The organism is Bacteroidota bacterium, from assembly GCA_030706745.1.
In the GTDB taxonomy this organism is placed as follows: domain Bacteria; phylum Bacteroidota; class Ignavibacteria; order Palsa-1295; family Palsa-1295; genus PALSA-1295.
On sequence record JAUZNX010000017.1, the window covers coordinates 1 to 57,671 of the forward strand.

Genomic DNA, 57,671 nt, shown 5'->3' on the forward strand with positions numbered 1-57,671 from the left:
ACGAACCGTTCGTCACAACGCAAGCCGGAAGTGTTGTGCAGCATGTTGCGAGCTTGGGAATTCACATCGCGCCGGTGCCAACGGACTCTGTGCTTGCAACGCTCCACTTCTCGGCATTCCTTTCGCAGTATCAGCAAACGCAGTTGTCAGTCGATGGCATCACATTCTCAGCCCAACCCGCTCGGCCATCAGATTGTATCGCGCTCGCGCAGATGGATACGAGCGCGTTCACGCTTCGCACGCTTTGCGGCGACGTGACTTTGCTTCGCTCGATGTCAGGCCAGTCGCCTTTCGAAATCGTGAAAGTGGAGCCCAATCCGGCGAGCGATAAGCTGGGAGTCACGATATCCAATCCTGATGCGGAGAGTGTCATGCTGAGCATCTGCGATGCGCTTGGCCGGACCTGGCACAGCGTACTGGTGTCCGGCGCAGGATCCACCCTCGATATCTCTGCGCTGCCGGAGGGGACGTACTTCCTTCGGGCCAGCTCAGGACGCGGCACTCAGGCGAGGAACTTCGTGGTGCGGCGGTAGGACCACCTTACGCACGCTTCCTCAAAATGGGGACCTACTGTTCGAACGACAGCGCTTTGATGCGTTGCTTAATATCGAGCAATCGCCAGGCTCGTGTCGTTTCAAAGGTGACATCCGGCTTTTCGCCTTCGATCTGGACGCGAATGCGCACGGTGCCCGGCACGTCGAGGATGCGCTGGACTTCCTCGCCGGCGGCGCCAAATCCATACCTCACCTTCGTCGAGGTGCCGTCCGCGCTTTCGACGTAGATGTTGTACTTCTCCGCTTTCATGTTCCCGATAATAGGCGTAGAGGTTTAGTGAAGGGGCCGTCGTTAAAGCGGTGAATGGCCATGCGAGGTTCCCCGATCCAAATATCAATTACCAATGATTAGCTGCTTTTGCTGGATCCAGGATATCGGATTGAGCCGATCAAGATGCGATTTTCGTCGTCCTCATCCGTCATTCGTCATTCGTAATTCGTAATTGTTCTCGATGGCCTCGAGTCGTTCGAGGATTCGGTCCCAGAGCCAGGTGAACGGAAGGATTTCGAGCTCCATCTCGGAATCGACAATCTCAAATGTCTCAGTTTGAAGCTGATGATAGTATCGGGCGGCCTGGCGCCGCGAGCGCTCGAACCCGAACGAGTTCGCTTCCATGATCCGGAGCATCTTCAAAAAGATCGAACTGGCCTTGGAGGATTTGGCCACAAGGTACCGCGCCCGATAGAGATTCAGCGATTCCATCCGGTCGAAGATGTCCTTGAAGCGCGCTCCCTCGAGCAAATAGATGATCTGCAGGATTCGCAGTGCAACGTTCATTCCGACTTTATCGCGGCCCGCCATCGGGACCATTTGCATCAGCGTATCGACTTTGAACCGCATGCGAAGTTCACGTGCCGCTTCGGGTGTTCCCGTCTTCTCAAACGCATAGTGCAAATAGTACTCGTAAATCCTCCATCGCTCGAGCATCGCCTCCGGGAGGTTCGGAAAAATCTGGTGCGACGTGACTTCAAGATAAATATCGAGCGCATCCAGGAATCGCAGACGGTTCGTGAGAATCACAAATTGAAGCTCCCGAAGGGTAAACCAGGAGATTGTTACCGCATTAAAGAGCGTCAGGCATTCTTCAGCCGCCTTCTCGGCTTCTTCGTATCGCCGAACCCGCAAAAAGCTATCGACCTGCTGGAGCTTAAACTCGGCCAGACGCGCAGGTTGCGCGAGGTGCGGAATGCTTCTGAGGTACATCAGTGCCCCGTCCATTTCGGCCACACGTTCCATGTGCTTCCCAGCTGCCCCCAGCGCGTTACCCAGTACGCGATAATAATTAAGTCTGAAGGTGAATGAGCTCTCCCCACGGAGGAGCGACCTCAGGTGCAACGCGTATTCAAGGAATTGAGGTGCGAATCTTGCCCGCCCCCCTGCATATCGGCCAAGGATGATCTGCTGACGGTCAAAATATTCCCAGGCCACGGCCTCATCGTTTAGATTTGCCAAGAACCCTTTGAGAATTTGGTCATAGGACTCGTATTCGGCTAACCTGGCATTAATTCCGGCATTCGTTCTGAGTAGCAATGCCATTTCATATCCAATATCGGTAATTTCATATTTGGTGGCTTCGTCAAGGTTTCTTTTTGCAAGGCTTACTGCGGCCTTCCTCGCACCAAGTCTTACCAGCGTATGGATCAGAAAAGCTCGCTTCTTAGCGCTATACTCTGCTTGTGCACTCTCCGAAAATCCGGCCTTGCGAAGGTTAAGGTGAAATAGCGAGTTGAGCAGCCGAATCTTCAGGCGAGCTTTGAGCGTCGTGTAGCGTGGATCATTAGGCCGAGTTTGATAGAGTGATCCAGCAGCTACGCTATCGTTACCAAAAATGCCTGTACGAATTCCATCATAGAGGAGGAATGCCTTGTCATCAGTTCTCCTCCGAAAAGCGCCATCAAGAGTTTCAACGCGCTTCTCGCGGAAGCGGTCCAGGACACGGATGATTTCAGGAAAATAGCGCACGCTGTACGAACAACGCAAAAAGCAGGTGAACCTTCCCCAAAAGCTTGAACGCGTGGATATTGGGTGCCGAGCGAATCCCTTGAGCCACCGACATGTGATCGATGATCTACTGCCTCAACTGTGGAAATCTCCGACTATTCCACAGTCTATACCAATTTCTCGGAAGCAAATGTTAATATGCCGTTCTCAAATGGCAGTAAAACCGGCCCCTTTAGGGGCCGTCTTCAGCGATGTTCGGACAAAGCGACTTTTTTGTCCAAGCCACTTTCTAACGAAATTTGGGCCGAGGGGCATTATCACCCCGACCCGCATCCCACGAGACGCTTCTGCCATCGCGGGATTGTTGTTTTAGGCCAGTACCCTTTGGCCAACTGCTTGGCTCACCGCCCGCAGTATCGGGGCAATCCGCTTCAATATCGAAAGGCTTTGCTTTTCAATTCTATCAGATTTTATCAGTTCTATTCAACCTGCGTTCCAACCAATTTTTACCTACGATACGATGACACGTTCTACGAAGATCTCCACGCTTGCCGCCGCACTTGTAATCAGCTTCTTTTCGATCTATGCGGTTGTCGTGACGACATTTAACACAGGGAACATGACGAGCCAGCCGGTCAATGTGACTCTAAACATGGCGTCAGGCGCTCAATCCTTCGTGAACGTACCGCCCGGACAGAACGTGGCTACCACCCTAAACGGCGACCAAGTTTCTTCGATGACGATCTATGGCGCCATGGTTCCAGCCGGCGTCAATGCAATTGTGCCAAACCCATCTGGCGGAACGGTCACAGTTATGTGGAGCGTCATCAAGAACGCGGATGGATCGACCAGCGTCGTGGGCGGAACAATCGATCCGAACGTGGCAAGCTAAGAATTTATCGAGCTATTTCGCTCGATAATTCTGAAAAATTGACTGAAATCTTGCGAGGTGGCGCTCGCCCTGCGTGAGATTTGCCTGAAAACTGAGGAAGATTATTGACACAAAGCCCCACTTTGTGCCACGATGCTGCACATGCCTTGGAAGTAGTAAATTGTTGGCAGGCTGAAACTTAGCCTTGTTAATTAAACTGATAGATTAGCCGTTCTCAAGGAGAGAACGGCTATTTTTGTTTCTCTCTGATGGCTTTAGTTGTGTAGTAAAATATCCAGGGCTGATAGTGTTGTACTGGCTTGTGGAGGATATTTTTGCATCCGAAATCAGTGCCGCGCCTCCGGCATCCCGTCGGTAAGGCGCGCTCTGAATAAAAGGATACACGATGGATTTGCTATTCCCGCACCTTGCTCCGATCTGGCATTCAACGCCGATCGTCGGGACATATGCTGAGCCAAAATTCGAGTTTTCCGGCATCCCGCTCAACTTTTCGCACGCGAAGCACTTTATCGCGCGCGCGACGGAGCCGGTGCTGGCCGGAGAGATCACTCACACCGGCGAGCCACTCGTGCATATTTTCGATTCGCACGACATGTTTGAGGAGTGGGCGGCAACAACACGCTTTGCCAAGCATTTCGAGCATATCCAACGAGTGATCGAGCGGGTTCGCTTTCAAGCGCATCTCATGCATAAGACGGTACCCCCTCGCAGGACCGGACGCATTCAGGTTGCTTCGAACGTGAGCATGGACTTCGATTGGGTTGCCGGCACGAGCATTCGACCGATCCAAAAGGACTCCAGAGTTCGACTCTATTCCGAAGAATCCTTTGCCGGCGAGCAAACCGTCATCGGGTCCTCAGCACTCGAAAATTTGGGAGATGTTGACTTTTTCCGGCGCACGCGCTCAATTTCACTACATGGGGTCTGCCTGTTGACAGACGACGTCTACTTCGGCGGCTTTCGATTCTATGTAATCGGCGATCCTTTCGTTTCGATCGCCAATCTTCACCAATGGCATTTCGACCGGGCGGCCGCGAGCGCCATTATCGTATAAAAAAGATGTTTTTGATGCTAATTCCTTATTCGATGAGAATCATTTAAAGTATCAGCATCCAACTACCAATACCTCTCTCACCAGCCTACGGACCTTCTACCCGTAACGCTTTCACAGAACCCGCGGTAGACATCACCTTCTACCGCGGGTTTTTTATGTCCTTTCCGTTCTGCCGGATCAATAGGACTTGGACCAGACGACCTCGTGCTTCGCCGCTCCCCCACAGACAACACATCGCTCCGGAGCCTGTTTGCTGCGAAATTCCTCAACCGGGATGACCCGAATCGTGGCCTTGGTTTCCTCCTTCACCTTCGCTTCGCACTCGGCCGATCCGCACCATCCAGCGTAAATGAATCCGGCGTCTCGATCAATGAGCTTAGCCATCTCCTCATACGAGCTGACCCCGCGAATGCTGTTTGCTTCGCGGCGTGCCACTGCGTTTTCGAGCAATTGCGATTGGAGCGAGTTCAGGAGGTGCGGGATGCGAGCGGCTAATTCAGTGCTGCTCACAAACAACTTCTGCTTGCGCCCTGGCTTTGCAGGCTCCTCTTGAGAAAGCGCAATTCGTGGCACAATTACGACCGTGTTGTTCTGGACGTCCTTGGGCCCGATCTCCATGCGAAGAGGTATCCCCTTCATCTCCCAATCGAAGAACTTCGCACCGGGACTCATCGAGTCGCGATCGTCGAGCTTTACGCGAATTCCGGCAGCTTTCAACTCGCGGAAGACTTGCTCGGCCGTTTCCATGACTGTAAGCTTTTCTGCGTCGGTCTTGAAGATCGGGACGATCACCAATTGGATTGGCGCGAGCTTCGGTGGCGTCACAAGACCGTCATCATCCGAATGGGTCATTATGAGGCCGCCGATCATGCGCGTGGAAACACCCCATGAGGTGTTCCACGCATATTCGAGCGTCCCGGTACGAGACTGAAACTGGAGATCGAATACTTTCGCGAAATTCTGCCCGAGATTATGACTCGTGCCATTTTGGAGCGCCTTGTTATCTTGCATCAGGGCCTCCGTAGTATAGGTTCTAAGTGCACCGGCAAATTTTTCGCTGTCGGTCTTCAACCCGATTAGAACGGGAACGGCGCAATACTCATACATGAATGTCCGGTAAACGCCGAGCATTCGCAATGCTTCCTCCTCCGCTTCCAGTTCGGTCTCGTGCGCAGTGTGTCCCTCCTGCCAGAGAAATTCCATGGTGCGGAGGAACAGCCTCGTCCGCATCTCCCAGCGGACGACGTTCGCCCACTGGTTCATCAGAATCGGCAGGTCGCGATAGGACTGCACCCACTTCGCATACATGGAGTAGATAATCGTCTCCGATGTTGGCCGAATAACGAGCGGTTCTTCGAGGTCCTTGCCGCCACCCTTCGTGACGATTGCCAGTTCGGGCGCAAAACCTTCAACGTGCGCAGCCTCCTTTGTGATAAAGGAGAGCGGGATCAGCAGCGGGAAATAGGCATTTTGGTGACCGGTGTCCTTGAACATCCGGTCCAGCGCCTGCTGCATCAACTCCCAGATGCCATAGCCGTTCGGACGAATGACCATGCATCCCCGCACCGGAGAGTGCTCGGCCAGTTCCGCTCGCGCAACCACTTCATTGTACCATGCACTAAAATCCTCGCTTCTTTTGGGTAACTTGTCTTCGGCCATGCTTCGGTGAATTAACTTAGAAGGGTGGTTAATGGAATCTGGCAGAAAAATGTTCGGCGTTCGTCCAAGTATCAGACTCTAAAATACCGGTCGGGCTTGCGGAAGACAAGATCGCTCACCATTCCGATTAGTTTTGCTCTCTGAACAGGATTGTATTAGACAAGTATTGGTGTTTATGAACTCCTAAGCAGCCACTCGCTCCGACCTCCCGTCACATCGAGCGGCTTTGAAAGTCAACTCACCTCGATTCATCACCATGGAGGTAGCAATGCCCTCGAATTATTCTCCACTCCCACTCGAGTCTCCTTTGCTCGCAGTCGAGCCTGAAGTCGATCACCGCAAGCTGTACCGGCTGCCCTGGAATCTCGCCGATAACGCGATTTCGTGGCTCGAACCGACCTCGCAGTGTAACTTGGCGTGTGATGGCTGCTATCGTGAGAATGTCACAAAGAGCCACAAGCCCCTCGAACAGGTCCGCGAAGAGATTGACACCTTCTTACGTCTTCGTAATTCCGATGGCATCTCGATCGCTGGTGGCGAACCGCTGATGCACCCCGACATCGTCGAGATTGTGCGACACGTCGCAAAGCGTGGCGTCAAACCCGTCATTAACAGTAATGGTGGACTCCTGACGAAGGATCTGCTTCACGAACTAAAGATGGCCGGGGCCACCGGGTTTACCTTCCACATCGATAGCAAACAAGGCCGGCCCGGATGGAAGCATGCAAACGAGCTTCAACTCAACGATCTCCGGATGCACTTTGCCGATATGCTCGCCGATGAAGGTGGACTCTCCTGCTCCTTCAATGCGACCGTCTACGATGATACGCTGCACTATGCGCCCGAACTTGTCGAGTGGGCTGGAAAGAATATCGATAAAGTGCATGTGATGGTCTTTATCCTGTATCGCGCCGCCGCGCCACAGATCCCATTCGATTGGTATGCGGGCGCGAAAAAAGTGGACATGAACGATCTCGTCTACGGCGAGACGCAGGAGCGCAAAGTCGATCTTCAGGCTACCGATGTTGTCCACGAGATTCGCAGGCGGTTTCCGGAGTTCAATCCCTGTGCGTACCTGAACGGCACCGAAAAACCGGATTCATTCAAATGGCTGCTCTCCGGACGGATCGGCACGAAGGAGAAAGTATACGGCTACGTCGGCGCGCGCTTCATGGAGATCAATCAGGCGGGCTACCATTTCCTGAAGGGCCGGTACCTTGGGTATGCCTCCCCTGGCACGACCAAACTGGGACGCTCGATGATGCTCCTTTCGCCATTCGACAAAGGCGCGCGTAAAGTTGCCGGCGCGTATGCCAAATCCGCGCTGCACAATCCGGCGCGGCTGTTCAAGGGGATGCACTACCAGTCCATCATGATTATCCAGCCGGTGGACTTCCTCGAAAACGGTCAGCAGAATATGTGCGATGGCTGTCCGGACATGACTCTGCATAACGGGCAGCTAGTCTGGTCGTGCCGCATGGAAGAGTTGAAGCAGTTTGGATGCTGGGTCAGGACGGTGCCGAAATCAAATCTCACACAGATTGAAGCACCAAGCGAAAATTAGCGCTCGAATCCCGAAACCTCGACGCAACAAGCGATTCCGAATGTTACGATCGCGACAGCGTATCTGAAGCGCGATTTCGCGGCCGTTGTATCGGGAACTACGGGTGTTCCATCGTGTTCCCTTTTCGTCGTATAAACTTGTTTTTGCCAAATATGAAAACCAGATTACTCACACTCTTACTCGTCTCACTATTCACTACATTCGGGACAATTACCGCATCTGCCAGTTATGTCCGTCTTTGTTATACGAACTCGCATGGAGACCGCGGCTGCTGTTATGCTCGTGGAACTTGCGCCAGCCTCACCCTTCCGAAAGGTTGGGACTGTCTGGATGGATCAACCACTCTAAAGGCAACAATTACTCGCACCGCCAACGGCGGCGCAACGCTCACCATCGGCGGAGTCACCTACCGCATTGCGAGCGAAGCGTTCGAAAGCCGATTAACTGCGCTATGCCGGCAAGCTACGTCCAAAAACGCCAACCCACAACTCGCGAAGCAGATGGACTACCTCTGGAATTCGCCCGGCTCGTGGAAGGTCTCCGAACAACAACTCAAGGAATACGCCAAGGACTTCAATACGACCATATCAGCTGGCTCCAAATAGTCGGGAGCCTTAGGCTTTAATCTGCGCAATGGCCCGCACTGGAAACGTACCGAACTCCTTAACCTTCACTGGCACCGCGCAGAATGCGAACCCGGAGTCGGGCAGTAGTTCGAGCGAACCCATGTGCTCGACGATCGGAACTTCCGCGCCGAGCAGGATCGTATGTGCCGGTCGAGTGAGATCGGCTGTGTCGTCGATATTATAAGAGTCTATCCCCACGATCACAGCGCCTTCATCCGCGAGTCGCTGCGCGGCGTCCTTTGTAAGAAACGGATGGCCTTCAAAATACTGATCGGTCCGCCAGTGCTGCGACCATCCGGTGTGGATGAGTACCGCCTTCCCTTTTACTTCCAGCCTCTTCAGATCGGCTGCGGAGATTGCGCGGCGACCGAGGTGCTCGCAACGCACAACGATGGCCGGAACACCAGCCAGTGAGATCAGCGGCAACTCCGATAGGTCCTTGCCATTGGCAAACCGATGAAAAGGGCTGTCGATGTATGTGCCTGTGTTCGCGACCATCTCGATCTTCCCGATATTGAACTCGGTCCCATCCGCATAAACGGATCGCGAGGCTTCCCGGCTCAAGAAATCGCAAATGATCGGAGCTGGCAGACCCTTATAGGTGATCATGCCGGCTTCGACGGTGTGACTCAGGTCGATCAATTGTAGCTCGTTACTCATTCCGGCTCAGCAACTAATTGAGACTGATTTCGAAAAGCCTGCCGATTCCATACGTCACCACGGCGACGATCACGCCCACGACTGCCATCTCTAGTCCCGACTTCCACCACGAGCGCACCGTGATGATGCTCTTCGCTGCACCGACGGCAAAATGAGCCACGAGCGAAAGCGCGAAGCTGGCCGCAACGGCCGTCATGCCGTTAAAGAAGAAGAATGGAATGAGCGGGATGAATGCGCCGATGAGTGTCGAGAATCCGCCGCTCGCGAGCGATCGAAATGGAGTTGGAAAGGACATCTCGGAAAGTCCGAGTTCTTCCGCGCCCATGACTTTCAGAAATTCCTCGGGCTGCTGCGAGAGTTTATCGGCCAGATCATTCGCTTCTTCCTCACTGAAGCCCCGGAGCTGATACATGAGAGAGAGTTCTTCCTTCTCTTCCTCGGGATTCTCCTCCATTTCCTGCCGCTCGCGGTGCATCTCGCCTTCATAGACTTCGCGCTCGGATTTTGCTGCGAGATATGCGCTCGACCCCATCGAGACTGAACTTGCGATCATGCCGGCAAAGCCGGAGAGCAGGACGAAATGTGTCGAGGCACCCCCGGCCACGTCGGTCGCGCCTGCCACTCCGCTCACGATCCCAAAGACTGCGCCAAGTCCATCGTTCGCGCCGTAGATCGCATCGGCCACCCAGCTACCCGACTTGACGTGCCACCGCTCGCGGCGCATAAGGCCTTCCAACTTCGACCGAGTCTCCCCTTGTGGATGGTGTGTATCACCTATCGTAGCCGATGGACCATACATGGAGCGGAGCACCTTCGAATGGACCTCTTCTTCTTTTTTGACCTCTTCGATTTCTCGAATGAGATCGGTATCGGTGACACCGGCGATCATGCGGCTATAGGCTCGCTCGGCTGCAACTTCATCGGCTTCCATGCGGCGTAGCACCGTATCCGTGTCGAGGGATCGGACCATCATCCGCTTGTAGCGCATCGAGATTTTCGAAGGCTCATCGGCCTTCTCGCCCATCTCTTCCAGGCGCTTCTTCCACCGGGCCGCGTGCTTCTCTTCCTGATCGACTAATTTGTAGAGCACCGTCTTGCGGACCTCATCGCGCTCGCGCTCGGCCAGCGCGCGATATTGCTCCGCCGCCTCACGCTCGGCGCGGTAATTCTCTCGAAGGACTTTGATCGTATGGGCTTTGCTCATCAGGCTTCCCGGAACGATTTTTTAACCGAAAAGGCTCTCAGCGCTAGTTCCGTATCGATGGTCTTTCAACTCTTTTGCCCTTCGATTCATCGCGAAGCATGACGATTACCAAGTTCGCTCGCCCGCAACCGCAGCAAGTCATGATCGGAATGGTCTACCTGCTATTAGCATGGACATTCGCGAATATCTATGACTACGTTCTGCCCCACAACCTCGATGTGACCGTCGAGCAACTTACGACATTCACTGCCCGGCGCCCGATGCAGCTCCGTGTGCTTATGCCTGCGATTATCCATGTTGTCTCCGTAGCAACTTCGCTCAGGATCGATACGGTCAACAAGCTGACGACTATCGTCGAACTCTGGGCTATTCTTCTGCTATTCGGGCGGTTCCTTAGTTTTTTTGTTTCGCAATCGCGCGCTTGGATTGCGGCGCCGCTGATTCTCGTTCCACTCTTCTGGAATTACTGCCTGCTGTGCTACATGCATTTTTCATCGGACCTGGCTGGCATCGCGCTCTTTCTCGCGCTGCTTATTCTCCGGCACGAACGCAAGTGGGTCGCGTGGTATGTTCTATTCGCCATGGCGTGTTTCAACCGCGAGACGATCTTGTTTGCACTGCCATGTCTGATGGCATTATGGTGGCGTGAACGATCGCTTCGCTCGTGGCTCACGCTCGCCATTGCGAGCGCCACGATCTGGATCGCGGTCCGCGTGTTCTTGAATTATCTCTTCCGAGATTCGCCGGGTGGTCCGTTTGAAAATCATCTCGCATTCAATCTCGGCAGCCTTGAGCACGCCTGGACGAGCAATCAAGGAGTCGTTCGCTATTTTATCTTTCTGTTTGGCGGGATGCACATTGTTTCCTTCGCACTGTGGAAGTGGACACCACGCGCGCTACGCTCCCTGCTTTTAGTGAGCCTCCTGTTCTGGGCCGTGATGCTTCCCGTTGGCATTCTGCTCGAGAGCCGAATCTTCGGCGAGCTGATCCCGATTTACTGCGCGAGCACGATTGTGGCGATGAGCGTCCTGTTCCGGACTGACGTTGCAATGTCACCGGAACCGCTTATCTCAGGATGACGAACGGCTTGGTGATCGTTTCAGCGCCAGTCTTGAGGATAAGATTGTACGCGCCAGCGGGCAAGGAGTGCGTGTCTATTGAGATTTGTCCCTCTTCTCTTATGTAAGGACTTGCAGCAACCGCACCGACCGAGTTAAGAATCTGAATTGAAGCAATCTGCGGAATGCCATTTGGTATCGTGACCACGATTCGATCGTTCGTCGGATTTGGGTAGATGCTGATAGCATCCTGCAGGGCTGGAGCCTGGACTCCATCGCTCGCAATATGGATAATCAAATATCGCGGGGTGGTGCGAGTGATTCCGTTCTTATCAGTCGCTCGAATCTCGTAGGTGACGTCCGTACCCGGATCGCCCTGCGTAAGGTTTGTGCAGCGGTAATAATGACCGGTGTCCGGGACCATCTTAATACTCATTACCTGATCTTTACCGTTTGCTTTGTCGTATTGTATGTAGGTGACCTTAGTAATCGTATCGGTCGGATCGTATGGATCGGCAAACACATTCGCGTTCACCGGCACATACTCGCCATCCGTGATCTTTGCGCCCAATGCGAGAGGCGTATGCACAATCATCGGCCCCGCGCTCCAGGCATAATCTGCAAAGGGCGTTAGGAAGGAGTAATCCGCAGCCCAGGTCGTGTACATCATACCGCGCATGTTTGGGATCGTGTCCATCGCCAAACGCCAGGCGCGCATGTTGTTCGTGTTCTGCACGTCGTAGTATGGACTTGTGATCTGCGAGAAGCCGTGTTTGGCGAAGAAATCGAGACTTTGCGACATATAGCCGCCATTCCAATTGACGATCGTGATGTTCTTCGGAATCTTGTCCCAATCACCCGATAGATCGCCGTTGACCAGATAATAGTTGTTGCGAGCGTTATGCAGCGAGTCGAACATATCGCTCCAGTCGAATATGTCCGCGGCGGGATGCACGTGCGTTACGATCGAGTCACACTTTGTCGCATTATCGGCAAGCAGTTGCGCCGGCGTGAGCTGACGCCGGTTGCACGCGGAATCCCAGTTCATTTGCCGGATCTCATCGTGGCTGATGAAGTAGCGATTCGGTCGATGCAGAAGAGAATCGACACGATAAATCTGATCGTGCATGATCGAGTAGAGCGTATCTTCGGAGACGCAGACCATTGTCGATCCGTCGCCGGTGACATCATTGAGAACCGGATTTGCACGGATGAAGCTCACACTCACAGAATCGCCATTATGAATCCTGCTGCCTGGTGGGATATGCAGCGTTGGTGGTGTGTGCCACGAATACGAGCCATTGGACTGCTCCATGATCGAGTCGATAATAGGAGCATAGTCGGTGCCTTCCGCGTACTTTCCCGCTGGACCGGTTACCACGGGCAGTTCGTCCGCGCGATGGAGAAGATTCGTCATGCCGGCCTCTTCGATCTGGTAATCATCCATCCAAATCGTACCGGCGGAACCACTCCAGACCCCACAATATACATACAGCGAGTCGTAATCGAGCGTATTGAAGATCACGTTCGCCTGCTGCCAGTCGCTTGTCGAAGGAATGCCGAACTGTGTGAAGGTCAGCGTGCGGGATGAGCCGCCATGAAAGCCGATGGCGAGCAAATTGAATTCGCCGCGGAAGTTCTGTGTCTTCACCCAAGCCGACATGTGATAACCATGGTGCGGCGAACAGGTCAGTAGTTTGATGAAGCGTCCGTTTGGTGCGTTGTTCCCGAAATTCTCCACGCGGGCGCTAAAGCGGCCGTTGTGAACGACACTGTTATCGACATGAACGGTCGTATCGACCCATCCCCACCCCGGAAATGTGTTGCCCGTTGCATTCTCGAAATTACCATTCGGCAGCGCGACCCGTGGATCGCCAACGAGCTGCCCGGTGTCGCCTTTGATCACATATCGACAAGTCGTCGGAAATCCCTCGGCCATATCGGGATCGTGCAGCAATTCCGCTTGTGACCATCCGATCGTGCAGACGCCCGGAATCACCTCGATATTGTTTTGCTCGGCATGGACGCGCATCGAATCCACATGACCATAATAATAGCTGTCGAGCCGATCCAATATGCTGTACTTGAAATCATTCTGTTGCAGCCCATTCAGCTTATGCGCCGCCATCGAGTCCTCGATCGTTTCGAGTGCACTCACCTGTGCGGGCACCATGAGATTGTGCGCCGAGAAGACCCAGCGGATTGGGTAGTCGGGATAATCGAAAATGAAAAGAGATGGAATGGTATCGTGAGCGAGACGAAACAGTTGTATTGCAGTAGCGACTGAATAAAATGTACCATCCGAATCTTGGCCGCAAAGCTGAAGCTTAGATTCAGAAGAGGCCAACTCATAACTTTGACCGCCGTAGACAACAATGAGTCCGTGTCCGCTTTCAGCCCAGACACTGTCCCGCAACGATGGAAGATCACGATACTCACCGATCAGGATTGCTTTTGGTGAATTGACATGAAGATAGGACGAGTACAGGAGCGTGGATAGCGTATCTCCAAACTGCTCCCGAAGAGTGCGCTGTAGGAATTGCACGGCTTTCAGGGTTCCGCTTGTAGCAGAGTCACTCATTACAATCACAGTCGAGCGATCGAGAACAAAAGGATGTCCGCTCGACTTGAAGAAAGAGACCTGCGGACGCGGATGCAGATCCGTGAGCAAGTTCAAGGACTGCGCCCGGAGCGCGGTGCTTGCGAGGAGGAGCGTGACTATGAACAGATATCGCTTCATGTTGCCGTTTGGATAGGACGCGCTGGACGGACTGACAAAAATACGCCGAAATCGGCAGGAGTCCTCAATAGTTGGCGAATTGACAGCCAAACCGCTGTGACTCTTCCTTGCCCGAGGTGTTAACACACCAATGGCCATTGGATCACTCACTTTATCAAGGAGTGGCGGTAAATCTGCACGATCGCTTCACGTGAGCGAGCGGGTTGCCGCGAACGGGACTCTATATCCTGAAGAATCCGGTGGCAATGTTGCAGGAACGACCGTGCCTCAGGATGATCTGCCTCTGGAGGCTGCGGTGCATGGACCGATCAATATTGTGCGGCCTCCAAAAGAGACCCCGGATCACGAGCTACTTCAGCGATTTTCGCAGGGTAACGAAGAAGCTTACGTCGAACTCTATCTCCGCCGCCAGGCCGAAGTCTATACCTTTTGTCTTCGGCTGGCGGGCGGCGACCGGGATCTTGCCAGCGATCTTTTTCAGGAGACCTTCATCAAGGTCTTTCGCAAGGCACATACATTCCGAGAAGGGACGAACGTGCTCGGATGGCTTTATACCATCGTTCGGACAACATATCTGAACCACAAGCGCAAACGCGCGCTCGTCGGAATTGATGATTCCCACGAAGAGCTGCAGTCGACCGACCGCTCGATGCATCCGGAATATCGCGAAGAGCAAGCAACGCTGAAAGAGCGCGTCGAGCGAGCGATATCGAACCTGCCGGTAGAAATTCGAGATCCGTTTATCCTGCGCGAATTCGATGGCTTTTCGTATCAAGAGATTTCCGAGCAATTACACTTGACGCTTGGCGGCGTCCGACAGCGTATCTATCGGGCAAAGCTCGCGATGCGTGAAGAACTTTGGGACTTAGTACACGATGATGGAGAAATTATGAATGAAGAGTGACGAAAGATGAAGGTTGGCCGTAGTGCGATTATTCATCATTCAACATTCCACATTCATCATTCGATAAGAAGATGGCACAGATCGAAGAACAAATATTAGCCTACCTCGATGGCTCGCTCGACCCCTCCGAGCGAGAGGAGGTACTGCGAGCGATTACGGATTCCCCCGAAGGCCGGCGCGCGCTTGATGCGCACGTCCGCATGGGCGATCTGCTCACTCATGCGGCGAAGCCGGTTTCGGCTCCGCTTGAAACGCAGCGTGCGCTGGCCTCCAAGTTGCCGTTGCTGAGTGTGATGCTCCCCTATCTCGCCGCGCCGGTCCAGGATCGCCGCGTTGCGACTTCATGGTTTGGTGCTCGTTCAACTCAACTCGCCATTGCGGCTGCAGTTCTTGGCATCGTCGGCGCCGGAGTCTGGTTCGCTTTGAATAATTCGCATCCATCCAGTTCACTTCAGCGATCTGATAACCTAATTCAAAGTTCTCATTCCACTTCAAATTCTTCCGCGCCGTACGTCGATCAACTCGCAAGTAACGGATCACGCGAGGGTGAAGCGCATGAGGGTGCGGCCACAACGCATGGAAGTACTGCTCCATCAGCCGCATTACATGCGAGCTCTAATCGGTCTGCGCGCCATCTTGCGAAGATCGCGTCCACCACGCCTGATGGGACCACACGGCTTCGGGCTGGTGCGACAGAACTTCCGGCTGGCTCCGCGCATCTTCCGGCCGTCGCAATACGAGTACCGGCTGGCAATGGGTCGGATGCCGTGACTCCTTCGACGCCAGTGGGGTCCTCGGCGCAAAATGCTCAATCTTCTGATGCAATTCCGCCAATAGCGCTTGCCTCAGCAGAACCAAGACTGCCACCAACTGACAGGCAATCTCACAACAGCAACCTTCCCCACTTCATGCTTGAGCGCGGAGCAAGCAGCTATGTTCCGTTGCGAATGTTTATCAACGCCAACCAACATAATACTTGGCTGCCAGATGCTCCGCTAACGAAACGCACGATGGATTCCCAAATGGGGGTGACCTCGGGTTCTGAGATGTCCAGCGGATTCGAGGGCGGACTGGAATATGAGATCAGTCCTTGGCTCTCCGCCGGTGCGCGCGTGGGATACTCTCGCTTCTATCAGATCCAAACCTATTCTTACTATGCGCTATCACCATACTCTGAAGATTTGGTCCAGCGCTATAGCGATGCTTACGTTGGTTCGGTGAACGCGTATTGGGCTGGCGTTGCCATGCGCTATGAGTTCAATCCACAAGACCGCCTTCGCTTCGGCGCTTCGGGTGTCCTGGGCCTTGCATTTATTCCCGGTAGCCTATCGGGACTTGGCATGTTCGAGTTTTCGGGCAATTACTCGTTGTTCAATTTCCTCGCGCTCGAAGCGGCCGTTTCCGTTGATGCGTCGCAGGTGAGTCCAAAACAATCTGCTACGACCGGCGTCGCCTCAAATGCTTCCGGCCCGCTCGGCGTCGTAACTGTTGGCCCAAATCGTGACAAGCTGACATCGTTTGGTGTCGGAGCGCGCTTCGGACTCGCATTTCATCCATAAGATCAAGTATGAGACGATCCTACTCTTTCTGGACATTCGCACTGTTGTCGCTCGCCGTCGTCGCGTGCCGACAGCAGGTGGAGCCGATCCAGGAACCTGAAATCAGCGACCTTCCGGCCTACTTCTGGAGTGGGACGCCATCGAGCATGCGCTTCAGTTCTGGCAACGGTTCGTATGATGTGGTGAATTTCGTTTCCTTGTCGGCAGGTCTTGTCTTGCAAGAGAATAATACTATTAGCATCACGTTTCATGTGACGCCCGACAGCATAACGGCGACGGGCTTCCGTCGCGGCTCGCTGCTCGATCTGGATGGAGATTCCTTCTTCGGTGCTCAAGATTCTGAGATTGTGGTCCAACCGAAAATTACTGCGGCGATCGATCTCGATACCGTTCAATATGCCGCAACGGATAATGGTATCTATCGCTTCAATGGACACACTTGGACATTGGATGATCCGAACCTCGTCTCCGTTAACTGCTTCGCTTTCGATGCGCCCACAGGACACTTGTTCGCAGCAACTCCAACGGGCGATATTCTATGGCGGGCCACCGGTGGACCGGGATCCTGGCAACATCTGGCCTCCCGCATTCCGGTATCGGGGCCAATCCATGCCCTGCTTTTTTATGGTGGATCACTCTTCGCAGCCCCAGAGAACTCTGTCGGCGTATATATTCTAAAAGGACTTTACGGTCCATGGACGCAGGCACCATCCGTTCACGATCAGATCACCGCCCTGTGTGCTTCGTCTGATAAACAGATTGTGCTCGCGGGAAGTGTCGGCGGCAGTATTTGGGCTCTCACGCCTGCCGGCGGTAGCCCGGGTGCCGCTGTTACTTTGCCCGCATCGGGAAAAATTTATTCCATCGCGCAGTACAATTCCGGGCTTGTTGCTGGCACTGCCAATGGTGTTTATATGTCTTCCGCATTAACGGCAACATGGACCCACGTTGCACCATACGGTTTGCCGAGCCCTGTCACAGCCGTAGTTACTAAGCATACTTATTCAGAACCGGATACACTCTGTATGCTGGCAGGCGGAGACTATTATTGGATGGACACTTCTGGTACCAAGTTCGGAAAAGTCCACGTACCGGCCGCGCCATCTCAGTTTGTTGTCAATGGAGGAGTTGCTGTTATCACAGACTTTACAATTTTCGGCAGTTCGTCTGCAAACGGTAACTGGACCCCACTTCTGCCGCCGCTCCCGACTGTATACTCCAACATTGAGGGACCACTCGTTCTGCTGCGCCAGGACCGAACAATCCCAAATGCCTCCTGGCACGCGGGCACCCTCGTGGATCCGGCTCACAACTGGCATTCGTATCCCATCACTGGCCGCGTGGTCGAGCAACTCGATACCCTTCAAATCACGAATGGCGCGGTCACAAAGTCCTATCCTTCCGTACTCGTCGTCCGATATGCGCGCGAGTTGCAGGATGGCAGCGCGCAATCTGACACGATTCCATACTGGATCGTCTATTATCACAAAGGGCTTGGTCCGATCATGTTCGATAAAGAAGAAGGCGGAACACTGACTCGCCGGCAAATACAATAACCCTGAGGGAACCGCCCACGCGCGCGCCCGCTTTTCAGGCGCATGCATCAAGAAATAGAAATTACTCCTTCGGTCGAGACCGGAAAGCTCTACGCGTTCGATGGCCGAATCCCAAAGGTCCATGAGAGCGTGTTCCTTGCCGCCGGCGCGCGCATCATTGGCGGCGTTGAGTTAGAAGAAAATGTCAGTGTCTGGTTCAACTCGGTCATTCGCGGCGATATCGAGCGCGTGCATATTGGCCGCAACTCCAATGTGCAGGATAACGTGACGATCCACGTCACGCATTATACAAATCCTGTTTGGGTCGGCGAGAATGTCACCATCGGGCACGGCGCGGTTTTGCACGGCTGTACAGTCAAAGATGGCGCACTGATCGGCATGAATGCTGTTGTGTTGGATCGGGTCGTGATTGGTGAGGGCTCGCTCGTCGCGGCAGGATCGGTCGTGCTTGGCGGGACAATCGTCCCTCCCGGAATGCTCGTGGCCGGAGTCCCGGCACGTATTCTGAGACCGCTCAGTGACGAAGAGAAGCAGATGCCCGCGACTGGTTTCTCCAATTACCTTCTATATGTGAAGCATTATCGCGAAGAGCTACCTCCAGTAGATTGGGATACTGGAGCGTTTGCCTGAGGCATATGGATGAGTAAGAAGTAACGGGTCGCAATACCGGATTCGGAAACATTCGGCGCGGTTATTGGTCAGAGATAATATGATGACACCATTATCTTCAACCATGAAAAAATATTTGGCTTTTCCGTTCCTCTCCCTATTATTTGGATTGACGCTCCTGATTGGCCACGTCAATTCGGCTCAGGCGCAGATTCCTGGGGCAATTCTCAGTGCCGGAGCGCTCGGCGGCGTGCAGAGTTCGAGTGTTGCAGGAATTAGCGGCGGTACTTATGGCGCGCTACGGGGATCGTTTTCGAATTTCTTTGCCGAAGCGCGGATTGCTTCCTGGGGCGACAATACCAGTTATATCCACGAGACAGGGTTTCTCGGCGGTACCGACATGTCGATCTGGCACATCATGGTTTCTGGCGCTGTCGGGCTCGGCTCGTCGACCTATCAACCAGGCCCGCTGAGCGGGCAGCCGATCCCCTCGGTAAACTACACGAGCTTTCTCTATGAGGCGCAGGCCATTTATCAGTTCGACATCATAAAGGGAATGGTAACGGCAGGCGCAGGCGTGAACTACATCGGCGAGTCGAATATTGGCTCGGCTTCAGGAATCCCTGCCATCAACGGCTGGGGGCCGGTCGCAATGGTCAGTATTGGCCTGTAATCTTATAAAAGGAAAAGGCGCGGAATCCGCGCCTTTTCTCAAGCTAATCGTTTGGCAGCAACCTTATGCGGGCTGCTTTACGCCACAATGTTCATCGAATGCCTTCGTCAGCATTCCGGCAATTTCGGCGGGACCATGTCCCTCGATCTGCCAGCGCTCGAGCATCCACACGAGTTCACCATCACGTAGAAGACCGAATGACGGGGAGCTGGGAGCAATACCGGTAAAATACCCGCGAGCACGCGCAACCGCTTCAACATCATTCCCGGCAAATGCTGTAATCATACGGTCGGGCTTCGTCGTGTGCTGGGTGGCAAACGCGAGCGCCGGACGGGCACTACCGGCTGCGCAACCACAGACCGAGTTGATGAAGACCAGCGTGGTCCCCTCTTGCTTGACAAAATTATCAATTTCCTCGGCGGTGCGAGCTTCCTTCACGCCAAAACGTGTCACTTCCTCTCGCATCGGTTGCACTAAAATCGGATCGTACATTATCTTTCCTACAGTTCTAATTCTTAATACCTGGCGAACTACCTGCTCTTCCGAGCGTGCATGCAAAACACTCAGATAGGCGGCATTTGTTGCACCAATCAGTCTTTGCGCCGGTAGATGATAAAGTTGTCACGGACCGTGTCGGCTGCCGCATACTCGGTCTTCAGAACCCATGCGAGCGAACGGAATATCGTGTCGGATTCCAGCAAGGACACACTCGTCTCCGGCCGTCCGCGAAACATAAGCGTATCATACCGTTCGACAATAACAAGCCGCGGCTTGGTGCCAGCGATCGTGTCTCCAATCGCCGCGAGATCGCCAGAAGGAATCACACCACTCGTAAAGAGAAGCGCATAGACGAATCGCGTTGCCGGCTCTCGCCCTGAGCGCCAGTAGGCCCCTGGCTCCTCACCGAAGATAAAGACGCGGTCGGTTGCCGCCGTGTGCGACTGAATATATGCTGAGAGTGCCTCTGTGCCTGGTGGATAATACAGACTGTGCGGCTGGCCGAGCGATGCGAGATAACGGTCACGATCGCGCAACGCGACCGTGGACTCTCGTGTGTGGCTTGCCGCTCTTCGGATACTCGGGGAAACAGCAAAAGCAACCGCACATAGCAGCGCGGTAACCACATGGGTTCTTATCCCATTAGTCCAATGCGTCTTATAGGTCCCATACGCGAGCGCTAGCCCGATACTTGCAACCAGCCCTGGAAGGACAATCACATACTGGTATCCCCACCCCTTGTTCTGCAACGCGACTGCGAGTAGACCAGCAAGCAGAAACATCACCGGCAATCGGACCGAACGAAAGAACGACCAGTCCTTGCGAACAGCGGCCAACACAGATGCGGCCAAAGCAAGGAGAAGCCAGACGTTGGCATAGATCCATATGGTCCGAATCAAATCCATCGGCCGAAATTGCGAGACCTCTTGCGAATGATGCTGAAAGACGTTGAACGTAATACTCAAATATTCGGCAAGACTTCCCTGCCACGCGAGCAGACCAAATTGGAGTATGCACCACAGTATGAAACCGGCCGCAATGAGCAACAGCGGTCGCACTGCCCGTCCCTTATGTAGGAGCACAATCTCGATAGCAATCGACACAAGAAAGAGAGTATTCGTCGTCTTGTAAAACGCTGCGTTGCCAATTGCCACGCCACCAAGGAGGAGCAACAGTGTGCGATTCTGGAATGCAAGCACCGCTCCTGCAATGATGAAGAAGAGCGAGTACGATTCCGTCTGTGCGGTATCAGAGAGTCCGAGCGAGAGCAGCGTCAGGGCCAGCAGGACAGTCGCAATGGGCGCCGCCCATGAACACAACCGATCGGGCATGACGCTCGCCTGCCGATCGACGCCCACAAATAGCGCCGAGCATGCCAGAAGTGTGAAGAGGTAATCCGAGAGCCGGACTGCAAACTCGTGCTGACCAAAGATCCACTCGAAGAGCGCGTACGTGTAGAAGATATTGGGTGGCTTCACGTCCCAGGCATCGACGTAAAGAGTCTTGCCACGCAAGAGCAACGAGGCGATCTCGGCGAAGATATTCTGGTCCAGCCCGAGCGTCCAGAAGAGCGATGGCAGATAAATAATGGCGCAGATCGAGAGCGTGACCCCAAAGCGCTGACCGGATGGCCGCGCCACGGTCCCGGGCGAGGATGAATTATGCTTCAATGCTGTTCGGCTGAGCGCGATGCTGAAACGCGGAGCGCTAAGATAACACCAATTTTGCCGCCACGATCAAATATCTCCTCTCCCGACCTTCCGAAGCCTGACGCTTCGGAGGACGAGGACGATCAATCGCTGCCAGCAAGCGAGCAGATTCGTCGCGCCCACGAAGACCGGTTGCGTTCGCGGAGAAAGCACGTTCGGCGGCGGGAGCGTCAGCAAAAACCACTCGCTGCCCCGGCCGAGAATGTAGCTCTCATCGCCGCCAAAATCATCGGCACCGAAGGCCCCAATTTCCTGGCTCGAACGGCAACTGGCGAGGAAATGCCGGCCAAGAGTTATAAGGGTACTCACACGGCGAACGCGGGTGCAACGCTCGTCGCCGTCGGCGATGACGTTCGGCTTGCGGTGCAGGAAGATGGAACGGCGACCATCGACGAGGTTCTCCTCCGCCGGACGAAGCTCTCACGGGCTGCGGCCGGACAGCGAGTGGCCTTCGAACAGGTCGTCGTGTCGAATGTCGATCTGCTCGTGATCGTCGCAAGCGCCACGCAACCACCATTGCGTGCAGGGATCATCGATCGCTATATCGTCGCGGGTCTCGATGGTGGTCTTGGAATTGCCATTGCGATCAACAAGCACGATCTGGCCACCGAGACGCAGCGTGAGGAAGCTCTCTATTTTCGGGATGTTTATCAGGAGATCGGTTACCCGGTCGCCATCGTGTCTGCCGCGACGCAGGCGGGACTTCCCGAATTGCGCGCCATCATTGAGGGAAAGACCAGTGTTTTCGCGGGCCACTCCGGCGTTGGCAAAAGCTCGCTGCTGAATGCGATCGTCGGTCATGAGATCGGGCGCACGGGCGTTCTTTCCAGAAAATATCGGCGTGGAGCACACACGACAAGCAGCGCCCGGCTTATCACCATCGAAGGGATGCCCGGAACCTATATTGTGGACACACCTGGCGTCCGGGAATTCGCAAATCACGAACTCGATCCGGGTAATTTGAAGTTTGCATTTGCGGAATTTCTGAGACATCAGACCGAGTGCGCTATCACGAACTGTTCGCATATCCACGAGCCAGGTTGCGCCGTGCGGGAGGCAGTCGAGAACGACAAGATTGCCGTCGAACGATATTCGAGTTACGAAAAATTGTTTGAAGAAGCAAAGAAACAAGAATACAAACGCATAACCAAAGCATGAAGACCACCATAATCGCTGCATTCACAATTCTCGCACTGACGGCATGCCATGCCAAAGACGAGTCAAGCTCAACATCAGATACAACTATGTCAACTCAATCAACCACATCCCAGCCACAAGTGACCGAGGCCCCGGCCCCGCCAGCAGAGCCTTCGATGACCGCCACGCCGGAAAACGCCGCTCCAGAGAAGCATGGCGACACGGTCGTCTCGAAGACTGGTCTCAAATACATTGATCTCAAAGTCGGCAAGGGCGCAATGCCGGTCAAAGGACAAACAATCACCGTGAATTATACCGGCAAACTCGTCGATGGAAAGACATTCGACTCTAATGTCGATCCGGCGTTTCATCACACGGAGCCATTCAGCACCGCGATTGGTGTCGGACAAGTGATTCCGGGTTGGGATGAGGGCATGGTCTCGATGAAGGTCGGTGGCAAGCGCCGTCTTATCATTCCGCCGCAGCTCGGCTATGGTGCACGTGGTGCGGGCGCCGCGATCCCGCCAAATGCGACGCTGATCTTCGATGTCGAACTTCTCGGCGTCAAGTAAGCTCTTTGCTTCGAGCAATCCTCACGGATCCGAGCAATCATTTCTTCTGCGGCGCGGTTCTTTTTACCGCGCCGCAGCTTCTTCTACTCGAGCCGCACCCACACTATCTAAGGTAATCGCGTGAACTGTTCCGAAATTCAGGACTTGGCCGCGGCACTCGTCGATCACGAGCGACTGACGCCACGAGAATTAGATGAGGTCGAGTTGCACCTCAAGACTTGCCCGACTTGCCAGTTCGAGTACGAGATGGACCTCATGACATCGCACATCGTGCATGCGCGTATCCCGCTCGTCGATACGCCAGAAGCTTCTTATCAGTCGATCGTCGCGGCGACACGTTCCTAATGCGTCTACATGCAAAATGCGCGAGCGCAGGGCTTGCCTTGCTCGCTGCTGTGTCGTTCGCCGCATGCTCCGGAAGCAATACCATGAAGACGCTCTTTGTGCCTCCGGTAGTTGCCGTTGATTCGAATGTCCCTAAATACCTGCACAATGTCTCGCAGATCAAGTTTTGGGACCGCATGAGTCCCGCTAATCGAGCCACGAGTTTTGCATGGTGGGACTCCACTGGGCAGGTTCACGAAATGAACGAGTACTATAATAAAGTCGTAGTACTTGCGTTCTTCGGAACATGGTCTTCCACATCGATGGCGCAGTTGGCATCGATCGATACCATGCTTGCAGCGCATGATACAAACGTGCTGCTCATCGGAGTCTCTATGCGTGAGCGAGTCCTGGACGGCAAAGCCGTCATTCTGATCGATTCGTTTGCCCGCGCGCGCGGGATTCCCTATCAAATCTTGATCGGGAGTCGGGATTTTGCTTTTACCTATGGTGGCGTCGATGCCGTGCCGACCACGTTTATCATTAGCCGCAAACGAAAGATTGCTGCCACGCTGGAAGGATATACACCAGCCGCAATTCTGCGCAGAGAAATCACCAATGCGGAAGAAATGCCATGAGAATGCGCTCACGGAACCTTGAACAGAGAAGGCCAGTTAGGGGCGCACAACAAGATCGCGGGGTGGAGCAGTGGTAGCTCGTCGGGCTCATAACCCGAAGGTCGTAGGTTCAAATCCTACCCCCGCTACAAGAAAAGCCTGGCATTTGTCAGGCTTTTTTCTTTAATCAGAAGGCCGTCCGCAGTCCAAACCGCAAGAATGGTCCGAAGTCTGGTCCATTGTCGTTCAGCCCGAAGTCGATGTCATACTTTTTGAGGTGAAAGCCCAACCCGGTCGAGAAGCCCGCCAGGCCCGTACCAGCCGGAACGGCGAGTTGATGACGGACTTCGTTCTCATATCCAAATCGCAAGCGCACGACCTTGCCGAGAATGAATTCGCCACCGACCGAGAAGTCATTGAGGGCATAAAGAAGATTGCGACCCTCGCGATCGCGAGTCAGATTGTGGAAATTGAGATGAACTGTCAGCGGCAGCCGCTCGAGACGCTTCGAGACACCGAACTGCACGTTCGTCCCCACTGGCTCCTGGACGCCGGCGTAAGTCGAAACCTCCGTTCCAATATTCAAAACTGAAAATCCAAAGGTCATCTGTTGCTTAACCCACTCATAGTAAAGCCCAAGATCAGCAGCCAGCCACGAGGCGCTATAGTTTTGGATCGAGGAGCCAGAGACGAGACTCGAACTGACAAACTTCAACCCCGCGCCATAATGCAGCCCATTCGAACCGGTACTGGAATATGCGAGCAGTAATGCGACATCGCCCGTGCTGAATGTGCCAATCGTCTGTCCGGTGTTGGTGGCTTCAGTCGAGGTGCCACCCGAAAAATACTGCACTCCGGCAGCGAACGTACCCGAGAAGAGCATCCCCTCTGGCACCGGATGATCGTAGACGAGCGCCCCCTCGTTAATATCCAGAATGTAATGCGAATAACTCAGCGAGAACTCATTGAGCTGAGTCGAGTCCTTAATCGTTAGACTTGAAAGCGCAGCGGGATTGCTGAAGATCGTATTCGGATCGTCCTTCATAGCAACGAAGGAATTCCCCATCGCCGCGGCGCGCGGACTCAGAGGCTTATTTAACAGATCCGAAAGCCGTGTACGGCCGGAGAGATCGACCTCCTGAGCCCGGATGGTAGTTCCGAAGACGAGGAGCACGAGTAGGATAGGCGTAATTCGTCGCATGAGGAGGATAGTACAGCCTTTTGATGAGTGAAGTTTCACGGAGTCAAGGGCAATAATAATGGCCCTGAAATAGATTTACGGCGATAGAGCACTAATGGAGTGGACGTATCCTGAGTCTCCATCACAAAATCATCGAGTAAGTGCCTGTCGATGAGATTGACATAGCCGCCAAAATCCCCCCGGAAGTCCAGAAGATACGAAACTGAATCGCGATTCAAATATCCACGGAGATCATTATGCTTGATCGACTCCACCGCTTCTGAGCTGACCACGCCGTCGAGATCGACGATGCTTCCCGGACGGCTCGCAAAATACGAGTAGTAGCCGGAATTAAATGCAGCAACTTTGGTGGTCCTCGTCAACTGCTCGATGATCGGCACTCCTTCATAGACAGTGACCAACTGAGAAGTCATTCGCTGACCTACCGGAATGATAAGCACTTGCACAATGAGAATTGCTGATGCGAAGATCCAGCGGCCACTTGCGCGCGCTTCGGTCTTTCCGGCATTCTCGCCGATGCTAAGACCAAAGGCAATGATCCAAAGCGGAATCAGCTCCATTATGTACCACTCGCGAATGAAACCGCGAAAAATACTATGAACGGCAAGGAGGAGCAACCCGCCGAGGACAAGAAGATACACAGCCTTCTCCCCTTCTCGCATGATCTTGCGTCGAGAAATTATCGCATAAGTCAATGTCACAACCGGCAGCCCCAACCCCGCAAACCAAAATGGCTTCATCATGTTGCGAGCTGACTCCAGCAGCAGATGCCAGTATTTCAGCAATCCGGTGCCATAGAGTACGTCATACTTCCGCATGGCAAAGATCGGCACCGCCTGCGCGCTCGATTGAAGTGGCGTGCCGAAGTGAAGCACATTCCAAATCAACCACGGCGCGACAACGAGAACACCAATAATCGCCGCTAAGCCTCTGCCGCCCCACTCCCCGCCAATCGGCCGGATCCGTATGATCCTGTAAAGCGCCAGCGGTAATACCACCAAAAACATATCTGTCCGTGCAAGGAGAAGCAAGCCAGTGACAAGACCTAGAAAGGCCCACGACCGCATATTCTGACCGAGCCGAAGGTATGTCCGAAGCCAAAGGACGATCATGAGCGCAGCAAGCGTCGTTTCGAGTCCATTGACAGAACGCGAAATGATGACGATGCTCGCGGCATACAAAACGGCGGCGATGGCGGCCGCACTCTTCCGATTGGACTCCTTTGCATCCGGCAACAGATCATAAACTGTGTCGCCAATAAGCCATACGATGCCGGCATCCACAATACATTGCAGCAAGAGTATGGCATAGATCGCGCCCCACTTACTGAGTGTGAGTGTAAAGATCGGGGTGATGAGAAGCAGCCACAGGGGATGCATCCCATTGGTTGGATGCACGGCATCGAAAGAAATCCCATAGCCGTGAGCAAGATTTCGGGCGATCGTGAAGTAATAGAGCGCATCATCCGGCAGGCCGGCCGTGACAAGCGTCATCGGATTGCTGCGATAGACGAACCACATCCCGAGACGCAAGGCAAGGCCTCCCAAGGTGATCCGAACGAGCCAGCGTTTTTCTTTCATCAGCCGCGTGGATGGAATGTTCGATGGACTTCCTGCAAATACGATCGGTCGACATGCGTGTAAATCTCGGTCGTCGAGATATCGGCGTGCCCAAGCATCTCCTGCACGACGCGAAGATCGGCGCCGCCTTCGAGCAAATGTGTCGCAAAGCTATGGCGAAACGTGTGTGGCGAGATTCGCTTATCGATCCCGGCCTGCAAGGCATACTCCTGAATCATGTTCCAGACCGACATCCGTGATAGCGCCGTGCCGCGCTCTTGATTGAGAAAGATCGCATCTGTCTTCTTCCCTTTTCGCGTAAATAACGGCCTCGTCTTGGTTAGATATACGTCGAGCGCTTTGCACGCCTCCCGTCCAACCGGCACGACACGCTCCTTCGAGCCTTTACCAAACAGCTTTACGAGTCCATCCTTGAGAGAGAGTTGTGTTAATCGCAATTGCGTCGCTTCCGAGACACGCGCACCGGCGGCGTATAAAAATTCAAGTAGCGCTTTATCGCGAACGCCCTTCGGTGTTGTCAGGTCAGGTTGATCCAACAAGGATTCCATCTCCGGTATGGTCAGGACTTCGGGAAGCTTCCGCCGAACAGATTTCACATCCAGGTTCTCAGTCGGATCGACCAGCAACAGTTTCTCAGTCAGCAAATAGCGGTAGAAGCCGCGTAAGCTACTCATGATGCGGACGATGCTGGTCCGTTCGAGACCGGCCTCGCCCAAGTCGCGCAAGAATCTCTGGACATCCGTTTGAGTTGCGCGAGCCAGTAACGTTTGCTTCGGAAGAAGATAGGCTTCGAATTTCAACAAGTCGCGGCCGTACGCATCGAGTGAATTTCGTGCAAGTCCACGCTCGAGCTTGAGATAACTCAGATATTGTTCAATTGGCTTCTTCGATCCAGCGACTCGCACCTCCTGCGATTCCATCGCATGGAGATTCGCGAGAGTTCGGGTACTTCGTGGCCGAACGGTCTTCGGTCGAGCTTTAACTGGCGACAAGGGACGCTGTGGGTTCGTGGGCAGATTCTCCGGGAGAGGGCGTCGCGCCAGGCGTGACGAGAGAAGGATACTGAACCCGCGCATGGTGCAAACCAGCGAGCAACCGGGCGAATACACCGCGAATGATTGTCAAATCGTGCGCAGTGATGTCGCAGCGGTCAAGCTGCCCTTGATCGAAGCGCGTACGAACGAGCTGCGTGACGGCGGCTTCGATCGCCTCGGGAGTGGTCTCTTCTCCGCTGGCTGCAAGCGTTCGGGCGATGGCTTCCGATGCATCCGCGAGCATCAGGATCGCCGTCTCTTTGGAATTCGGAATCGGACCCCCATAGCGGAAATCATCCTCGTTGACCTCGCCACCGCCGGTCGCCTCGTTAAGCGCGCGCTGATAGAAGAACGAGATCGGCAACGTTCCGTGGTGCATCGGAATGAAATCGATGATGCGTTGGGGTAAGCGATGCGCGCGAGCTAGCTCAATTCCCTGAGCCACATGATTCCGAACTCGGTCGGCACTCTCGCGTGGGCTGATCGATTCGTGAATATTGCCATTCTCGCCGGATTGATTTTCGACAAAACTCACTGGGTCGGTCAGCTTGCCAACATCATGGAAGAGCGCCCCAACGCGGGCCAGCAGCGGATTCGAGCCAATCGCCAGCGCGGCGTTCTCCGCTAATTGGGCGACTTGCATCGTGTGCTGATAGGTCCCGGGCGCTCGGAGTGCCAACTCGCGAAGCAGCGGATGATTGATATTATCGAACTCCGAAAGCCGCAAATCGCTGACGGTATCGAAGACACTTTCGATTGCGAATAGCACGACGAGCGTAATGACCGGCGAGATCAGCGAGTTGCCGAGCGCCGCGATCAATTCATAACCGAATAACCCGAACGATGTTGCCTGCTCGAGTGAGAGCGCGGTGATCGCAATGAGATAGCCTATAAAGATGTACGCAATGCTGGTAAACAATTGTGCGCGGTTGCGAAGATCACGGACTGTATACGCCGCAAACGCACCGGCACAAAGTCCCGCAAGAGCGATCTCATAATCATTGCCGCGGATACCAGCGACTAACAAGGCGGCTATGACTGTCCCATAAAAACCGGTCCGGCTATCGAAGAGCACGGTCAGCAACATCGAGGCGACAGGGATCAGAATAAAATACTGGAGCGGGAAATCGACCTGCACACGCACGCTGAGATATGCGAGGATAGCCGGGAAAAGCAGGACCAGGGCCATCAGCAACAGTTGGCCGTTATCCTTATAGATTCGTCTGCGAATGAACTTGAGATAAAGCACCAGAAGAAGCACGATGAGGCCCACGTGCCCAATCGTACCGGCGATGCGACCGATCGCGGACATCGTGCCGCCACGATCGATCTGGGCCTGCGCGAGACTTTCGAGCGCCGATTTTGCCGGTGGAGAAATAATCTCCCCTTTCGAGATAATCCGCTGGCCCTCGACAACAATCCCATCGGTGCGCGGAACGCGATCGATAATCGCAGAACGGCTCTCGTCCGTCAGCGTCGCATCGAACGTCACATTCGGACGTAACGCCGTTGCAGCGATGCGAGAGAGCGGAGCAACGAGCTGATTATTGCGCTTCAGGAGAATCTCCAATTTGCTGAAGACTCGGTTCGTCGCGGCTTCCACGGTGAGCAACGAGTCACGCGGAAGCACCGTCTCCGCGTTCGGGTGTGTACGCGGAGCATATCGGAGCGAGATGAGATGCGATGTACTTGCGCTAGCCTCTTCGCGAGTACCCTGTGTGATCAAAGAGGATAATTCCAGATCGGCCACAACACTCGCGAATGGCGCCTCAAAGTCTTCGAGCTTATGCGCGATACGGCCATCCTTCTGCACCGCCGCCACAAGTCCGGAGCAATCATCCGATGTCAGTCCAAGGGGTTTCGCCGAATCTGCGAACGAAGAGGCATCGAGTGAATCCTTGCGGACGAGTGCGACAAGCGCGATCAACTTCGAGTAGGATGCATGGAGTTGGCTGAGCGTTTCTTCCCGCGCCAATGTATCCGGGACATAGACCGGGTACAACTCGTCGAGCGCTTTCCGGACATCCTGCCGGTAGCGGACAACATCTTTGTAAACCGGGAATGAGAACGGCGCGTGCTCATCCTCCCCCATCCATGGCGATCCGACCGAGTACCCGGTGAGCGCCATCTGTTGGGCGCTCGGAAATAACGCGGCGATAATCAGCGTGAGAACCACGCCGATGGTCCAGCGCACCACTTTGGACCGCCGCCAGCCAGGCCGCGCGGCGGCTTCTCGTAAATTCAGGATGATCTGTTTCGCCCAATCGCGCATTGTATTTTATGCAACTCCTGGAGAGCGGCGAAGGTGTCCAAACAAAGTATTTCTTGACTTTGCCTCGAAATTGTTGTATTTTGTGACAACTAATTCTTTAGGTCCAATGAGTAAGCTCTATATTCTGTTAGCTGCGGTATTAGTTATCACGTCTCAAACATCTCGATCCGTTGCTCAGATGGTCGACCGATGGGACTTGTGCGAAGACACAACCACCATGCAGTTCGAGACCTTCGGACCGATCTTCTCAGCGGCTTCCCCATCTGATATTGCACAGATCGGACTTCCAATTTGGCGCGCGAGTTCTGGTCGCGTTCTCCGCCATTCATCCGATAGCGGGCGCACCTGGCAAGAGATCTTTACCAAGCAAGAGGGGTGGGACCGATGGATTTCCGTGGTGCACCCGAGCGCTTCCAACTACATTATCTATGGCGATACGGAGGATTACTACGGCCAAGACCGCAACGGCAACTATTTGAATCGGTATCGAGCGTATTTCTTGCTTTCCTCGGACGTGGGGGCAACCTGGACGCAGATGTATTTGGATACAAACACCATCTTGCGGTCTGTTACGATGCTTACACCAACCTATGGTGCGGCTATTGTGATTCACGTGAGTAATGTGCATGATTCGCTTCCGGGGTTGCTCGCCGATGATATGATTGTTACGACCGACGGCTGGAAGTCATGGACCACGCACCCGTTTCCGAGCGGTGTCCGAGGAAGCCAACAACTATTCTGTTTCCGGCCGGGCGTGTTCGGGGTATCGACTTGGCTCAATAGCAACGGGGACTCGATGCGGTACCTGAAGACGCTTGATGGCGGCCTCACCTGGCAAACACATGGCTCGATGCCGGTCGTGGCGGATATCTACTTCCTCAATGAAAATCTCGCATGGGGCGCTGGGACTGACTGGCACGTCAAACCCCAAAATCCCCTACTCATCCAGACAACGGATGGAGGCGCCACATGGATTACGAGATTGGATCGAGACGTCTCAGTCCTGCATTGGGGCGAAGGGCTCAACCAAGTGGCATTCGGCGATAGTTTGCATGGGATTGCATGCGGTTCCAGGATTCTCGAAACAACGGATGGAGGTGTTACATGGAGTTCTAATCAACCACCATTCGATGCATTCTCTCGACAGAATGGCGGCATGAACATTCAGGGGCTCATTATGCCTGCTGCCAATTTTGCCTTGGCAGTGTCAGGCTCGCCGGGGATTCGCTTCATTGGTCAGCAGCGACTTGCGTTGCCAAATCTTCACGAGCATGATCCGGGGCCAATGGCGATCGCGCCGACTACTGTGGCATGGGTACCTGTGACCGGCGCAGTCCGCTACGAACTACAACTCGCGATCAATCCGCCGTGGGCCGGATCGGCGCAGAAAGTGTTTGACTATGTTTCGCTTGACACTGTCATTGCAGATACACTATGTTCATTCACGCCGATTCCCGCTGAGACGTATTATGCTCGCGTCCGAGCGATCGGACAACAGAGCTTGGATACCAGCGATTGGCGATGGAGTGGCGAGTGGTATCAACTACTCTCGATGTTCAACACTGTCTCGAAGGCAGGGATGCAACTGCCACCCAGAGTTCTCGAACCAGCGCTTGGGGCAACTGTCGACGGACATGTCCATTTGGTCTGGTCCTCGGTACCAAACGCAGTTTCGTATGCCGTCCGGCTGGCGAAGGCGGATTTCACCCCACCGCGTTATAGTACGGTCATGGATACGACATTGGATGTCTCGGATCTGACCCCCAATTCTACCTATTACATTCAGGTGGAAGCGAACATGGCAAACGATGCAACTGACTGGTCGTATAACGGCTATTATTTCCTGACCGAACCTTCGGCGAATGTTCCATTTGTCTCAACTCGCGATCAGTTGTTTGTTTATCCAAATCCAGCTAGCGATGAGGTCCATATCTCGCTCGGTGAGGATCCTGCTGCTCTCCGAGTCCGGATCATCGATTTGCTCGGACATGTTCTCCACGCGCCAATCACAGCGGAAACGGGCGGCTTCGCGATCGACGTGCACGCACTTCCATTCGGTGTATATGAGGTCGTTGTTTCCGGCAAAGACACTCGGACCTTCCGCTTTGTGGTGGAGCACTAAATTTTGACGGGTCGGCGAGTACAACTCGCCGGTACACAAAACGTAGGGACGTGCCGCGCGCCCGTCCCTACGATTATTTGCAGAATTCATCGAAAATATGCGATGCCGGAGGTATCGAACAACGTTATATTAGGTGGAAGGGGTTCTCTTCGTCAATTACGAATGACGAATTACGAATGACGAAATTGGGCTCAATTTCGACTTATTTGCAATGGGAAAACAGATGCCTATCCAAGAGACACTGCAGCCGGTTAATGAATAACATCCCAAAACACAATATAAAATTATATAGCGTGTCTGATGGAATAGCGAATCAGAATCGCGAGAAAGACTGCTCAGTACTTTTCCAGGAATTGGGTGAGGCTATCCGTCTTGCTGAGTCCGAATTTCTTGCGGATGCGATAGCGATGATTCTCGATATTGCGGATCGAGAGCGAAAGCAGCTTCGCAATGTCTTCGGAGCCCAGGTCCAATCGGATAAACGGGCAGATCTTTCGCTCCATCGGCGTAAGGTCCGGGTGAGCTCTCGCGAGGTTCAGACCAAAATCCGGATGCACAGACTTGAACTCGGCATTGAACGCTTCCCAATCCGCTTGCAACTCGGGCATGGCTTTGAGCCGTTCGCGGACCTGCATCACCAGGGGATCGCTGGCCGATGATCGGCGCATCATGGCGCGCAAATCGTCCTGAAACTGGGCAAGTGCCTCACGCTGCTTGATGAGATGCCGCGTCTTCTCCATGAGTTCGCGCTCCTTGCGCTCGAGCTCGATCCGTAGCAACTCAGCTTGCCTCGCCCCCTGCTCGGCCTTGACTTGCTCCGCTTCGTAATCGTGACGCAGCTCGTGGAATTCCAAACGGCTCTTGAGCAACTCCTTATCGCTTTCGGAAACAAGCGCGTTGTATTGCTCGAGATACTCGTATGCTTTCTTGTATTGATTCAGCTCCTTATGAACTTCGTGCAGCGTGTGGAGGGCTATCTTTTGAACGTGGACATATTCCGACTTCCGCGCCTCTTCCATTCCGAGACGCGCATGTTTTAGTGCAAGTTGATTCTGGTGAGTCTTGAGATAAAGCTCAGCGAGTATCAAGAGGGTATTAGCCCTTACATTGCCTCCTCTCGGGTAGGTTGCAAGCGAGAGTGCTTTCTTGTATTGCTGTTCAGCCTCTTTCCATCGCTCATTCCCTGCCTCGACCTTTCCTAATAATGTATGGACAGCACACCACATTGGGAGGTTTTCTGGCGGCAATGACTGCATGACATCGGATAGGAGCTCGATGACCCGATCATACTCCTGTAGTTCGATAGCAACTGTTGAAAGATGAACTTTAGCCCGATTGATCTCGGCTTCGCTATTCAGCGTGAGCGCCGCCTGAAGGCAACTGTCGGCATAATTCTTTGCTTTCGAAAGGTTGCCCGCAGTAAGAAACAATTCACGGAGTTTTGCAAGAACATTTACTTGAAGACGCAGATACCCTCCCTGAAGCGCGAGCTGCAGCGATCTTCCGAAATAATCCGCCGTTTCTTCGTAGACCCCATAGACGGATGAGACAATCCCGAGCGTATAATAGCTTACTGCAATCCGATTCCTGTGGTCCGTCTCAAGGGCAAGCTTTAGTGCGTTTTCTTCAATGGCAGCGGCGATCCTGTGTTTGCCCTGTCGAAGGAGACCAAGGGCTTCCCCGTGCAGAGCATCCGCTAGTAAACGCTTATCCCCGGTTGTGATGGCAATTTGTTTCGCCTCCTCAAAGTATGTTGCTGATTCTTTATTGAGATCAAACAGCGCCGCACCGAGAAGGAAAGCTGACCGCGCTCGGTCAGTCGACCCAGGGAGAGATACTTCATAAAGTCGTTCGATATCGGCCTTCAACTGGCCAACCGCAACAGACGTATAGTACATCTGTTCAACTTCATTGAGAGAATGCGCCATACGGGGGTTTTGGGAGTGGTGAGTACCTGATTTAGCAGAAGCGAGATGTTTCTTTCTTATCTTTGTAGGTATTCTCGCTGCCGTTAATCACCTGATGAACGGCAATTTGTTCCACACTTTTTATCAGCTTACAATTCATGAGTCAAGGAAGAATTGTTTATTTAGGTTATCTCAGTTCTTACGTGAATCCGTATCGGATCGAAGTGGATTACGTTGATGGAGCTGGAACTCCGAACAGCTATTCAAGCTCCGCCTTCTCGCAAGCACCAGGAGTAATCTTTGCAATAGATGGGCTTTCGACCATAACAGCCGTTCGCGTGTTCGACGCTGTCACTAACATCGTTCAAGGTCAGTGCAATTCTTTCAGTGCTACGTGTGGTAGCTGCTGGCCTAATGCACCGATGGTTGGCGCAGGCACACTTAAGATCGTCTGGGATCCCTCTGTGAACATTGTTGTAATCACTGATGAAGCTTTTCTTGTACCACCGCCTGAAGCTCGCTGATCCGGAAGCAGAATGTGAGAACAGGTTTTTCAAATTTCTTGTCAACGTCCAGGTCGTCTGGACTTCACTAACTCAAAATAAGCTAACATGAAGAATCTACGTCGCTTTAAGCTAAGCTGGGGGGGGTAATTCTCGCCCTCGGTTGCATCTTGTTCTTTTCCACCACTAATCGCGCGAGACCGCTCGATGATAATGAGGTGGATATTAATAACTTCAGTTCGCACAACATCGACAATACGATTGTGCTCGGCGGTGGTGACTCGACAACCGTTACAGCTACAAACACTAGCGCCACAACGGTTGACATCGGAACATCTTCCTTTTCAGGTCTATTAGTACTGGGCAGCTATGTGCTCGCCGGCCAAACCGATACACTTGTTCCGCCGTGGGGTGGTCATCTTATTGTCACTGTAAAATCACATTGCTCCGGGCAGGCTACTGTCGTTGTCATGGGCGACGATGCATTACTCTAAGCTCTGAGCGTATTTATCGATCGTCGGCCATCCCCAAAGAGATGGCCGACGATTACTTCTACACCCATGGCTCGTTAGCCAGGTCGATCGTTTGGAACAGGACGCCAGGGAGGAGCCACCGGCCGGATGAGCGTCCATCCTGGGCGCTGGACCGGTGGCTCGCCGGGATCATCCGTTGACCTTGGATGCCCGATGTGTGTCCTGGCTTGGGCGATAGAGCATGAGCCGATCGCGGTTGAGGTGAGATTACGCGCTCGCTTCCGGGACCCCTACCATTGGTCCCCGGTTGGGACGATGTATTCGGGCTGAGTTTCTTCCCAATCCTATAGCGACTATTCTCAATCGTCCTGAGGGAACAGCCACAGAGCTCCGCAATTTCGCGGTCGCCAAGACCGCAGGCGACAAAAGTCATGATTCGCAACTCCACTTCGCTGAGCATAGGATACTCGCCCCGGAGTTCATTCAGACATTGGGTTTGCATAGGCGTCAGGTTCAGTTTTAGAATTTTCATGTAAGCATCGGGTCGCGCGGACAATCCATCACCGTGATTGATTGTCCACTGAGAACGATACAAAAATGCATGGTTTGCCAGCTCATCCGTTACTCTATCACTACTCTATTTTTGTGTCCATGCGAAAGCCTCCTTCGTTTTCTACGGCGCATATAAATAGGCTTGGAAGGACTCAAAATCCACAAAAAAGCGTTGAAGCGCCGACCCCGTTTTAGATACCCGTATCAAGTACCGAGTCAAGAGCAACGAATAGATTCTCGCTGCTTTCCACTCGTTACTCATTACTCGTTACTGGCTTAGAGCATGGCAACTATTACCGAAAAGATACTTCCGAGGCAGCTTGAGGATGAGATGCGAGACTCGTACATCGATTATTCGATGTCGGTCATCGTCTCGCGCGCACTACCAGACGTGCGCGATGGACTCAAGCCGGTACATCGGCGGGTACTCTATGGCATGAACGAACTGGGCCTGGCTCCGAACCGGCCCTATAAGAAAAGTGCGCGCGTCGTTGGTGAGGTGCTTGGTAAGTACCACCCGCACGGTGATACTGCGGTCTATGATACGATCGTCCGCATGGCGCAGGATTTTTCAATGCGCTACCCGCTCGTGCAGGGGCAAGGTAATTTCGGCTCCGTCGATGGCGATTCGCCTGCCGCCATGCGTTATACCGAAGCGCGCATGACACCTCTGGCGATCGAAATGCTGCGCGATCTCGAAAAAGAGACGGTGGATTTCGGTCCGAACTTCGACGAGACGCTGCAGCAGCCTCTCGTCATGCCGGCCGGCATTCCGAATTTGCTCGTCAATGGCTCGACCGGCATTGCGGTCGGCATGGCGACGAACATTCCGCCTCACAATCTGACAGAAGTCATCAACGCTTGCCTGGCCTACATCAAGAACCACGCGATCACCAGTGTGGAGCTGATGAAGATCATCTCTGCGCCTGACTTCCCCACCGGCGGAATTATCTATGGCTACGATGGCGTCCGCGATGCGTACACGACGGGTCGTGGCCGTGTCATCGTGCGCGCCCGCGCCACGATTGAAACGCAAAAGAACGACCGCGAGCACATCGTCGTGACCGAGCTTCCCTATCAGGTCAACAAAGCAAACCTGATTGAGAAGATGGCCGAATTCGTGCGCGATAAGAAGCTTGAAGGTATCTCCGACATTCGTGATGAGTCCGACAAAGATGGACTGCGGGTGGTGATCGAACTCAAGCGGGATGCCGTCGCCAAAGTTGTGCTAAATAATCTCTACAAGCACACGCAGATGCAGACGACGTTCGGCGTCATCATGCTCTCGCTGGTCAAGGGCGTGCCGCGCGTGCTGGAATTGCGTTCGATGATCAAGTATTACATCGAGCATCGCAACGATGTAGTTCTGCGGCGCACGAAATATGACCTGAGCGAAGCCGAGAAACGCGCGCATATCCTTGAAGGCTATATTATCGCGCTTGACAATATCGACGCGGTAATCCAAACGATTAAGAAATCGAAGGATGTCGATACCGCGCAAAAGCGGCTCATGGCACAGTTCAAATTATCCGAGATCCAATCCAAGGCGATCCTCGAAATGCGCTTGCAGCGTCTGACGGGACTCGAGCGAGATAAGATTCAAGCCGAGTACCGCGACTTGATCCAGCTCATCGAGAAGCTCAAGGCGATCATTGCATCACCGGAGTTACAGATGAAGATCATTGGCGATGAACTCGCCGAGATCAAGAAGAAATACGGCGACGAACGTCGCACCGAGATCGTCTACGATACCAAAGACTTCACGATCGAGGACATGATCGCGGAGGAAGATGTGGTCGTCACAATCTCCCATCAGGGCTTTATCAAGCGATTCCCGGTCTCCGGTTACCGGCGCCAGGGACGCGGTGGAAAGGGCATCACCGGAGCCGCCACGCGCGAGGACGACTTCCTCGAGCACATGTTTATCGCCTCGACACATCACTATATCATGTTCTTCACGGACCGCGGCCGGTGCTATTGGCTAAAGGTCCACGAAGTGCCGGAGGCTGGCCGTACATCGAAGGGCCGCTCGATCGCGAACCTGCTCGAGAAGCCACCGGAGGAGCGCATTACAGCCTTCATCAATGTCAAACAGTTCGATGAAGCGCACTTTGTCACGATGGTGACCGAGCATGGCACGATTAAGAAGACGGTGCTCTCGGCGTTTGGCAATATCCGACGCGCGGGTGTCCAAGCGATTACATTGGACACGAAGGACTCACTCAAGGATGTGCGTCTGACGAACGGCCAGCAGGAAATCATCATCGGCACGCACGAAGGTATGGCTTGCCGCTTCAACGAAAAAGATGTCCGCGACATGGGCCGCACCGCCGCAGGTGTGCGTGGCGTCCGGCTCGACGAAGGCGATCATGTCATCGGAATGATCTCGCCAAGCCGCTCGGGAACGACCGTACTCGTGGTGAGTGAAGAAGGTTACGGCAAGCGGAGCGAAGTCAGTGACTATCGTCTCACACGCCGCGGCGGCAAGGGCGTCATCACGATGAAGGCGACGGAGAAGACCGGCAAACTCGTGGCCATCAAGGAAGTCGTGGACAACGACGACCTGATTTGCGTCACGAAGGACGGCCTTGTCATCCGACAGCATGTTGCCGAGATTCGCGTTATGGGTCGCAACACGCAGGGTGTGCGCGTCGTCCGCCTCAATGAAGGCGATCGTCTCGCGGCCGTAGCGAATGTCCCGGCGGATGAGGATAAGGAAATCGACGAAGCGCTGCCCGAAATCACCAAAGGCAAGACGCCTCCCCTACCACCAGAGCCAGAGCAAGGGAGCATCTTCGAAGGATAACATCCTGATTTATCGAAGCAAGAATATCCCCTTCATCGAAAGGGATTTTCTATTTCATCCCAACGGGATGACAAAAGCTATTCGGTAAGATTCCCAGCCGCCGCCCTGTGACCATGCACTACGATCGTCTGCAATCGCTGTTTGTCGCCGGTCTTGACTATCACTTCGTAGGTGCCAGCAGGCAAATCATTGGTATCCAGCGACGCTCGTCCTCCGACAAGGTCACAACGCGCATCGACTCTCCTGCCAGCCTCATCGAAGATTGAGACACAAGTGTGCTTAGAAGAATCCGATGCATCAAGCAACGACTGCCGTGCCCTTGCCGCGGAATCAAGCCGAAAGCGATGATGTCGTGGTTTTGCGGTCTGGGAGCGTGAAGCATGCGGTCCCAATGCGCACAATGCAAGAATTGCTACAAGCAGAAATGATCGGACACGCAAAGCCCGATGTGACGAATGAGTTGTTGACATAGTGTTTCCGGTGACTGACGACCTGCAAACATACTCAAAACTTCTGGCCATTCCAAATATATTCTTAGCGCGTCCGAGCGCTTTCGCAGGGGATCCAAGAGGCACCATACGTTCGCCGGTGTATGTTTTAGGAGTGTATCTCACCTACAACTAACGGGAATGACGGGTACAGCAAGGTTCTCCACCCGGAACACACGCTCAAAGCTTGAGCGCGACGAAGCGCGTGTTTCCATCATACGTTCAAGCTGCGAAGCACTGATCTTTCTTTTTGCCTTCTCTTCGCTTGCGTTTGGGCAAGACGCGACTGAGATCGTTCGTCGAGCGGACCTTCGGATGCGAGGAGCATCCTCGGAAGCGACGATGACAATCCAGATCGTCCGTCCTGCATACAGCCGCGAAATGTCAATGAGGACCTGGTCGAAAGGCAATGATTTCGCGCTGATCCTCATCACAGCCCCCGCGAAAGAGAAAGGAACGGTATTCCTCAAGCGCAAGAAAGAAGTCTGGAATTGGCTGCCGAGCATCGAGCGGACAATCAAGCTTCCACCTTCAATGATGAGCCAATCCTGGATGGGGACTGACTTCACGAACGACGACCTTGTGCGCGAAGCGAGCATCGTGGAAGACTACGACCAACGACTGCTTGGAGAAGAATCCATCGGGTCCGAGGCATGCTACAAGATCGAACTCTTGCCAAAAAAATAAGCGGCGGTTGTGTGGGGCAAAGTATTTCTTTGGGTCGAGAAGACGAACGACTTAATGCTACGCGCAGAATATTATGATGAAGATGGCACACTCATCAATACGATGATCGGGTCGGACATAAAGATGCTCGGCGGCAGGCTCATCCCTGCCCGCATGGAGATGATCCCGGCCGATAAGAAGGGGAATAAGACGGTGCTGATATACAGTAGTCTCGTTTTCGATCGGCCCATTGACGATTCATTTTTTGGAACGCAGAATATGCAGAGGGTCCGATGATCGCCCGTTTGATCTGGCGGAACATTTGGCGGAATAAGCGCCGATCCCTCATTACGATGGCCTCGGTTCTCTTCGCTGTCGTGCTGGCCGTTACGATGAAGTCCTTGCAGGCGGGAGTATTCGGCCACTTGGTAAAGAATGTTGTCAGTTTTCACTCCGGATACCTCCAGGTACACAAGCGAGGCTATTGGGATGAACAAACGCTTGACAACGGCCTTTCGATGGACTCGCTCATTGCACAAAAGATCATCGCGCAGCCCGGCGTTTCGAGTGCACTGCCTCGTATCGAGAGTTTTGTTCTCGCTTCGAGTGGCACTATCACGCAGGGTGCACTCTGCGTAGGCACGGAAGCCGCTGGCGAGGACAAACTCACCCGTCTTCGAAGTAATGTCACAAGCGGGGTCTATCTCAGCGACTCGAGTCATTCCGCTCTCCTCTCCGAGGGTCTCGCACGGACACTCCAGCTAAAAGTCGGTGATACGCTCGTCCTGTTGGGACAGGGCTATCAAGGCGTGCAGGCTGCCGGGAAATTTCCCGTAGGCGGCATCGCCAAATTCGGCTCACCCGCTCTGAATGAATCGCTCGTCTTCCTGCCATTACGCCAGGCGCAAGAGTTCTTGACTGCCGAAGGAATCATTACTACGTTCGCGCTTGCCATCAACGAAACAAGGACTCCCGAGCAGATCCAATCCTCACTTCAGAATTCCCTCGGGCAGACATTCGAGGTCATGACCTGGAAGGAGATGATGCCCGATATTGCCACGCACATCAAAGCGGACGGGACATTCTACAATATCATGATCGGAATCCTGTATTTCGTCATCTCTTTTGGCATCTTCGGGACTGTGCTCATGATGATAAACGAGCGCACCTACGAACTCGGAATGCTGCTTGCCATTGGCATGAAGCGCCGTCTGATTGCACTGATGCTGCTGGGAGAGACAGTCTGCACGTCGATCCTGGGTGCAATCGCCGGAGTCCTCGTCAGTTTTCCGGTGGTCCTCTATCTTCAGATTCATCCGATCCGGTTCACGGGTGAGACTGCGCGGGCGTATTCCGAATTTGGATTCGAGCCCGTGATCCCTGCCCTCCTCGAGGTCAATATCTTTATTACGCAGGCACTCATTGTTCTCAGCCTTTCGCTCGTACTTGGAGTCTATCCTGTTCTGTGCGCACATCGGCTGAATGTCACAACTTCTCTTCGGCGCGGATGATGACGCTTACTATCGCATGGAGAAACGTGTGGCGCCGCAAAGGGCGCAGCATCGTGATCATCTGCTCTGTGATTGTCGGTCTCTGGGCCGGTCTGGCGGTGATGAGCTTCTATTTCGGCTTCGCCGAAGAGCGAGTCCGGAGCGCGATCGAGCTTGAAGTCTCCCACCTTCAAATCCATCACCCGGAGTTCAAGCGGGACCGTGACGTACGATACACAATTCCGGCAGGCGACTCCATCGTGGCCGTATTGCGGGTGAATACCCAGGTTCAACATGCCGCGGGCCGCCTCATCGCACGCGGCATGATTGCATCAGCTACCGGCAATTCTGGCGTCCAGATCAACGGTATTGCCGCCCTAGATGAAGATTCTCTTACGCAGCTCCGTTCGAAAGTTATTGTCGGAAGTTACTTTCCGGGCACAAAAGGAAATGAGATGCTGATCGGTAAGAAGCTCTCGCAAAAGCTGAAGGTCCGGCTCGGTTCAAAACTCGTAATCACAACACAGGACAAAGACCGGAATATCGCCTCAAGTGCGTTTCGTGTCGCGGGCATTTTCCAAACTAAGAATACTCCCTTTGATGAGACGAACGTGTTCGCGCGGCGCGCGGACGTTGCCGCCATGCTCGGCGATAGCCTTGCTGTCACTGAGATCGCGGTACTCCTGCATTCACAAGATTCGGTCGAATCGTTTGTCCGCACGTTGAAATCACAATATCCAACTCTGCTCGTCGAAAGCTGGCGTACCGTTGCGCCTGAAATGGGCTTGATTATCTCGGTCATCGACCAAATGATGTATATCATCATGGCTGTCGTTCTGCTTGCGCTCGCATTTGGGATTGTCAATACAATGCTCATGGCCGTGCTCGAACGCACGCGCGAAATCGGAATGCTGATCGCGCTCGGAATGAAGCGCAGGCAAGTATTTGCCATGATCGTCTGCGAGACATTCTTTCTGGTCCTGATCGGGACTCCATTCGGGATGCTGATAGCCTGGGCCAGCATCTCGTATTTCGGCTCGCATGGCATTGATATCAGCGCCTTTCAGGAGACTCTCAAGAGTTTTGGATACAGCGAGATCGTCTACACAAAGCTCGCTTTTCGGCACTATTGGCAAGTGCTCATTCTGGTTATACTCACTGCCCTGCTATCGGCACTGCTTCCGGCACGACGCGCGCTCCGGCTTCAGCCGGCCGAAGCGATTAGAAGATAAGAGCATGGAAACCGTCATTGATTCTCACAACATCACCAAAATATACGAAGACACCGCCGTGCCGGTGCATGCGGTAACGGACGTGCATCTGCATCTCGAACTCGGAGAGTTCACGGCCTTGGTCGGCCCATCCGGATCCGGCAAATCCACTCTGCTGAATCTTATCGGCGGTCTCGATCGCCCGACATCCGGATATGTCGAGATTGGCGGCGTGAATATCACGAAGCTCAAGGACAATGAACTCATCGCCTTCCGTCTTCACAATATCGGCTTTGTGTTCCAGGCGTACAACCTCATCCCGGTACTGACGGCGAGTGAGAATATCGAGTTTATCATGCTGCTGCAAGGCCGGCCAAAAGAAGAGCGCGAACACCGTGTCCACGAACTGCTTCGGCAGGTTGGCATCGAAGAGAAGCACGATATGCGACCGTCGGATCTCTCCGGTGGACAACAGCAACGCGTTGCAGTCGCACGCGCCCTCGCCTCCAAGCCACGGTTTGTGCTTGCGGACGAACCAACGGCCAACCTTGACTCCGTCGCTGCGACAAACTTGCTCGACATCATGGCAAAGCTCAATCGCGATGAGAACATGACGTTCATATTCTCCACGCATGATGCCCGCGTCATCGAGCGAGCGCGCCGAGTCATTACGCTTCAGGATGGACGGGTGGTTTCGGATGAACAACGATAATGCCGTGCGACGGATCCTTGTCTTCTTGCTAACATGCTTTCTGCTTCCCAGTTGTATCTGGAAGACGGCAAGCGCGCAGGAGAATGCCACGACTCGGCAACCGACGATCGAGTTGCATGGCTATGTCAAATCCCTGAGCGCAATACAATTCCAGAGCACTCTGGACTCCGCCATATCGAGTGCAATCATTCACAACCGCTTGACTTGCTCGCTGAATATCTCGAATGCACTTACTGGGCATCTCGAGGTTCGAAATAGAATATTCTATGGCGAGGATGTCAAACTAATGCCTGGATTCGGCAACGCGATTGCGGATGATCCTGGATATCTCAACCTATCTGTTTTATGGGTCGATGCGCGGGCAGTCGTAGTTAACTCTATTGCTGACCGAGCCTATGTCAAGTATGATGACGGCTCCTGGGACTTTCGACTTGGCCGGCAGCGGATCAACTGGGGAATCAACACGATATGGAATCCGAACGATCTCTTTAACGCCTATAACTTCCTCGATTTCGACTATGAGGAACGACCGGGTACTGATGCCATTCGGGCGCAATACTCGCTCGGCACGAACGCAAGTGCGGAAGCGGATTTCGCGCCGTCACGAATTGCCAACAATGCCGTGGCCGCGGCCTTGATTCGCTGGAATGTCTCCGGCTATGATCTACAAGTCCTTGCGGGAATGTACCGGACCGACTTCGTTGCAGGCTTCGGATGGGCTGGTAGTATTGCAGAAGCGGGCTTCAAGGGCGAACTGAGTTACTTTCATCCAAGAAGCCAGTCACTTGACAGCACGGACGCCTTTGAAGCTTCGCTAACACTCGATCACACGCTTGGGCAATACTATCTGGTACTCTCTGGCCTCTATAATAGTCTGGCTTCAAATGCGCCTGAGGATTTCTCACTCTTATCATCGAGAGCACTATCGCCGAAGAACCTCATGCCTTTTCGATATACAGTGTATGCGAGCGGTTTGCATAGCTTTTCTCCGCTCGTCTCCGCGAGTGTTGCCCTCATCTATTCTCCGAGGTTCAATAGTACAATCTTCTTCCCGATGCTTACCTATTCTCTGGCACAGGATGTTGACGCCGATCTGGTTGCCGAATCGTATTTCAACGATGCCTCGGGAGCATTCCGTACAAGTGGAAATGCGTTGTTTCTTCGTATCCGACTGAGTTTCTGAGAACGTCCGAAGTGGCGAAGCCATACACTCTGACCGCCAAAGACTCACTCCCTTCGCTTAAGACAAATCCGGGTCGTATTTTTGTAGAGCAATGACAGGGCATGAGCTACACTATATTACCGAGGCCATAGTAATCGGCGAGCACACTCTGCAGGTCGTATTTGAAGATGGCTTCTCACGGGAAATCAATCTCAGCCCGGTACTTGCCGGCAGGCTCCTTGGCCCATTAAACGACCCGGCGTTTTTCAAACGCGTAAGGCTCAACACGAAATATGGCAGCCTGGAGTGGCCGAATGGCGCGGACTTCGATCCCGAACTATTGTATCATTGGGATCGCTACTTCCCCGCGCTGAAAGAAGCCGCCGATCAATGGAACCATCGCGAACGAAATGGAGGATAGCTCTGCCGCTGGTTCACGCCGCAACTGGCTGAATTTCAAATCCAGCTTCTGTCACCGCTTTCACAATCTCCGCGGCAGAAAGCTGTTCTCCGGTGACGGTCAGCAATCTCGCTGGCGTCGAAGTATCGACCTTCCACTCCTTGACACTTGGTACTGAGTTAAGGTGCGGCGTCACACTGGCAATGCATCCAGCACAATTGATTGATGTCTTGAATTGAAGTGTTTCCATATTTTCTTGTTCGGAATTAGAGTGATAAACGTTTCAAACGCAAGCTGTTGCTGACCACCGAAACAGAACTGAGCGCCATTGCGGCCCCGGCGATCATCGGGCTCAGAATGTATCCTGTAAAGGGATACAGAACTCCCGCCGCGATTGGAATGCCAATCACATTATAAATGAAGGCCCAGAAAAGATTTTGTTTGACGGTGCGCACCGTTGCACGTGAAAGCTTCATTGCCTTTGGTACTTGTCGCAGATCGGACGAGATGATCGTCATGTGGGCAACTTCCATCGCGATGTCTGTACCTGCGCCCATGGCAATCCCGACATCCGCTTGCGCTAGCGCTTCGGAATCGTTGATCCCATCACCGATCACAGCCACGATGTGGCCTTTCTTCTGAAGCGTCCGAACATAATCTCCTTTTTCGTTGGGCAGGAGTTCTGCTTCGAACTGGTCCACACCAGTCGTCTTGGCAACAATCTTCCCGCTTCGTTTGGAGTCTCCGGTCAACATAACGGTCACAATACCGAGGTCGCGCAGACTCTGAATCGCCTCCCGCGAGCCGACCTTAATCGGATCTCCAATGCTGATTGTCGCGAGCACCTGATGCTTTGTGAAGAAGTAGATGATAGTGTCTCCAGCCTCTTCTTCGGCACGCATTCTTGACTGCATCGCCATCGGGATGTGCATTCCGAGCGATTCCAGCAGACGAGCGCTTCCAACGTAAAACAACTCATTATCCATTCGTCCCTGCACTCCTCTGCCCGCCAGCGCTTCGAACTCGGTCAGAACGAGTGGCGCTGATTGGCCTTCCTTAGTAAAGTGCCGGGCGACCGCTTCTGCCAATGGATGTTCCGAGGCGCGTTCGAGTGCATAAAGGATCGCCGCATATTTTTCAATCTCTGTGATCTCTTCGGCCCAAATTAAGCTCGTAACGGTAGGCTTTCCTTCGGTGATTGTTCCGGTCTTATCCAGCACGACCGTATCAATCTTGTGGGTGATTTCCAAGCTCTGCGCATCGCGTATCAGAATCCCATTGTCAGCCGCCTTACCCATGCTGACAATCAACGCAGTCGGAGTCGCAAGTCCGAGCGCACAAGGACAGGCGATAATTAAGACCGTTACGGATGCCAGCAGCGCCTGTGGTATAAATGAAGTCCCGCTCAATAGCATCCATGCAGCGAAAGTCACAAATGAAATCCCAATGACGACGGGGACGAAAATGCCCGCAATCGTATCGACGAGTTTTTCGACGGGCGCTTTACTGCCTTGCGCTTGCTCAACTCGTCGGATGATCTGAGCGAGCATCGTTGTACTACCGACGGCCTGGGCATCGAGCGTGAGACTCCCCCGCTGATTCAGTGTGCCAGCGAATACTTTGCTTCCAGGCTGCTTCGCAACGGCAACGGGCTCTCCGGTAAGCATCGATTCGTCAACATAAGACGAGCCGCTGGTGACGATACCATCAACGGGTACCCTCTCCCCAGGCCTGATCACCACGGTGTCGTGCATCTGCACTGCTGCGACATGCACGTCCGTCTCTATCCCATTTCGTATGATGCGTACGGTGGCGGGCTGAAGTCCGATCAACTTTTTTAATGCATCGGAGGTCCGATCCTTCGCTCGGTGCTCCAGCAATGAGCCGAGTGAAATGAACGCAATAACCACAGCGGCAGACTCGAAGTAAATCGGCGGCCCCATCGACGACATGCCGTCAGAGAATAGCGTCGGCACGATGGTATTGACCATACTAAATGTAAACGCGATCCCCGTACTCAGCGCGACGAGCGTATCCATATTAGCATGGAAATGCCGAGCTTGGTTTATTGCGTTGACAAAGTACCGCCGACCAAACCAGAATACGACCGGAGCGGCAAGAGCAAGTTCAATCCATTTCGCAAGCCACCAACCCGGCGCGAACATCGCCAGGAAGACAACCGGTATTGAGAACAGAAAGGCAAAAATGGTATTGGTCTTGAGCTTCCGATAGGACGCTTCCTGCAACTCAGCGAGACTCGTATTATCGGGCTCGGCCTCGAGCAATAAATCATAGCCGGCGTTCCTGACACTGCGTTGCACTTCAACCAGACTCAACAAACGCGGTTGATACCGGATCAGGGCCGATTGATTCGCGAAATTTACATTGGCATCCTCCACTCCGGGCAGGGCATGTAGTGTCTTCTCGACACTGATGGCACACGATGCACAGGACATTCCAGTTACGGGGACTGTGATGGTAAGCGGAGAACTCGTACCCGCTCGACGCGACAGATTCTCAGCCACGGGAGTCCCTACCTGCTCTGGAGTCACTCTATTCATAACGGTGGTAGACCAACCACCATTATAACGAAAAACTTGGCCAAAGGATACGCCAGGCCATTATTAGTTAATAACGACCCAGTAAATGCTCAATAACCCGGAAACTCCTCGAAGCGAACATTGTCCTCGTCGGCACCAGCTTCGGCCAGCATCTTGCGCATCGCCGAAACGAATCCCGGAGGGCCAGCAAGATAAAATATCGGTGTCGCAAGATCAATCACATGCCGCTCGATCATGTCTTTGGTTATGAAACCATGATCTCCATGCCACTTCTGCTCCGATTTCTCCATCGCTGTCATCGTTGGAACGTAGTGGAAATTCGGATCGGAATGATCGAGCGCCATCAGCGTGTCAAGAAAGGGAGCATCTTCTGGAGTATTATTGGAGTGAAATAGAAAGAGCTGGTGCTGCAACCGCTTGTGCAAGGCATCCTTGACAATACTCATAAATGGAGTAATACCAATGCCTCCGGCCAAGAATACCGCCGGCTTAGAAGCGTTCTTATGCAGAGTAAATGACCCATATGGTCCGTCCCACGATAGTTCTGTGCCTGCAGGTGCGCTTCCAATGGTCCGCTTGAAAGCAGTATCACGCATCCGCGTGGCGAATTCGAGCTCCGGCTCGTGCGGAGCGCTGACGAGGGAAAAGGTCCGAACCGGCCCTTCTGCATCCATGTCTTTTGGCTCGATCAAGGTGAGATCGATCGTCTGACCAGCTTCATATTCAAATCCATTGGGCCGATCGAGATGAAACGCCCGTGTGCCATTCGCTATTAGGTCGCTGCCTAGAATCTTTAGTCGTTTGTCTGCCATATGTATTCCTCGTACAAAAATAGCTGATTCTGGAGTGATGATTTCCAAAATGCCCTTGCCTTCCTGAGTGTTCTACCCACATGAGACACATTCCTGGACCAACCGCATTCGATAAAGTCAATCAAATTAGATAACTCATAGACCATGCGCCTCTATTTCATTGGAATCTGTGGTACGGCGATGGGCAATGGCGCGCTGCTATTACGCGCTCTTGGCCACGAAGTCAGCGGCTCGGATGATAGCATCTATCCTCCCATGTCCTTGTTGCTCGCCGAGCAGGGGATAACGATGCTTCCTGGTTATCGAACTGAGAACCTCAATCCCGCGCCGGATCTGGTTATAATCGGCAACGCGATGTCGCGCGGGAATATCGAAGTCGAGACGGTGCTTGACCGGCGGTTGCCGTTCACGTCCCTGCCGGAATTGCTCAAGCGAGAGGTTATCCAGGGAAAAACCTCTGTTGTTGTGACCGGGACACACGGCAAATCGACGACATCTTCGCTCATGGCATGGACCCTCGAATCTGCCGGGCGCCGGCCAACTTTCCTGATTGGCGGGATTCCTGAAAATTTCGGACAGGGCTATCAAGCTCAACCTGACAGCGAGTTCGTCGTGCTCGAAGGCGACGAATACGACACGGCATTTTTCGATAAACGCTCGAAATTTATACACTACCTGCCGTCGACGCTGATTATCAACAATATTGAATTCGATCACGCCGATATCTTCGCATCGATCGATGAGATTAAGCTCACCTTCCGGCGGGCCGTGAATCTCGTGCCACGGAATGGTGTCGTTATTGCCAACGCTGACGATGACAATGTGAACGAAGTTATACTGGGCTCTCAGGCACCCGTCGTAACTTTCGGAATCAGTAGAAACGCCAACTTTCGCGCGCTCGATATTCAGTACACAGACCACTCGTCCCGGTTCCGCGTTCAAGCCGTTGGGCATCCAGAGGCGACATTAGAGATTCCGATGCTGGGCGAGTTCAATGTCCGGAATGCCCTCGCCGTCACTGCAGCCGCGCGGCATCATGGACTCTCCTTCGATGAAATTCAGACCGCATTCACGCAATTCAAGAGCATCAAGCGCCGCTTGGAAAAGAAGGGCGAGTTTGGTGGCGTCACGGTTTATGATGATTTCGCGCACCATCCGACGGCCATCCGTGCAACGCTGCAAGCGCTCCGCCAACGTCATCCAAAGGAACGACTGATTGCTATCTTTGAACCTCGCTCGAACACGACTCGCCGCAACATATTCCAGAAAGAGCTTGCCGAGTGTTTCGATGACGCCAACATCGTCTTTATGTCACAGATTGCCCGTCTGCACCTTCTGAAGGAAGAAGAGCGCTTGAATCCCGAAACCGTAATGGACGACCTGCGCCATCGCGGGAAGGATGCGTATTACTTGCCGGATGCCCCTGCCATCGCCGAGAAAGTCGGCGAAGTATCGAAATCCGGAGATGTCGTGATCGTGATGAGCAATGGGAGTTTCGGCGGCCTTCATGACCTGCTGAGGCAAATTTTGAGCAACGCGGAATAGGCAACGGGTTCGGAATTGAAACTTCTTCCACGGCGCGGGGTTTAAACGATACGTGCATTTAGGCCTCTAAGAACCATGAGAATTTTCATCGCAGCTTTCCTCCTTTGTACATCCCTCACCATTACCGCTGAGGCACAGTTTCGCTCGGACATTCAGAAGCAGGACCCGCCGTTGAACACTGCCGACGCAATGAAGGGAGGCGACTTCTTTTCCACGCTGCTCGATCCCGCGCGCTTCTCGATGCATCAGACATATTCTATGTCAGTCATGTCCTCCGGCATGGGTAATTATGGCTTGAGCATGTTCACAAACACCTTCAGCTATAAGGCGTCTGACGATCTCTTTATCTCTGCCGATGTCTCGGCCGTTTATTCGCCGTTTAGCTCGTTTGGAAGCGCATTTCAGAATCAAATGAATGGCATCTACCTGACCAATGCCCGGCTCGACTGGAAGCTTGGAGAGAATACATTCATGCGCGTTGAATACGTCGGTGGGCCACCCAGTTATGGCTACAATCCATTCGGCTACGATTCGTATAATCCATTCTCGAATGGATTAACTAGCACCCCGCCCCCTGCCAAACTGCCCGGACATTAAGACCATCATTTGGCCAGACGGCGGCTTATCGATCGAATCATTGGCGGTAGCGAGCGAGAGCGCGAACGACGCCGACGCCTTGCTGCCCAATTCGCATCCTGGATCTTTGTCGGAATTGTCGTATTACTCGTGGGCTTGCTTGGGGCACAGTTCTTTACCAGAACGGTTCTCACTCACCCGGTAAGTGGTGAACTTGATCGGCCCGATATGCTCGTCCGGAAAGGCGAGCGGATTCAGGTCAATGTGCTTAATGGTTCGAACCGCTCGCGGGTCGCGCTTCGGTTTACCGATTATCTGCGTGCCCGAAAGTTCGATGTCGTCCATATTGACAACTACAAGGATACCGGTGTCGCACGATCGTTTCTCGTCGATCGCGTCGGCGATAGCATCTCCGCTAAGAAGCTCGCGTATGCTCTCGGAATCGAAGACTCGCTCATTCGGCGTGATATTGACACCGAAGAATATGTTAAGGCCGATGTCATAATCGGTAAGGATTTTCCGCAACTCAAACCAATGAAGTAGCCAGCACACCCAGAATGGGAAAAACGCTCAAAAAGAAGACAACTCCAAAATCGAAATCGGCCATTGATAAGAAGCCTGCTCTCGGATCGAAGCCGGCCAAGAAAAGTCCCACAGCGAAGAGGCCCGCAGCCAAGCGGCCTGCAGCGAAGACGCTGGCACGAACACCCCGGCCAACGCCGCAAGCCGAAGATCCAATTCGCGTGGCCGCCCTCAAGGCTGCTCAGTATGCCATCGAAAAGAAGGCGGAGGCCGTCCGTCTGCTCGATTTGCGGAAGGTCACCACGATGACGGACTTTTTCGTCATTGCCACTGGCACCAGTGACCGCCAAGTCAAAGCTATCGCCGAAAACGTAATCGCCGAAATGCGGGACACCGAGGGAATCCCGGCATGGCGAAGTGAAGGTTGGGAGCGCCTGGACTGGGTCCTCATTGATTTTGTCGATTTTGTGGTTCATGTATTCCAGGAAGAAGCCCGGAAATATTACAATTTGGAGCGGCTCTGGGGAGATGCCCTGACAATTGATGTCGAGGACACCTCACGGCCGAAGCGCAGAAAAGCTTCGAAGGCTCCATCTGCGGAGGGCGCCCGGGCCACACCACGACGAAAGTCGGCAGTCCGGGTCATCAGCGAGTTCAAGCACGTAGGGACGAAATAGTTAGGAAGTCGGAGATACAAATGGAGGTTTATTTGGGGCGGCATTTCCGCTCTGCGCTCGATCGCTTGGGCGCGCCGAACGATACCCGTGTGGAATTCGAAATTCCGCAGAATGCGTCGCATGGCGATCTTTCTACGAATGTCGCAATGACACTCGCCAAGCCGCTCAAAAAGTCGCCTCGCCAGATCGCACAGGAAATCATTGGGCACCTCGATCTCGATAGTGGTTACGTGCGCTCGATCGATATCGCCGGTCCGGGCTTCATCAACGTGACATTCAGTAAGACCTATCTCATCGATCAGTTGCGCGCGCTGCTCGATGAAGGCGCGAGATTTGGACGCACGCGGACAAACGAGGGCAAGGCCATCAATCTCGAGTGGGTCAGCGCCAACCCGACCGGAAGGCTCCATGCTGGCCATGGCAGACAAGTTTGCCTGGGTCAGGCGATCGCGAATCTCCTCGAATGGACGGGCGGAAATCTTACGCGCGAGTATTATTTCAACAATGCCGGCAACCAAATGGCGAATCTCGCCAAGTCGGTGCGCGTCCGATATTTGCAGCAGTTGGGCGAGCAAATCGAACTGAATGATGACGGCTACCGCGGCGAAGAGATCGTCGACATCGCCAAGCAAATGGTCGCTGAGTTCGGCGAATCGAAACGAGGCGCTCCCCTTTCGGTCTTCCAGTCCTACGGTGAACAAGCTAACTTTGGCAGCATCCGGTCGACCCTCGATCGACTGGGCGTCCACCATGACGTCTTCTTCAATGAGAATTCGCTGTACGACTCGGGCGCGGTTGAATCGACGATCCGCGAGTTCAAAGAGCACAACTTGGCCTATGAAAAGGATGGCGCCTTGTGGCTCAAGCTCTCCGAAATGGGAGAGAAAGAAGACCGGGTGATTGTGAAATCCTCAGGCGAACCAACGTACCGCCTGCCAGATATCTGCTATCATCGCAACAAACTGGGCCGGGGCTACGACCAGATCATTGACATCTTTGGCGCCGATCATATCGCCACGATTGCCGATGTCCTTGCGGCTCTCCGTGCATTAGGATACGACACCGCGCGAATCAAGGTCATCATTCATCAGATGGTCTCGTTCGTTTCGGGTGGCGAATTGATCATGTTCTCGAAGCGGAGCGGTGGTGCATATACGCTCGACGAATTGATCGAGGATGTCGGAGCCGATGCTGCCAAGTTCTTCTTCAACATGCGCTCGGCCGGTTCACATTTGGAGTTCGATGTGGAACTTGCCAAAGAGCAATCCGAAAAGAACCCTGTCTATTACGTGCAGTATGCGCATGCTCGCATTGCGAGCATTCTTCGATTTGCAGAACAGCAAGGTCTTGATATCAGCCAGGTCGAGCGGGCCGATCTGACCATACTCGATCATGTCGAAGAGCACGCACTCATTAAAGTCTTGCTCCGCTTTCCAACGGTCCTGGACCGATCCGCCGTTTCGCTTGCCCCGCATCATGTCTGCGAGTATCTTCGCGAGGTCGCGCAACAGTTCCATAAGTTCTATCACGACTGCCGCATTGTCGGAAGTGCGCCGGAGCTACAATCTGCGCGGCTTGCGCTCACACTCGCTGCCAAGCGCGTTTTGGCCGGCGGCTGTGCCGTGCTCGACGTGACTGCGCCGGAAAGCATGTAACCCGATGATCCCCATGGGCGGCGAGATTCTGCTCGTCATTTTTTTTCTCATCCTGCATGCATTCTTCTCGCTGGCTGAGACGAGTGTGCTCAGTGTTCGGCGAAGCCGATTGCATGAGATGCTGGAGGATGAGAAGACTCCGGAGTGGAAGATTCGCCGGGCACGCAAAATCCTCGCGTTCAAATCAAATCCGGAAAGTTTTATCGCGACGGTCCAGTCCGGCTCGGTCTTCTTCAGTTTTTTGGCGGCCACGTACACCGCGTTCATTGCGTATGAGCATATCTGGCCAGTCGTTCAGCGAATCTTCGGCTTCTCTGCCGATTTCAGTCTTGCCATTGCCTTCATTGTGATGATCATAGGTGTAACAGTACTCGATCTCACGTTCGGTGCGCTCATACCGAAATCTATTGCGCTTCATCAATCGGAGCCGATCGCATTGGCCATTGCGCCGACGCTCGGTCTGATCCTCCGGACGCTGAAGCCCATCGTACACCTTCCGGTTGTAATCTCGAATTTGGTGCTCCGACCACTCAAGGACCGGACAAGCTTCACAGAGAGTCTGATTTCCGAGGAAGAATTTCGCGTCATGCTCGAAGAAGGCACACGAAGTGGCACCATTGACAAGACCGAGAACGAACTGATCGAGAATATCTTCGATTTCCGCGACCGGACCGCACGCGAAATTATGGTCCCGCGTATCAAGATGAGTGCGATCAACCTTGACTTACCGCGTGAGGAGGTGATAGATCGGATTATCCAGGAGGGATACACGCGGCTACCTGTCTATCGGGATACGCTCGATAATGTTCTTGGGGTCATTTACTCCAAGGATGTCGTCGCGCTCATCGAGCATCCGGAGCTGATTATCCTTTTTGACATTATACGACCGGTGCCATTCGTCCCTGAAACCAAGAATATTGCCGATCTTTTGGGGGAATTACAGCGAGAGAAACACCATCTGGCCATTGTCGTAGATGAATTTGGTGGTACCGCCGGTCTGATCACGCTCGAAGATATTATCGAAGAAATTGTCGGCGAAATTCAGGACGAGTACGACGAGGAGCAGCGCACACTTCAGGTCGCCGAGGACCGCTTGTCGGCAGCGCTTTCCGCCAATTACTCTATCGCCGATGCGAATCGTGAACTGGAAAAGATCTTTCCTGACTTTCACATTCCCGACGATGAGGAGTACGAATCGGTCAGCGGCTATGTCAATAAGCTCTTTGGACACATTCCGGATTTGGGCGAGACGATCGAAACACAGGGGGTCAAGATCGTTGTTGCAGCCAAAGGTCCGATGAATGTTTCAAAGGTCCGATTCGAGGCGATGCCCGATTACAATTTACGAATTACGAATGGTTAATGGATACTGTTGGAAGCTGAAACACTTGGTTATGCTCGTGAGAGTTCATTCGTCATCCGTTATTCGTAATTGAACATGCGCGTATCGCTTGCGGCGCTTGCTGCTATTTTTTCTCTGCTTGCCTCCGGACTCCTGCTCGCCCAGCAGCCTTCGAGTGATGTGCTGAAACTCGCACGCGCGGGGTTCGACTATGAGCAGCAAGGCGAATACCGGCTGGCAATCTTCGAGTATGACACCGCGATCAAACTCGACCCGAAATATCCCTATCCGTATGAGCGAATCGGGGCAATTTACCAGCGGGTCAAAAACTATCCGCTGGCGATCAGCTACTACTCGCGCGCCATTCAGCTTGACAGCAGCTTCGATGTCTATAACTACTTTAATCTCGGTCCCTGCTATCGCATTCTTGAGAAGCACGATAGTGCTATTATTGCGCTGAAGGAGTTTTTGCACCGCATCCAGCCTGTCAATCATTATGACACCGTCAGCATGAAGGATGCCGATTGGTGGATCAAGTTTAACCTTGGCTGCATCATAGAAAAAGCGAAGCCCAAGAATACCGGAGAGCCGGTGAAGCTCAGCGAAATCAGTAGTAGCTTTGATGATTTCGCACCGAGCGTCACAGCGGATGGGCAGGTGCTCTTTTTCACGTCGCGCCGTGCCGGTACGAACGCAAAGCAAGAGATCGAAACTGGCGATTTCGGCGAGGACCTCTTTGTCAGTCACAAAGATACAAGCGGTCGCTGGGGACCTGCGGCTCCGCTACCTCCCCCGTTGAACTCGATCGACGACGAAGGCGCAGCTACCATCAGTGCGGACGGACAAACGATGTACATCAGTCTCTGTCGCCGACCAGACGGAGCAGGAGACTGCGATATTTATAAGTCCGATCTCGTCGGCTCGGAATGGACCAAGCCAATAAATATGGGCCGTTCCATCAACTCGCCGCTCTGGGACGCACAGCCCTCGGTGACGGCCGATGGACAGACCATGTACTTCTCGAGTCGCCGGATGGGTTCGATGGACAGCTCTGAAGATATCTATGTCACCTATCGCAATACGGACGGCTCCTGGATCCCACCGAAGAACCTCGGCGAACCGGTGAACACCCGCTTCAACGAATGCTCGCCGTTCATCTCCGCCGATGGTCGGACGCTTTACTTTTCCTCGAACGGACATCCTGGATTCGGCAATATGGATCTCTTCATGTCGCGTCGCCTCGACGATGGTACCTGGAGCGTGCCGGTCAACCTAGGAGAGCCGATCAACTCCTATGGCGACGATGAATTCCTAACAATCCCCGCCAGTGGCGATAAGATCATATATTCCTCGCAGCGCAAGAATGCGCGCGGCCCACTGAATTTATTCCAGGCAGTGCTTCCGCCACAGTTCCGTCCGGGGCCAGTCACACTCGTCGCTGGGACGGTCTATGACCGTGTGACAGACCATCCGGTCGGTGCCCGGGTCGAAGTCAACGATCTGAAGACCGATCAACTCGTTGCTGTTTATCGAGCAAACAGAGTGACCGGCAAATTCTACATTGCCCTTGGGACGGGGAAGCTCTATGGGATCACGGCCCTCGCGGATGGCTATGTCCATTTCTCCGATAGCGTGCAGGTGCCGGACACGATTTCATACCGCGAGGTCACACACGACCTGCCTCTAACGCCGCTGCCTGAAACCATCGCCGCCAACCAAGGCAAAGGACAAGAAAATGCGAATGAGCCCGGCGCACAAAACGGCAAGTTGCAGCCAGGAAACGAACAGCCAGGTAAGATAGAAACTGGAAAGCAGCCGGGCAAGACTCTCCCTGGGAAGCAATTGCCTGGAAAGCAAAAACCTGGTAAGGCACAGCCTGGCAAGGAGCAGCCCGGAAAACAACAACCTGGTAAGGTTGCTGTACCGGGCGCGATTGATACGGGTAGCGGAATTGCAATTCAACTCAATAATATCTTCTTCGATTTCAACAAGTCGGACTTACGGCCAGAGTCACACACCGAGCTACGCTATTTGATCGAGATGCTAAAGCAGCAGCCGAAATACCGTATCGAGATCGATGGGCACACGGATAGTGTGGGTACCGTCGCTTATAATAAAAAACTCTCGGAGGCTCGCGCACAGTCAGTACGCACCTATCTTGTTTCGCAAGGAATTGCCGCGAATCGACTTGTCGCCCGTGGCTTCGGGGCGACCCGCCCGATCGCTTCGAACGCGACGGAAGAAGGCCGCAGTAAGAATCGGCGGACGGAATTCCGGTTCATCAAATCTTAAGATCGATGGCATCTGCCTCGGCGGATGCCTCTTTCATTGGAGTCCCATTGATTGAACTGGGACCTTCACGCACATAGGTCATAAATATCTGACCTGTTCTCCCCTGTTACCTTTCGAAGGTTCGCGAGTCTTCTATGTATGCAATCGAGGGTTCACTATAAACTTCGCGACTGATGCCAGGCGCAGGACCACGGCCTGTGATCCTTGGCGCTGGCCTTGCTGGCCTTAGCGCTGCTTATCACATGTGCGAGCCATATGACATCTTCGAGGCCAATGCTTCGGCCGGAGGGGTTGCACGATCGTTGACTTGTGCTGGCTTCACGTTCGACCATGCGATCCATGTACTCTTTTCTAGCGATCCATATGCATCGCGACTGATCCGGGCGTTGCTCGGTGATGATTTTGCCGAGCATGAGCGTAGTGCATGGATTTACTCCAATGACGTCTATACGCGCTATCCGTATCAGGCGAATCTCCATGGTCTTCCTTCCGCTATTATTCGCGAGAATCTGCTCGGGCTTATCATGGCACGATTTGGACCGAAAACCGGACCAATTCGAAATTTCGAGGACTGGACTCGCACCATGTTCGGCGATGGCATCGCGAAGAACTTCATGCTTCCGTTTAATCGCAAAGTCTGGGCGACGGAGCCGCGGGAAATGGGATTCGATTGGATCGACGGCCGCGTGATGCTGCCCGATATTGACCAGATCTTTGTGGGAGCATTCCGCACCTCTAATTTCAAACATGGACCGAACGCAGTCTTTTGGTATCCACGGCGCGGTGGAACTGCGGCACTGTATCGTGCTTTCCAAGCGAGGATTAATCACGTCTCACTACTCATGCGTTGCGTTGCTATTGACCCAAACACCCGAACCGTCTGGTTCGAGAACGGAAAAACATGCAAGTACAGCTCGCTGATCAGTACTATGCCCCTCCCCACACTTATTAGCAGAATGGACCACGTTCCTGCAAGAATCCATTTACTCGCTTCGCAGC

At 53.6% G+C, this 57,671-nt stretch carries 51 protein-coding genes, 1 tRNA gene and 1 pseudogene (1 of these 53 running past the window's edge); 36 read left to right on the forward strand and 17 right to left on the reverse strand.

Going from position 1 to position 57,671, the window contains the following annotated elements:
- A partial coding sequence (locus Q8902_14260) for a T9SS type A sorting domain-containing protein (protein ID MDP4200722.1) occupies nt 1-533 on the forward strand: 533 nt, incomplete at its 5' end.
- Between the two features lie 34 nt (nt 534-567).
- Here the strand turns inward: Q8902_14260 and Q8902_14265 are convergent.
- Both Q8902_14265 and Q8902_14270 read right to left on the reverse strand, forming a co-directional pair.
- Nucleotides 568-804, reverse strand: coding sequence for a hypothetical protein (locus Q8902_14265; GenBank protein MDP4200723.1), 237 nt, complete (start codon nt 802-804; stop codon nt 568-570).
- Nucleotides 805-966: 162 nt separating this feature from the next.
- Entirely contained in the window at nt 967-2,517 is a 1,551-nt protein-coding gene (locus Q8902_14270; protein MDP4200724.1) for a hypothetical protein, read from the reverse strand.
- 499 nt (nt 2,518-3,016) lie between these two features.
- Here Q8902_14270 and Q8902_14275 point away from each other — a divergent pair, with 499 nt between their 5' ends.
- Both Q8902_14275 and Q8902_14280 read left to right on the forward strand, forming a co-directional pair.
- A complete protein-coding gene (locus Q8902_14275; protein ID MDP4200725.1) occupies nt 3,017-3,388 on the forward strand; it encodes a hypothetical protein in 372 nt (123 codons plus the stop codon).
- 385 nt (nt 3,389-3,773) lie between these two features.
- Entirely contained in the window at nt 3,774-4,442 is a 669-nt protein-coding gene (locus tag Q8902_14280; protein MDP4200726.1) for a hypothetical protein, read from the forward strand.
- A 177-nt stretch (nt 4,443-4,619) separates the two neighbouring features.
- On the opposite strand, the gene proS is transcribed toward Q8902_14280, so the two are convergent.
- A complete protein-coding gene (proS, locus tag Q8902_14285; GenBank protein MDP4200727.1) occupies nt 4,620-6,101 on the reverse strand; it encodes a proline--tRNA ligase in 1,482 nt (493 codons plus the stop codon).
- A 268-nt stretch (nt 6,102-6,369) separates the two neighbouring features.
- Here proS and Q8902_14290 point away from each other — a divergent pair, with 268 nt between their 5' ends.
- Nucleotides 6,370-7,665 (forward strand): radical SAM protein, encoded by a 1,296-nt coding sequence (locus Q8902_14290; protein ID MDP4200728.1) that lies wholly within the window; start codon nt 6,370-6,372, stop codon nt 7,663-7,665.
- Nucleotides 7,666-7,817: 152 nt separating this feature from the next.
- Nucleotides 7,818-8,270, forward strand: a complete 453-nt coding sequence (locus Q8902_14295) for a hypothetical protein (GenBank protein ID MDP4200729.1) — start codon at nt 7,818-7,820, stop codon at nt 8,268-8,270.
- Between the two features lie 9 nt (nt 8,271-8,279).
- On the opposite strand, the gene Q8902_14300 is transcribed toward Q8902_14295, so the two are convergent.
- Both Q8902_14300 and Q8902_14305 read right to left on the reverse strand, forming a co-directional pair.
- On the reverse strand, nt 8,280-8,951 hold the full coding sequence (locus tag Q8902_14300) for a cyclase family protein (protein ID MDP4200730.1): 672 nt from the start codon (nt 8,949-8,951) through the stop codon (nt 8,280-8,282).
- Between the two features lie 13 nt (nt 8,952-8,964).
- The gene (locus Q8902_14305) at nt 8,965-10,155 is read right to left on the reverse strand and encodes a VIT1/CCC1 transporter family protein (GenBank protein MDP4200731.1); all 1,191 of its coding nucleotides are present in this window, start codon (nt 10,153-10,155) and stop codon (nt 8,965-8,967) included.
- Between the two features lie 98 nt (nt 10,156-10,253).
- Here Q8902_14305 and Q8902_14310 point away from each other — a divergent pair, with 98 nt between their 5' ends.
- Nucleotides 10,254-11,234, forward strand: coding sequence for a hypothetical protein (locus Q8902_14310; GenBank protein ID MDP4200732.1), 981 nt, complete (start codon nt 10,254-10,256; stop codon nt 11,232-11,234).
- Here Q8902_14310 and Q8902_14315 read toward each other — a convergent pair.
- Nucleotides 11,221-13,953 (reverse strand): T9SS type A sorting domain-containing protein, encoded by a 2,733-nt coding sequence (locus tag Q8902_14315; GenBank protein ID MDP4200733.1) that lies wholly within the window; start codon nt 13,951-13,953, stop codon nt 11,221-11,223. The two genes, Q8902_14310 and Q8902_14315, sit on opposite strands and share 14 nt — an antisense overlap.
- Before the next feature lie 130 nt (nt 13,954-14,083).
- Between Q8902_14315 and Q8902_14320 the strand changes: the two genes are divergently transcribed.
- From Q8902_14320 to Q8902_14340, 5 genes are all read left to right on the forward strand, one after another.
- On the forward strand, nt 14,084-14,857 hold the full coding sequence (locus Q8902_14320) for a sigma-70 family RNA polymerase sigma factor (protein ID MDP4200734.1): 774 nt from the start codon (nt 14,084-14,086) through the stop codon (nt 14,855-14,857).
- A gap of 71 nt (nt 14,858-14,928) precedes the next feature.
- A complete protein-coding gene (locus tag Q8902_14325; GenBank protein ID MDP4200735.1) occupies nt 14,929-16,416 on the forward strand; it encodes a hypothetical protein in 1,488 nt (495 codons plus the stop codon).
- 8 nt (nt 16,417-16,424) lie between these two features.
- Nucleotides 16,425-17,972 carry a hypothetical protein gene (locus Q8902_14330; GenBank protein ID MDP4200736.1) on the forward strand — a complete coding sequence of 516 codons (1,548 nt, stop codon included), beginning with the start codon at nt 16,425-16,427 and terminating at the stop codon, nt 17,970-17,972.
- A gap of 42 nt (nt 17,973-18,014) precedes the next feature.
- Nucleotides 18,015-18,602 (forward strand): gamma carbonic anhydrase family protein, encoded by a 588-nt coding sequence (locus Q8902_14335; protein MDP4200737.1) that lies wholly within the window; start codon nt 18,015-18,017, stop codon nt 18,600-18,602.
- Between the two features lie 103 nt (nt 18,603-18,705).
- Entirely contained in the window at nt 18,706-19,254 is a 549-nt protein-coding gene (locus Q8902_14340; protein MDP4200738.1) for a hypothetical protein, read from the forward strand.
- A 63-nt stretch (nt 19,255-19,317) separates the two neighbouring features.
- Here Q8902_14340 and Q8902_14345 read toward each other — a convergent pair whose 3' ends face one another.
- Both Q8902_14345 and Q8902_14350 read right to left on the reverse strand, forming a co-directional pair.
- Nucleotides 19,318-19,746, reverse strand: a complete 429-nt coding sequence (locus Q8902_14345) for a BrxA/BrxB family bacilliredoxin (GenBank protein MDP4200739.1) — start codon at nt 19,744-19,746, stop codon at nt 19,318-19,320.
- Nucleotides 19,747-19,844: 98 nt separating this feature from the next.
- Nucleotides 19,845-21,422: a hypothetical protein gene (locus Q8902_14350; protein MDP4200740.1), complete on the reverse strand. Its 1,578-nt coding sequence runs from the start codon at nt 21,420-21,422 to the stop codon at nt 19,845-19,847.
- Nucleotides 21,423-21,476: 54 nt separating this feature from the next.
- Between Q8902_14350 and rsgA the strand changes: the two genes are divergently transcribed.
- The 5 genes from rsgA (at nt 21,477) to Q8902_14375 (ending at nt 24,260) form a co-directional block, all read left to right on the forward strand.
- Nucleotides 21,477-22,619, forward strand: coding sequence for a ribosome small subunit-dependent GTPase A (gene rsgA, locus Q8902_14355; GenBank protein MDP4200741.1), 1,143 nt, complete (start codon nt 21,477-21,479; stop codon nt 22,617-22,619).
- On the forward strand, nt 22,616-23,170 hold the full coding sequence (locus Q8902_14360) for an FKBP-type peptidyl-prolyl cis-trans isomerase (protein ID MDP4200742.1): 555 nt from the start codon (nt 22,616-22,618) through the stop codon (nt 23,168-23,170). The genes rsgA and Q8902_14360 overlap by 4 nt, the downstream gene beginning before the upstream one ends.
- Before the next feature lie 120 nt (nt 23,171-23,290).
- Nucleotides 23,291-23,515 carry a zf-HC2 domain-containing protein gene (locus Q8902_14365; protein ID MDP4200743.1) on the forward strand — a complete coding sequence of 75 codons (225 nt, stop codon included), beginning with the start codon at nt 23,291-23,293 and terminating at the stop codon, nt 23,513-23,515.
- 83 nt (nt 23,516-23,598) lie between these two features.
- Entirely contained in the window at nt 23,599-24,132 is a 534-nt protein-coding gene (locus Q8902_14370; GenBank protein ID MDP4200744.1) for a TlpA disulfide reductase family protein, read from the forward strand.
- A 56-nt stretch (nt 24,133-24,188) separates the two neighbouring features.
- Nucleotides 24,189-24,260, forward strand: a tRNA-Met gene (locus tag Q8902_14375).
- A gap of 38 nt (nt 24,261-24,298) precedes the next feature.
- On the opposite strand, the gene Q8902_14380 is transcribed toward Q8902_14375, so the two are convergent.
- From Q8902_14380 to Q8902_14395, 4 genes are read right to left on the reverse strand one after another with little or no spacing between them, the layout of a single operon-like run.
- Entirely contained in the window at nt 24,299-25,312 is a 1,014-nt protein-coding gene (locus Q8902_14380) for a PorV/PorQ family protein (GenBank protein MDP4200745.1), read from the reverse strand.
- Nucleotides 25,313-25,347: 35 nt separating this feature from the next.
- Nucleotides 25,348-26,892, reverse strand: a complete 1,545-nt coding sequence (locus Q8902_14385) for a glycosyltransferase family 39 protein (protein ID MDP4200746.1) — start codon at nt 26,890-26,892, stop codon at nt 25,348-25,350.
- On the reverse strand, nt 26,892-27,812 hold the full coding sequence (xerD, locus tag Q8902_14390) for a site-specific tyrosine recombinase XerD (GenBank protein MDP4200747.1): 921 nt from the start codon (nt 27,810-27,812) through the stop codon (nt 26,892-26,894). Before xerD ends, Q8902_14385 begins: the two co-directional genes overlap by 1 nt.
- A 58-nt stretch (nt 27,813-27,870) precedes the next feature.
- Complete coding sequence (locus tag Q8902_14395) at nt 27,871-30,198, reverse strand: HDIG domain-containing protein (GenBank protein ID MDP4200748.1); 2,328 nt, start codon at nt 30,196-30,198, stop codon at nt 27,871-27,873.
- Nucleotides 30,199-30,304: 106 nt separating this feature from the next.
- Between Q8902_14395 and Q8902_14400 the strand changes: the two genes are divergently transcribed.
- Complete coding sequence (locus tag Q8902_14400) at nt 30,305-32,320, forward strand: T9SS type A sorting domain-containing protein (GenBank protein MDP4200749.1); 2,016 nt, start codon at nt 30,305-30,307, stop codon at nt 32,318-32,320.
- Nucleotides 32,321-32,655: 335 nt separating this feature from the next.
- Here the strand turns inward: Q8902_14400 and Q8902_14405 are convergent, their stop codons facing one another.
- On the reverse strand, nt 32,656-34,248 hold the full coding sequence (locus tag Q8902_14405) for a hypothetical protein (GenBank protein MDP4200750.1): 1,593 nt from the start codon (nt 34,246-34,248) through the stop codon (nt 32,656-32,658).
- A gap of 137 nt (nt 34,249-34,385) precedes the next feature.
- On the opposite strand from Q8902_14405, the gene Q8902_14410 reads away from it, so the two are divergent.
- Complete coding sequence (locus tag Q8902_14410) at nt 34,386-34,751, forward strand: hypothetical protein (protein ID MDP4200751.1); 366 nt, start codon at nt 34,386-34,388, stop codon at nt 34,749-34,751.
- Nucleotides 34,752-34,900: 149 nt separating this feature from the next.
- Nucleotides 34,901-35,224, forward strand: a complete 324-nt coding sequence (locus Q8902_14415) for a hypothetical protein (GenBank protein ID MDP4200752.1) — start codon at nt 34,901-34,903, stop codon at nt 35,222-35,224.
- A 58-nt stretch (nt 35,225-35,282) separates the two neighbouring features.
- On the opposite strand, the gene Q8902_14420 is transcribed toward Q8902_14415, so the two are convergent.
- Nucleotides 35,283-35,735 carry a LuxR C-terminal-related transcriptional regulator gene (locus Q8902_14420; GenBank protein ID MDP4200753.1) on the reverse strand — a complete coding sequence of 151 codons (453 nt, stop codon included), beginning with the start codon at nt 35,733-35,735 and terminating at the stop codon, nt 35,283-35,285.
- A gap of 303 nt (nt 35,736-36,038) precedes the next feature.
- On the opposite strand from Q8902_14420, the gene gyrA reads away from it, so the two are divergent.
- From gyrA to Q8902_14465, 9 genes and pseudogenes are all read left to right on the forward strand, one after another.
- On the forward strand, nt 36,039-38,561 hold the full coding sequence (gene gyrA, locus Q8902_14425; GenBank protein ID MDP4200754.1) for a DNA gyrase subunit A: 2,523 nt from the start codon (nt 36,039-36,041) through the stop codon (nt 38,559-38,561).
- Between the two features lie 113 nt (nt 38,562-38,674).
- Nucleotides 38,675-38,827, forward strand: coding sequence for a hypothetical protein (locus Q8902_14430; protein MDP4200755.1), 153 nt, complete (start codon nt 38,675-38,677; stop codon nt 38,825-38,827).
- A 26-nt stretch (nt 38,828-38,853) separates the two neighbouring features.
- Nucleotides 38,854-39,033 carry a hypothetical protein gene (locus tag Q8902_14435; GenBank protein MDP4200756.1) on the forward strand — a complete coding sequence of 60 codons (180 nt, stop codon included), beginning with the start codon at nt 38,854-38,856 and terminating at the stop codon, nt 39,031-39,033.
- 403 nt (nt 39,034-39,436) lie between these two features.
- A pseudogene (locus tag Q8902_14440) lies at nt 39,437-40,012 on the forward strand (outer membrane lipoprotein-sorting protein).
- A 56-nt stretch (nt 40,013-40,068) separates the two neighbouring features.
- A complete protein-coding gene (locus tag Q8902_14445) occupies nt 40,069-41,226 on the forward strand; it encodes an FtsX-like permease family protein (protein MDP4200757.1) in 1,158 nt (385 codons plus the stop codon).
- On the forward strand, nt 41,223-42,437 hold the full coding sequence (locus tag Q8902_14450; protein ID MDP4200758.1) for an FtsX-like permease family protein: 1,215 nt from the start codon (nt 41,223-41,225) through the stop codon (nt 42,435-42,437). Before Q8902_14445 ends, Q8902_14450 begins: the two co-directional genes overlap by 4 nt.
- Nucleotides 42,438-42,441: 4 nt before the next feature.
- The gene (locus Q8902_14455; GenBank protein MDP4200759.1) at nt 42,442-43,128 is read left to right on the forward strand and encodes an ABC transporter ATP-binding protein; all 687 of its coding nucleotides are present in this window, start codon (nt 42,442-42,444) and stop codon (nt 43,126-43,128) included.
- A complete protein-coding gene (locus tag Q8902_14460) occupies nt 43,049-44,311 on the forward strand; it encodes a hypothetical protein (protein MDP4200760.1) in 1,263 nt (420 codons plus the stop codon). The genes Q8902_14455 and Q8902_14460 overlap by 80 nt, the downstream gene beginning before the upstream one ends.
- Nucleotides 44,312-44,402: 91 nt before the next feature.
- Nucleotides 44,403-44,711 carry a DUF2442 domain-containing protein gene (locus Q8902_14465; GenBank protein MDP4200761.1) on the forward strand — a complete coding sequence of 103 codons (309 nt, stop codon included), beginning with the start codon at nt 44,403-44,405 and terminating at the stop codon, nt 44,709-44,711.
- 13 nt (nt 44,712-44,724) lie between these two features.
- Here the strand turns inward: Q8902_14465 and Q8902_14470 are convergent, their stop codons facing one another.
- The 3 genes from Q8902_14470 to Q8902_14480 form a co-directional block, all read right to left on the reverse strand.
- The gene (locus Q8902_14470; protein MDP4200762.1) at nt 44,725-44,940 is read right to left on the reverse strand and encodes a heavy-metal-associated domain-containing protein; all 216 of its coding nucleotides are present in this window, start codon (nt 44,938-44,940) and stop codon (nt 44,725-44,727) included.
- 16 nt (nt 44,941-44,956) lie between these two features.
- A complete protein-coding gene (locus Q8902_14475) occupies nt 44,957-47,215 on the reverse strand; it encodes a heavy metal translocating P-type ATPase (protein ID MDP4200763.1) in 2,259 nt (752 codons plus the stop codon).
- A 125-nt stretch (nt 47,216-47,340) separates the two neighbouring features.
- A complete protein-coding gene (locus tag Q8902_14480; protein ID MDP4200764.1) occupies nt 47,341-48,063 on the reverse strand; it encodes an FAD-dependent oxidoreductase in 723 nt (240 codons plus the stop codon).
- 144 nt (nt 48,064-48,207) lie between these two features.
- Between Q8902_14480 and mpl the strand changes: the two genes are divergently transcribed.
- The 8 genes from mpl to Q8902_14520 form a co-directional block, all read left to right on the forward strand.
- Nucleotides 48,208-49,608: a UDP-N-acetylmuramate:L-alanyl-gamma-D-glutamyl-meso-diaminopimelate ligase gene (gene mpl / locus Q8902_14485; GenBank protein ID MDP4200765.1), complete on the forward strand. Its 1,401-nt coding sequence runs from the start codon at nt 48,208-48,210 to the stop codon at nt 49,606-49,608.
- 75 nt (nt 49,609-49,683) lie between these two features.
- Nucleotides 49,684-50,205, forward strand: a complete 522-nt coding sequence (locus Q8902_14490) for a hypothetical protein (GenBank protein MDP4200766.1) — start codon at nt 49,684-49,686, stop codon at nt 50,203-50,205.
- Nucleotides 50,206-50,214: 9 nt separating this feature from the next.
- Complete coding sequence (locus Q8902_14495) at nt 50,215-50,727, forward strand: LytR C-terminal domain-containing protein (GenBank protein MDP4200767.1); 513 nt, start codon at nt 50,215-50,217, stop codon at nt 50,725-50,727.
- A 14-nt stretch (nt 50,728-50,741) separates the two neighbouring features.
- Nucleotides 50,742-51,383: a ribosome silencing factor gene (gene rsfS / locus Q8902_14500; protein MDP4200768.1), complete on the forward strand. Its 642-nt coding sequence runs from the start codon at nt 50,742-50,744 to the stop codon at nt 51,381-51,383.
- Nucleotides 51,384-51,403: 20 nt separating this feature from the next.
- Nucleotides 51,404-53,038, forward strand: a complete 1,635-nt coding sequence (gene argS / locus Q8902_14505; GenBank protein MDP4200769.1) for an arginine--tRNA ligase — start codon at nt 51,404-51,406, stop codon at nt 53,036-53,038.
- Nucleotides 53,039-53,042: 4 nt separating this feature from the next.
- On the forward strand, nt 53,043-54,401 hold the full coding sequence (locus Q8902_14510; protein MDP4200770.1) for a hemolysin family protein: 1,359 nt from the start codon (nt 53,043-53,045) through the stop codon (nt 54,399-54,401).
- A gap of 75 nt (nt 54,402-54,476) precedes the next feature.
- The gene (locus Q8902_14515) at nt 54,477-56,672 is read left to right on the forward strand and encodes an OmpA family protein (protein MDP4200771.1); all 2,196 of its coding nucleotides are present in this window, start codon (nt 54,477-54,479) and stop codon (nt 56,670-56,672) included.
- A gap of 173 nt (nt 56,673-56,845) precedes the next feature.
- A protein-coding gene (locus tag Q8902_14520) for an FAD-dependent oxidoreductase (GenBank protein ID MDP4200772.1) crosses the window boundary here: on the forward strand, nt 56,846-57,671 show its 5' portion. The gene runs 518 nt beyond the window's last position; only the first 826 of its 1,344 coding nucleotides appear in the window; its start codon is at nt 56,846-56,848; the stop codon falls past the right edge of the window.

Coding starts and splice junctions, on each gene's coding strand:
- Q8902_14280 (MDP4200726.1), top strand. CDS start 3,774: ATGGATTTGCTATTCCCGCACCTTGCTCCGATCTGGCATTCAACGCCG.
- Q8902_14450 (MDP4200758.1), top strand. CDS start 41,223: ATGATGACGCTTACTATCGCATGGAGAAACGTGTGGCGCCGCAAAGGG.
- Q8902_14345 (MDP4200739.1), bottom strand. CDS start 19,746: ATGTACGATCCGATTTTAGTGCAACCGATGCGAGAGGAAGTGACACGT.
- proS (MDP4200727.1), bottom strand. CDS start 6,101: ATGGCCGAAGACAAGTTACCCAAAAGAAGCGAGGATTTTAGTGCATGG.
- mpl (MDP4200765.1), top strand. CDS start 48,208: ATGCGCCTCTATTTCATTGGAATCTGTGGTACGGCGATGGGCAATGGC.
- Q8902_14360 (MDP4200742.1), top strand. CDS start 22,616: ATGAAGACCACCATAATCGCTGCATTCACAATTCTCGCACTGACGGCA.
- gyrA (MDP4200754.1), top strand. CDS start 36,039: ATGGCAACTATTACCGAAAAGATACTTCCGAGGCAGCTTGAGGATGAG.
- Q8902_14410 (MDP4200751.1), top strand. CDS start 34,386: ATGAGTCAAGGAAGAATTGTTTATTTAGGTTATCTCAGTTCTTACGTG.
- Q8902_14445 (MDP4200757.1), top strand. CDS start 40,069: ATGGCCTCGGTTCTCTTCGCTGTCGTGCTGGCCGTTACGATGAAGTCC.
- Q8902_14300 (MDP4200730.1), bottom strand. CDS start 8,951: ATGAGTAACGAGCTACAATTGATCGACCTGAGTCACACCGTCGAAGCC.
- Q8902_14335 (MDP4200737.1), top strand. CDS start 18,015: ATGCATCAAGAAATAGAAATTACTCCTTCGGTCGAGACCGGAAAGCTC.
- Q8902_14460 (MDP4200760.1), top strand. CDS start 43,049: ATGATGCCCGCGTCATCGAGCGAGCGCGCCGAGTCATTACGCTTCAGG.
- Q8902_14290 (MDP4200728.1), top strand. CDS start 6,370: ATGCCCTCGAATTATTCTCCACTCCCACTCGAGTCTCCTTTGCTCGCA.
- Q8902_14330 (MDP4200736.1), top strand. CDS start 16,425: ATGAGACGATCCTACTCTTTCTGGACATTCGCACTGTTGTCGCTCGCC.
- Q8902_14295 (MDP4200729.1), top strand. CDS start 7,818: ATGAAAACCAGATTACTCACACTCTTACTCGTCTCACTATTCACTACA.
- Q8902_14420 (MDP4200753.1), bottom strand. CDS start 35,735: ATGAAAATTCTAAAACTGAACCTGACGCCTATGCAAACCCAATGTCTG.
- Q8902_14265 (MDP4200723.1), bottom strand. CDS start 804: ATGAAAGCGGAGAAGTACAACATCTACGTCGAAAGCGCGGACGGCACC.
- Q8902_14490 (MDP4200766.1), top strand. CDS start 49,684: ATGAGAATTTTCATCGCAGCTTTCCTCCTTTGTACATCCCTCACCATT.
- Q8902_14515 (MDP4200771.1), top strand. CDS start 54,477: ATGCGCGTATCGCTTGCGGCGCTTGCTGCTATTTTTTCTCTGCTTGCC.
- Q8902_14305 (MDP4200731.1), bottom strand. CDS start 10,155: ATGAGCAAAGCCCATACGATCAAAGTCCTTCGAGAGAATTACCGCGCC.
- Q8902_14455 (MDP4200759.1), top strand. CDS start 42,442: ATGGAAACCGTCATTGATTCTCACAACATCACCAAAATATACGAAGAC.
- Q8902_14310 (MDP4200732.1), top strand. CDS start 10,254: ATGACGATTACCAAGTTCGCTCGCCCGCAACCGCAGCAAGTCATGATC.
- Q8902_14405 (MDP4200750.1), bottom strand. CDS start 34,248: ATGGCGCATTCTCTCAATGAAGTTGAACAGATGTACTATACGTCTGTT.
- Q8902_14380 (MDP4200745.1), bottom strand. CDS start 25,312: ATGCGACGAATTACGCCTATCCTACTCGTGCTCCTCGTCTTCGGAACT.
- Q8902_14370 (MDP4200744.1), top strand. CDS start 23,599: ATGAAGACGCTCTTTGTGCCTCCGGTAGTTGCCGTTGATTCGAATGTC.
- Q8902_14340 (MDP4200738.1), top strand. CDS start 18,706: ATGAAAAAATATTTGGCTTTTCCGTTCCTCTCCCTATTATTTGGATTG.
- xerD (MDP4200747.1), bottom strand. CDS start 27,812: ATGGAATCGCAGGAGGTGCGAGTCGCTGGATCGAAGAAGCCAATTGAA.
- Q8902_14315 (MDP4200733.1), bottom strand. CDS start 13,953: ATGAAGCGATATCTGTTCATAGTCACGCTCCTCCTCGCAAGCACCGCG.
- Q8902_14395 (MDP4200748.1), bottom strand. CDS start 30,198: ATGCGCGATTGGGCGAAACAGATCATCCTGAATTTACGAGAAGCCGCC.
- Q8902_14275 (MDP4200725.1), top strand. CDS start 3,017: ATGACACGTTCTACGAAGATCTCCACGCTTGCCGCCGCACTTGTAATC.
- rsfS (MDP4200768.1), top strand. CDS start 50,742: ATGGGAAAAACGCTCAAAAAGAAGACAACTCCAAAATCGAAATCGGCC.
- Q8902_14385 (MDP4200746.1), bottom strand. CDS start 26,892: ATGAAAGAAAAACGCTGGCTCGTTCGGATCACCTTGGGAGGCCTTGCC.
- Q8902_14470 (MDP4200762.1), bottom strand. CDS start 44,940: ATGGAAACACTTCAATTCAAGACATCAATCAATTGTGCTGGATGCATT.
- Q8902_14435 (MDP4200756.1), top strand. CDS start 38,854: ATGCATCAAGCAACGACTGCCGTGCCCTTGCCGCGGAATCAAGCCGAA.
- Q8902_14325 (MDP4200735.1), top strand. CDS start 14,929: ATGGCACAGATCGAAGAACAAATATTAGCCTACCTCGATGGCTCGCTC.
- Q8902_14430 (MDP4200755.1), top strand. CDS start 38,675: ATGCACTACGATCGTCTGCAATCGCTGTTTGTCGCCGGTCTTGACTAT.
- Q8902_14510 (MDP4200770.1), top strand. CDS start 53,043: ATGATCCCCATGGGCGGCGAGATTCTGCTCGTCATTTTTTTTCTCATC.
- Q8902_14480 (MDP4200764.1), bottom strand. CDS start 48,063: ATGGCAGACAAACGACTAAAGATTCTAGGCAGCGACCTAATAGCGAAT.
- argS (MDP4200769.1), top strand. CDS start 51,404: ATGGAGGTTTATTTGGGGCGGCATTTCCGCTCTGCGCTCGATCGCTTG.
- Q8902_14320 (MDP4200734.1), top strand. CDS start 14,084: ATGGCCATTGGATCACTCACTTTATCAAGGAGTGGCGGTAAATCTGCA.
- Q8902_14465 (MDP4200761.1), top strand. CDS start 44,403: ATGACAGGGCATGAGCTACACTATATTACCGAGGCCATAGTAATCGGC.
- Q8902_14400 (MDP4200749.1), top strand. CDS start 30,305: ATGAGTAAGCTCTATATTCTGTTAGCTGCGGTATTAGTTATCACGTCT.